Source organism: Sphingomonas sp. Leaf208 (assembly GCF_001421415.1).
GTDB lineage: Bacteria > Pseudomonadota > Alphaproteobacteria > Sphingomonadales > Sphingomonadaceae > Sphingomonas.
Genome location: NZ_LMKH01000003.1, coordinates 1 through 56,504, shown reverse-complemented (window position 1 = coordinate 56,504; position 56,504 = coordinate 1). Strand labels below are relative to the sequence as shown.

Genomic DNA, 56,504 nt, shown 5'->3' with positions numbered 1-56,504 from the left:
ACTCGACGTGCAGGACGAAGCGTCGATCAGCGCAGCGATCGATGCCGTGGTCGCCGAGCATGGCCGGCTGGACGTGCTGGTCCAGAATGCCGGCCACATGATGTACGGGCCGCTCGAATCGTTCACGCCCGAGCAGCTTGCGCAGCAATACGACGTCAACGTGCTCGGCACGCACCGCGTGAATCGCGGCGTCCTGCCGCACATGCGGAAAGCGGGATCGGGGCTGATCGTCTGGGTATCGAGTTCCAGCGTCGCCGGTGGCGTCCCGCCGCTGCTGGGACCGTATTTCGCGGCGAAGGCCGGCATGGATGCGCTGGCGGTCTGCTATGCCAAGGAACTGGCGTTGCTGGGCATCGAAACATCGATCGTCGTGCCGGGCGCCTTCACCAGCGGCACCAACCACTTCGCGAACGCCGGACATCCCGAGGATACTGCGATCGCCGATGCGTACACGGCCGCCTGGCCGGAAGGGTTTGCCGATCGCATCCAGAAAGCGCTGGCCGGCACCGTGCCGGAGGACGCCGATCCGGGTGCGGTCGGGCGGGCGGTGGTCGACATCGTCGCGGCACCAGTGGGCAAGCGCCCGCTCCGCGTCCATGTCGATCCCGCCAGCGATGGTGCAGCGGTGGTCTTCGCGGTGATGGACCGGGTGCGCGAGCAGTTCGTCGACCGGATCGGCTTCCCCGAACTCCTCCACCCCGCGCGCTGAACACGACGGGCGGGGTCGCTCGTATCGACGGCCGACCCCGCCCATTGTGTTCGAAGGCAGTCTTGCCGCTTATGATCGGTGGGAAACGGTATGGGGGGAACATGACGATCGATCGACGTTCGATGATCGCGCTCGGGTTGGGCTCGGTGTTTCTGGGCGGCGCACGCGGGTCGATGTCCCCGGCAGCAGGGCGTCGGTTGTCAATCGACGCCAATCTGATGCCGCCGATCGAGGGACCGGGCCGGCTCTCACCGCGGGCGGTCGCGATCCTTCGCGGGGCGCGTCTCACCGCCCTGCGGGTCAACGTGGATGGGGATGGTACGGCTGCGAGCACCGTTGAGGCGATCGACGTGGTCTCGGCCGCGGTCGGCGCGAACGCCGGTCTCCTTCGGCACGTCCGCACGATCGCGGACATCGAGGCGTGCCGACGGGATGGTCGCGTGGGTTTCATCTTCGGGTTCGAGCAGACGGGGCAGTTCGGCGGGCAGGTGGATGCGATCACGCGCTACGCCGCGCAGGGCGTCCGCATCATGCAGTTGAGCTATAACCAGGGATCGCCGTTCGGATCGGGGGTGTTGAGTGCCGCGCCAACGGGGCTGACCGCTTCGGGACGCGAGGCGGTCGCGCGGATGAACGCCGGCGGTGTCACCATCGATCTCAGCCATTCCGACGAGCGGACGACGTTGGACGTGCTCGCTGTCACCGCCGCGCCGGCGGCCATCACGCATGCCGGCTGCGCCGCGATCACGCCGCATCCCCGCAACAAGAGCGATGCGGTGCTGCGTGCTATCGCCGAGGGCGGCGGGGCGGTAGGCCTCTACGAACTGCCCTTCCTCGCCCAACCGCCCAAGCAGCCGGACATCGACGATTACCTGGCGCATGTGCTGCACGCGCTGCGGATTTGCGGCGAGGATCACATTGCGATCGGCAGCGATGCGATGATGGCACCGTTCGACACCTCGCCCGCCAACATGCGCGGCTATCTCGCCTTGGTGGCGAAGCGGCGGGCCCAGGGGATCGGCGCGCCTGGCGAGGATCGGCCGCCGTTCGTCACCGGGCTGAACCGGCCCGACCGGGTCGAGGTCGTGGCGCACGCGCTGGGCCGGCGTGGTGTGCCCGCCCGCGTCGTCGACAAGATCGCGGGCGGCAACTGGCTACGTGTTTTTCGCGACACCTGGGCGTAACGCCCTGCCCCCCGGCCGTGAAGCCGGGGGGCAGGGCGAGGTCGAACTCCCTCAATAGCGGCAATACCCCTCGTCCTTCGAGACCATCAGGCAGTCTTTCTTGCCCCGGAGAGCGCTCAGGTTGACCGCATCGCCTTTGCTCGGCCGCGCGGTCTCGGTGACGCCGTTCCGACGGAAACTCAGGCCGCCGGGCGTCATCGTGCCGGTGAAGACGCCCTGCATGTCCGCGTCCAGACCCCATTGGTTGTCGATCACGAAGCCGGCACCGCGGCGCGCGATCTTCATGTACGTGCCTTCGCCGCCCCGCCAGCGGCCGACGAACGCCGACGCCGGCAGGACGCTTGCGCTCGTACCCTGGGATGACTTCGCGCCCAGCGCCGCGGTGCGCGCCTGCGTCGTGCTGACCCAGCACTGCGCCACGTACAGCGAGGCCGAGGATCCGCCGCCACGGCCCTTGGCGAGGCAATCGCGATCGCGCGACTTCAGCCAGGCACGCTGTTCGGCCAGCAGCGTCTGCTGCGCCGCCGGACGAAGGCGCGCGCGCAGCGCGTTGTAGCGGACGCTCATCGCCGCGTCGGCGGTGCGCAGGTCGGCGGCGGCACAGCGCTGCATCTCCACGGTCGTCGTGCAGCGGGCCGGGCGCGGGCCCTGGAATGCCGGATTGGCCATGAAGGCCCCGGCGGTCTGTGCGGTCGCCGGCAATGCCGTGATCGCACCGGCCGTTGCCACGGCGGCGAGAATGAACTGTTTCATGGACCTGCTCCTAAGCATCTGATGATCGTTGGCCGAACGATGTCGGTGTTTCGATGAGCGTCCGGTGAACCCATTGGCGGGGCAGACCGCATGGGCGCATTCCCCATTGTCCCCGGCGATGCTTTGGATCCAGACGATGTGGATGTCCGAAGGTTGCTTCAGACGGGTTCGTTCAGCACGGATCGCGAACGATATCGCGGTTTCGCGAACCTTTGCGCCGGGTCCGATAAGCAGATGGCGTCATGCCGGCCTGGCGAAGGAAGGCCGTGGAAAATGCGCTCGGACGCGGATAGCCGCACCGCGCCGCGATCAAGGCCAGGGGCAGGTCCGTAGTGTCGAGAAGGAGGCGGGCACGCTCCATGCGGAGTTCGGTGACGTAGGCGGCGGGCCCCATGCCGGTACGCTCCCGGAACCTGCGTCCGAAATGGTGCACGCTGATGCCGGCCTCCCGCGCCAGTTCGTCCAGCGTCAGCGGGAGGTGAAGATGACAGCTGATGAACTCGATGACGCGGGACAGCCGGCGATCGGTGATGGTCGGGCAAAGCCGTGGTTCGTCGGAGATATGATGCCATTCGGCCTGCCGCGACAACAGATGCGTGACCATCCAGTTCGCCGCGCTGGCTGCGTAGAGATCGGGTGCGCCGGACCGTATGGCGCTAAGCAAAGCGGCCACCTGTCCTGCGAGGACCTCGTCGCGGAACGCGAGCGCGGAGATCCGCACCGTCGCGATCGGCTGTCCGATGCGACGGTATTCGTCGATCACGTCGGATACTAGCGAGCCCGGCAGATAGACGTGGACGGTGCGATAACGTTCGCGCGTGGTGGCGGCATCTAGGCGAACCCGGGCGGTTTCCCCCGCCGGCATCAGGCAGGCCACGCCAGGCTGAAAGACCGCCGACCGCCATCGACCCTGAAGGAACTCGCTGACTTCAGGCGAGCCGGCGACGGTCAGGCTGAGGTCCTCGGTTGCACAGGTCTCGAATATGCCGGTCTCGCCGGAGCCTTCCTGATTGTTGAGCAGCAGCGAGGTCCAGCCGACCGCATTACTCGTATCGAGCAACGTCAACGGGATTGCGGACGCGCAACCGAGACTGGCTTCGGCATGATGGTGCGCACGCATGGACTGTACAGATCCTCGAGGAGTGCCTTGGGAAGACCGGCTGGAGATCAGCCGAGCCGCTGACCGGCTATGTGTTCGCGATGCGCATTCAACGCCGCGACAGCCAATCCGTTCATGCGCGGAATTGCATACCGCGATGTTCGGAGCCGATCGTCACTCGGTGTCGGCAAACGGATCGTCGGCCGGATTATCGTTCCAGCGATATTCGGCGGCACGTGCGACGCTGTCAGCCATGGCACGGCCGTACAGCTTTTCGACTAGGCCGAGTGCCATGTCGGTGCCGGCGGATACACCCGACGACGTCATGAACTTGCCGTCCACCACCCACCGGGCCGTCTTTTGCCAGTCGACGCGGGTGGACTGGCTGGTGACCCATGCGAACGCGACCTTGTTCGTAGTGGCGCGCCGACCGTCGAGGATGCCAGCCTTGGCAAGCAGGGCAGAACCGGTGCAGACCGACGTCGTCCATTCGCTGCCCGCGCTCTGGCGGCGCAGGAAGTCGAGCATCGCCGCATTGTTCACCTGGACGCGCGACCCCTGGCCCCCCGGGACCATTAGAATTTCGAACTGCGTTGCCGTTTCGAACGAGACGGTCGCGAGCGAGGTCAGCCCGTGTGCCGATCGGACCGCCCCGCCGGCCTGAGACACGAGGACCAGTTCGTAGTCGGGCAGCCGACCCCAAATCTGGACCGGGCCGAACACGTCGAGCGTCTCGAAATCGTCGTAGAGGACCATCCCGATCCGCTTCGGCTTGGCGTCGGACGCTTGCGTGTTTTCGGCCATCGCGATCTCCGATCGAGTCCCACCGGGGGCTATCGACGGCCTTACACCTAATCTTCTGCAACCACCACGTCGTTACTGGAGCGTAACGGTGATCCTTGTAGACGGGCGATTGCATGGCGCGCCGCCTGTTACCAGCGGTGACGCGATTGGCTGGCATGGCCGTCATGGAAGAACCCCCCGGTCGCGCCCAACGGCCCCAGGGTGGCGAGATCGACGACGATCCGGGCGGCTTCCTCCACGGTGCGATGGCCGGTGTGACCGTTCAGGTCGGTGGCGGTGTACCCCGGATCGGCCGCGTTGACCTTGATACCGTCGGCGAGAAGCTCCTTGGCCAGCTTGATCATCAGCATGTTGAGCGCGGCCTTCGATGCGCAATAGCCGGCGTAGCCGACGTTCCAGAACAGCCCCGCCATGTCGGTCGCATCGGACAATGAACCCAGGCCGCTGCTGGTCATGACGATGCGTGCGGCGTCAGCGCGACGCAGCAGTGGCAGGAACGCCTGTGTGACCGCCAGCGGGGCGAAGGTGTTGACCTCGAACATCGAACGGATGTCGTCGATGCGTTCTTCGCTGGCGCGGAACGGCATTCCGATACTGATGCCGGCGTTGTTGACCAGCACGTCGAGCGCGCCGATCTGCTCGCCGAGCCGGTCGGCGGCGGCTTGCACGATGGCGGGGTCCGTCACGTCCAGCGCGAGGACGTGGGCATTCAGTCCGGCTTCGCGGAGGTCGGCGGCGGCGGCTTCTCCCCGACCGGCGTGGCGGCATCCCAGCCAAACCGAATAGCCGCGCTCGCCAAGCTGGCGTGCGATGGCGAGGCCGATGCCCTTGTTGGCACCGGTGACGAGAACGCTCGGCGCGTTCGAAGAGGTTTTTTCCATCGTCGCGATATCGACGCAAGCGGCCTGACGTGCATTCTCGATCGTACCGGATGCTTGCCTGATCCTGCCAACATGGTCTTTCGGCCCAGCCTTGACAGCATGATCGTCCAGGTGCGGATGTCGGCGATGCTGACGACTTTGATCCCGAGCGCCACGCGCCATGCATCCGCGGACGGGCGGGCAACCGCGATGCCGCAGCTGACGATCTGGACCGCGGACAAGCCGACCGATCCGATCCCGGCGCTGTTCGATCCCGAATTCTACCTTCTGCTGCAGGGTGCGAAACGGATGACGATCGGCGATCGCATCATCGACGCCGCTGCCGGCATGAGTGCGGTGGCGTCGGTCGGCCTGCCGTTCACCAGCCAGGTTGTCGTGGCGACACCGTCGATTCCTTACCTTGGCATCGAATGGAAGATCGATCCGTCCGTCATCGCCGACTTGCTACTCCAGATGCCCGAGGAGGACGATCAACTGACCGGTGCGATCTCAATGGCGCAGGTCGACGCCACTGTGATCGAGCCACTTGGGCGGCTGCTACGCCTGCTCGACACCCCCGGCGAAATCCCGGTGCTGGCGGTGCACTACGAACGCGAGCTGTGTTTCCGGCTTCTTCAGGGGCCGCTGGGACCCCGGCTCCGCCAGATCGGCCGGCATGACGCCCGGTTCGCGCAAATTAAGCGGGCCGCGGAATGGATTGGACGGAACGCCCTTAGTCCGATCAATGTCGTGCGGCTCGCTGCCAATGTCGGCATGAGCGTGACGTCCTTCCATCGCCACTTCAAGGCGGTGACGGGTCACACCCCGCTGGCCTATCATCATCAGCTTCGGCTGCTGGAGGCACGCCGCCGCCTGGCGACCGGAACTATGACCGTGACCGCCACCGCGTTCGACATGGGCTATGCCAGCGCCTCGCAGTTCAGCCGCGAGTACAAGCGGGCGTTCGGTGTCGCGCCCATCCATCATGCGGTGCCGATGCGCGCTTAAGATCGCGCGCCCGGTTTCGAACGCTTTCCTAAGATCACTCTGGCAAAACCATTCAGCACGCTCGCGAACGTGCTGCGATTGTCGGCGAATGCTGGCTCGTCTAGTCCGCACTTGGGGCCAGACACTCTGACCGTGGGTGGTTGGGCAGTGCGGTGGCCCGTGTGATGCACCAAATCGCGAGCTGCGAAATGCCTTATACTCGCTCCACACCCCTTTCGAGATAGGATCAGAGACCATGACCACCGACGATCCTGTGGCGATGGCATACACTATATTGACGCTGGCGGATCTGGCTCCGCTCGCCGAAGCCGTGGAGCGGGATGCCTGGCTCGACTTGTTCGATGCGGCACCTGCCAATGTTCGCCAGATGCTGGGCCTGTCCAACTGCAGGGTGGCCGACATAGGACTCCTTGCCAGCACCGCGATCCCGATCAACGAACTCAACCGGGCCATGGCGGTGGGCGCAGACCGCCAGCCTTCCGAGCGGGACCTCGACCAGGCGATTGCGTGGCTCGATGCACATGCAGCTGTGGGTTGGGCGTTGCAGGTGGCCGACCGGATCGAAGGGGCCGAAACCCACGCTTCACTACAGCGACGCGGCCTGCAAATTTCGGGGCCGGGCTGGGCAAAATTCGTGCAACGACTTCCTGCAGCGACGCCGCGGGTCGAAGGATCGGCGTTACGAACGAGCCTGGCGACCGCGGACACGGCCCGCGTGTTCGGTAACGTGGTACAGGCGGGCTTCGGTCTTCCGGACGTGACGACTGACTGGTTCGCGGCCTTGGTTGGGCGGCCGGGCTGGCAGTGCTTCATAGCTTATGTGGACGATCAACCCGCGGGCGGCGCCGCCCTGTTCGTCGCCGGAGATGCAGCGTGGGGCGGTATGGCGGCCACCCTGCCGACCTATCGCGCACGAGGCGTGCAGGGCAGTTTGATCGCCGCGCGGTTGGCGGCGGCGTACCGGAGCGGCGCCCGTCTGCTCACCAGCGAGACGGCCTACAGCGCGATAGAAGGCGAGCCGGGGTTCTCATCCTATCGCAATCAGGCACGCGCGGGATCGACCATGCTATACGCGCGGCCGAACTGGAAAAGGCCTGTCTGAACATGACTGCCTGTGCCAGGCAGTGCTACTTAGGAGAAAGCCGATGACCGTTCCGACCCTCGGTGAGCGCTACCTTGCCTATATCGATCGACTGAACCGACGAGACTGGAACGGCTTGCGCGATTTCGTCGACGACGACGTGATCTATAACGGTGAAAGTATCGGCTTCGCGGCCTATCGCGCCATGCTGGTCACCAACTGCAACGACATCCCTGATCTTCAATTCGTGATCGGCATGGTCGTCGCGGACGGCGCCCATCTCGCCAGTCGGCTGCTGTTCGACTGTACGCCAGTGGGCTTCTTCATGGGGCTGCCGGTAAACGGTCAACGCGTGACGTTTTCCGAGAACGTGTTTTACCGGTTCGATCGTGCACGCATCGCCGAAGTGTGGTCGGTCGTCGACAAGGCGGCGATCGAAGCGCAGCTGTAGCCGGGACCACGCCGGCTCAGGTCCGTGCGACGTTCTTCAACATATCGACGACCGCGCGTGTCGCGGGCGCCAGGGCCTCGCCGCCAGCATAGCAGAGGAAGAACCCAGGGCTGCTCGGCGACCAGTCGGCTAGCACGCGTTCGAGCCGGCCGTCGCGAAGGTAGGGCAGGGCAAGATGATCGATACCATGCCACAGGCCGATGCCGTCCAGCGCGCCGGCAAGCATCAGGTCGGGATCGTCGGTGATGAGCGGACCGGAGACATCGACAACTATTTCCTGTTCGTCCTTCCGGAAAAGCCAGCGGTACAGCGAACTGCCGGGGCCGCTGAGGCAACCGATGCAGGGGTGCTGAGTCAAATCCCGCGGGTGCTGCGGTCTGCCTCGGTTTGCAAAATAGGACGGTGCGCCGACAATTGCCGCGACGAACGGCGCACCTAGAGCGACGGAGACCATGTCATGGCTGATCTCCCCGCCGCGTTGAATGGCCAGGTCAAACCCCTCCGCAACGAAGTTGGCGGTATGTTCGACGGTGCGCACATCGAGCATGACACCGGGGCAGGTATCCGCCAACTTCATCAGCATCGGGGCGACAAGTGTGCGGATGGCCAGCCGTGGCGCGGCGAGCCGCACCTTGCCTACCGGTTCACCGCCAGCAAGACCCGCGCTCGCCAATGCGCGGTCCAGGCCGTCGAGCAACGGTCCGAGCTCGGTCAGGAGACGCTCGCCAGCTTCGGTTAGCGCGACCGCCCGGGTTGTTCGGTGCAGCAACCGTGTCCCGAGTCGGACCTCGAGCGCCTTCACCCGATGACTGAGCGTCGAAGGCGCCAGTCCGAGGTCGCGCGCGGCATGGCGGAAGCTGCGCATCCTGGCAACGGCGGCAAACGACGTGATCTCCGCGAAGTCGGCGGGAAGGACACGTTTGGACATTGATGCCTCCTGCGCAACAACTCGTTCGGCTACCGACGACTTATAGTCCCCTGCTTTAGCAGCCATGTTTCTGGAGCACGCTACATAGGACAGTCAGCATGAACAATGAGGGTCATCGTCGCCTCGAAGGCAAGGTCGTCATCGTCACCGGTGCCGGCAGCGGTATCGGCGAAGCGTCGGCTCGCGCGTTCGCGCGGGAAGGCGCGACCGTGGTACTGGTGGGACGTCGCGAGCAGCCGCTGCGCGCCAACGCCGATGTCATCGAAAGCAGGGGCGGCGCGGCGTTCGTCATAGCCGCAGACGTATCGGTGGCGACCGATGCCGATCGTATCGTCGGCGAGACGGTAGCGCGTTTCGGCCGACTGGACTACCTGTTCAACAACGCCGGGATTCAGGGACGGGGCGGCCCGATCGTCGACATGGAGGAGGCTGCGTTCGACGAACTGCTCGCTATCAACCTTAAAGGCCCGTGGCTGATGACGCGAGCGGCGCTGCGCGCGATGATTCCGGCAGGTCACGGCGGTGCCATCGTCAATACGTCGTCGTTCCTGTCGACCGCAGCGACGGTAGGAACCTCGGGTTATTCCGCGAGCAAGGCCGGGCTCGATGCCATGATCCGCGCGGTGGCGCTGGAAGCAGGGCCCCACGGCATTCGCATCAACAACGTCAATCCGGGCGTGATCGACACACCTATGCTGCGTGCGCACGGCGATGACATCATCCCGCCCTTGGCCGAGCGCGCCGCCCTTGGCCGGGTGGGTACGGCGAACGACATCGCGGACGCGGTAATTTGGCTCTGTACCGACGAGGCGCGGTTCATCACCGGACAGTCGCTGCTTGTCGATGGTGGCTTCACCATCCCTGGTCCGCGCTGAGCGAGGTGACTCGTCCATGCGCGGAACTAGATCGACCAATGGCCAGAGGCGACTTACGCGGTGCCGCTACCTGTCATGCAGAATGGCTTCTAGGTTGCGTTCGCCGTTGCGCGTCTGGGCACCCGCCTTCAACGCCTTGCGGGTGAGGTCGGCGGCGGCGGGCTGCGAGAAGGTTTCACCTAGAAGGCGGTTCTGCTCCAGCAGGGCGTCGAGGGGATCGCCGAAGTTCGCGTCCATCGCCGCTTTGGCCGCGGGGATGATGCCGGGCGGCAGGGCGGCGATGTTGCGCGCCAGGCGGTCCACGAAGTGGTCCAGCTTCGCATCGGGTATCGCGCGGTTGATCCACCCGTAGCGCTCGGCCGTCGCCGCATCGAACAGGTCGGCGCCAAGCACGATCTCCATCGCGCGTGCGCGGCCGACGAGCCGGGGCAGGTACACGGTGCCGCCCGCCCCCGGGATTATGCCGGTCGGCGCTTCCATCTGCGCAAGATAGCCGCGTTCCAGGCTGGCGAAACGCATGTCCAAGGCCTGCAACAATTCGGCCCCGCCACCCCGCGCTCGACCCCGCAGCATCCCGATCGTCACCTGCGGCAGCTTCCGCAATCGCTCGAACAGCCGCTGCATCGGGTTGAGCCGCTGATCCTGGTTCTCGCCCACTTCGAGGTTCGCGAACGACGACGGATCGTCGACGAAATTCATGTCACCGTGCGGCACGAAAAAATCGGGATCGGCGCTTTGCAACACGATGACGCGAACCGCTGGATCGTCGACGACCCGGGCGGCGAAGCGATCGAGATCGGTCATGAGCTTTGCGTCGAGCAGGTTCAGGGGCGGATTGGCGATCGTGACCGTCGCGACGCCGGCCGCAACGTCGATCCGCAGGGTCGATACGTCACTATAGGCGGATGCGGACTCGTTACTTGGCATCGTTTTACCTTTCGGGAGATTGTCTGACTGGGCCGTGCCCACGTCGGGAAAAAGGATCGCGAGCGTCAGCAGAACGACTGCCGTGGTTGCGCGACGACCCAGCCTCGATCGTTGCCGCCAATGGGTAAGGTCGTTGCTTCGCATGGCCTGGGTAGTAGCGATTGTGTACCAGTCCACAATCAGGCAAAGTATTTGGACCTGGTAGTTGGAGATGTACCGCCATGAGGACGTCTGACGCCCCATTCACGAGCCGCGAGCTGCTGGATCAGATTGCCGACAAGTGGACGGCGCTCGTCCTGGGGTCGCTCTGCGCGGCGCCGCTCCGCTTCAACGCGTTGAAGCGAGACCTGGACGGCATCACGCAGACAGCGCTGACCACCGCGCTTCGTCGACTCGAACGCAACGGCATCGTCGCGCGGCGCGTGCTGTCGGAACGGGTGATCGCGGTGGAATACGCCATCACGCCGCTCGGCCGGAGCCTGCAACCGCTGTTCGCGGCAATCGACGGCTGGACGCACGATCATCTCGAAGAGGTCGAGCGCGCTCGGGCGATCTTTGCTCAGGCTTCCGGCAGAGAGCCGGTAGCGTCCTCGCCGGAACGATCCTCTTTATCGCCGTCAGGAGAGGAGCGCCGCCTCCGACTGTAGCCAACCGACCACGGCGGCAACGGCCGCACTCCGATCGCCGGGCTTCGCCAGGACGTGATGGCGGAACCCGGCAATCGTGATTGGCGAGATTTGGACTAGCTGCCCGGCCGCGAGTTCGTCCCGGACCAACGCCAGGCTGACCAGCGCAACGCCCTGACCCGCCACGGCCGCCTGGATGGCGTGCCCTTCGTCGGAAAAGCGCAACAGGGGGGGATCGTCGGGTGGCGAGAGTTCCGCGGCGGCGAACCAGCGCGCCCATATCGGGTTGCTCGGATCCCTGCGTCGCCAGTCGAGATCGATCAGCGGTTTTTGCACGAGATCGGCTGGAGCGTGGACATCGAGCAGGGGATTGCAGACCGGCGCGAACCGATCGGCGAACAAGGGAACCACGTCGAACCCGGTATAGCCGCCGGCGCCGTAGCGGATCGCGACATCGACACCGGCCTTGTCGAGATCGACGACGTCATCGGTGGCAAGAAGATGAAGGTCGTACTGCGGATGCAGCGTACGAAACGCGTGCAGGCGCGGCACGAGCCACCGTGCGGTGAACGCCAGCGTTGCGGTGATTGTCACCTGGATACGACCGCGACGTCGCGTGAGCTTCTCGATGGCATCGGCAAAGGCGTCGAATCCATCACGCAGCACGGGATAGAGTTGCGCTCCCGCGTCGGTCAGCACGACCCGGCGGGTGCGGCGCTCGAAGAACGCCAGACCGGTAAATTCTTCGATCGCGCGGATCTGGTGACTGATGGCGGTGGGCGTGACGGCGAGCTCGGCCGCAGCGTGCTTGAAGCTGCCGTGTCGTGCAGCCGCTTCGAACGCACGCAGCGCGGACAATGGCGGGAGCTTCCGTGACATAGATGAACTGGCCTTATCTATCAGGTGACGATTTGGCATTTGTCAGCGCGGGCTACAAGGCCGATCTCGTCGTCATCACACTGGCATCGGTGAGCCATTCTCACCAAACGCCGAAATGGAGAAAGACGATGACGCGTCAACAACTGGTCACGACCCCCGACAATTATGCGCCTTTCCTGCTGTCGCAGGGCATTAGGCACGGCGATCTGCTGTTCATCTCGGGTCAGGCGGGTGCCGATGACGACGGCAAGATCGTCGAAGGCGGCTTTCGCGCGCAAGGTCGTCAGGCATTTGCCAACCTGCGTCGCGCGCTGGAGGCCGGCGGCTCGAGCCTTCACGACGTCATCAAGGTGACGATCTTCGTCACCGACATGAGCAATTTTCGCGACGTGGTCGAACTGCGCCGCGAGTTCTTTTCGGCACCGTATCCCGCGGACACGATCGCCGAGGTGAGGGGGCTGTACGATCCCGCCGTCATGATCGAGATCGAAGCGATCGCTGCCGTCCACGACGAGGAGAAGTAGGTGGCTGCCGTAAGAACCAGCGGAAAGCCTGTAGCCACGCTCTTCGATCCGCTGAGGATCGGTGGCTTCGCCCTGAAGAACCGCGTGGCCGTGGCACCTATGACCCGCGTCAGCGCCACCGAAGCCGGGCAAGCGACCGCTCGCATGGCGGACTATTATGCCGGTTTTGCGGAAGGCGGCTTCGGGTTGGTCATTACCGAGGGGCTCTACACCGATCGGTCATGGTCGCAGGGCTATCTGTATCAGTCTGGGCTTTCGGACGATGCACAGCGCGATGCGTGGCGGCCGGTCGTCGATCGAGTGCATGCCGGCGGCGCGTGCTTTGTTGCGCAGTTGATGCATGCCGGAGCGCTCTCGCAAGGTAACCGCTTTCGCGCTGGAACGCGTGCGCCGTCCGCTGTCCAGCCGACCGGGCAACAGATGACCTTTTATCGCGGCACGGGGGCCTACGCGCTTCCGGACGCGATGAGCGTGGCGGAGATCAAGGACGTGGTCGCGGGCTTCGCGTCGGCGGCGGTTCTCGCGCGCGAAGCCGGGTTCGACGGCGTCGAAATCCACGGTGCCAATGGCTATCTGCTCGACCAGTTCCTGTCGGAGGGCGTCAACGTGCGTACCGACGGCTACGGCGGTGAGGTGTCCAACAGGCTCCGTCTCACGCTCGAGGTTGTGGATGCTGTCCGCAGCGCAGTCGGCGCGGACTTCGCGGTCGGCGTGCGCAGTTCGCAGGGGAAGGTCAACGATTTCGCGCACAAGTGGCGCGGCATCAGCGAGGCGATCGAGGTGTACACGCTGCTGGGGCAGGCGCCCGTCGACGATATCCACACCACCGAGTTCAAGGCGTGGGAACCCGCCTTTGGCGAGGGCGACAGCCTGGCTGCCCTCGCGAAACGCCATAGCGGTCGGCCGGTTCTGGCGAACGGTTCGCTTCAGGATCCGGCGCGCGCGATAGAGATGCTTTCGACGCACGGCGCGGACATGGTGACGCTCGGCCGTGGCGCGCTAGCCAACGACGACTGGCCAAACCGGGTGGCAACAGGCGAGGGCGGCCTCGTCGACTTCGACAGCCGCATATTGTCGCCGCTCGCCGATCTTCAGAACGCCGATCGCACCGTCGCCAGAATTAAGGGCGCTTCGGAATTTGCGCGACGACCTTGATTTCGAAATCGAAACCAGCGAGCCAATTGACCCCCAGCGCGGTCCATGTCGGGTACGGCGCCTGATCGAATATCTTGCTTTTGACCGCCATGATGGTTTCGAACTGGTTTTCGGGGTCGGTGTGGAAGGTGGTCACGTCGACGATGTCGTCGAACCCACACCCCCCTGCCAGCAGCGTGGCCTCCAGATTGGCGAACGCCCGCCGGACCTGCGCTTCGAAATCGGGTTCGGGCGAACCGTCGTCGCGGCTGCCGACCTGACCCGAGACGAACAGCAGATCGTTGGCGCGTACTGCTGCAGAGTAACCGTGCTCCGCGTACAAGGCATGCCTGTCGGCGGGGAACACTGCGTCGCGCTGAGCCATGTCATCATCCTATCTTCACTGGACATTTCAACGTAGCAGGAACACTGCATACGTCGCGTATGTGAAAGCACGGAAGTATGTTTCCCGTCAACTCACATACGGTGCGTATGTAAAAAGGGATGGCGGCTGTGGCGCAACGTCGTGTCGACAAGATGGAAGAGAACCGCGCCAAGCTTGTTGCCGCAGCGCGCAAGGCGTTCGGGATGACAGGTTTCGCCAACGCCTCGATGGACGATCTGACGGCCGAAGTCGGCCTCACCCGGGGTGCGCTGTATCATAGCTTCGGCGACAAGACGGGCTTGCTGGCTGCCGTGGTGACGCAGGTCGACGGCGAGATGGCGGCGCGGGCGCAGCGCGCGGGAGCAGGTGCCGCAAGCGACTGGGAAGGGCTGCTGGCAGAGGGGGCCGCCTATATCGAGATGGCGCTGGATCCGGAGGTGCGACGGATCGTGTTGCTGGATGGTCCGGCCTTCCTGGGGGATCCTTCCCGATGGCCGAGCCAGAATGCGTGCCTGAGCGTCACCAAAAACCTGGTCGAGAGATTGATAGCGGAAGGCGTCATGAAGCCGGTCGACGTCGAAGCGGCTTCCCGCCTGCTGAGCGGTGCAGCGTTCAACGCCGCGCTTTGGGTGGCGGCGAACGATGAACCGCAGGTCGTGCTTCCCAAAGCCGTCGCTGCCTTCCGCCTCATGGCCGAAGGCTTTCTGGCCTGACTTCGGGGCGTCGGTGTTTGCGCGGCGGATCATTCCTTGAGAGTACGCAGCATCGTGGCGGCATCGAAATCCTGTTGGGCGCGTCCCATCTTGGGTCCGTTTGCCAGCGACCAGCCATAGAGCGCGGCGAACGGATCGCGGAGCGACGCGCCCAGCGCCGTTATAGCGTACTCGACGCCGATCGGTTGGGTCGGCAGCACGCGCCGGCTGATCAGGCCGTTGCGCTCCAAGCGTTTTAGCGCGTCCGCCAAGGCCTTGTGCGTGATTCCGTCCAGCCGGCGCTTGAGGTCGTTGAAGCGGGCCGGTTGCGTGCACAACACGGTGAGGATCAGGACAGTCCATTTGTTGGCGACCTGCTCGAGGATCGGTCGCGTCGCCGTTACGTCGAGCGGGAGTTCGATGGTGTCGGTCGCCACAGGTATACGCCCTCATATCTAGGCACTCCTAGGTGCGTTCTTGCGCTTAGATATATAGATTATATCTGGTCGTCACTACGTGATGGAGTGAAGACAAATGAGCAAACTTGCAGGGAAAATCGCAGTCGTCATCGGCGGTCATGACGGCATCGGCGGCGCGATCGCGCAGCGCTTCGCGGTCGAAGGCGCCACGGTATACGCGACCAGTCGGCGCGCAGACGAGGGCGAGACGATTCACGGCGCCGGCAGGCTTCGCGCACATCGCGTGGACGCCTCGGACCCGCAGGCGCTCGACGCGTTCTTCGCAGCGGTTCAGCACGAAGCCGAACGGGTCGACGTCCTCGCCGTCAGCGCCGGTATCGCCGAATTTGCAACCCTCGACGCGGTCGACGAGGATCATTTCGATCGCACATTCGGTCTGAACGTGCACGCGCTGCTGTTCGCGACCAAGGCTGCGACCGCGATCATGCCCGCCGGCGGCGCGGTGGTGCTGGTGGGCTCGATTGCGGGCGGGATCGGTACCAAGGGCTACGGCGCCTATGGTGCCAGCAAGGCGGCGGTACGCGCGTTTGCCCGGACCTGGGCCAACGAACTCGCGCCGCGCGGCATCCGCGTCAACGTCGTGGCACCCGGGCCAACTGACACCGCGATGATCGCGGCAGCCTCCGACGAGGTACGCTCGACGCTGACGCAGATGATCCCGCTCGGGCGGATAGGCCGCCCCGAGGAGGTGGCATCCGCAGCACTATTCCTTGCCAGCGACGAGAGCAGCTTCGTCACCGGCATCGAACTGCCGGTCGATGGCGGCATGGCGCAAATCTAAGAGCCCGACTCATAATTCGAGTTTGGCGATACGGCGCGTCATTCGACTGATGGATGAGACTACCATCCAGGCCTCGGACGAGGCGATGGAGGTCTCCCAGTCCTTGGCGAGACGCCGGCATCGGTTGAGCCACGCCAGGGTACGTTCGACCACCCAGCGCCGGGGTAGGACGACGAAGCCCACAAGGTCGGAGCGCCTGATGATTTCGATCGTCAGCCGATCAATGTGCGCAACGGCTGCTTTGAGCTTCTGCCCGGCATAACCGCCATCGGCATACAGTCTGATGAGCGCGGGATACGCGTCGCAGGATCGCTCGATCAGGCCAGGCGCCCCGTCGCGGTCCTGCACATCGGCGCTGTGCACTACGCCTTCGAGCATATTGCCGAGCGTGTCGGTCACGATATGGCGTTTACGACCCTTGATCTTCTTGCCGGCGTCGTAGCCGCGCGGCCCGCCTGCTTCGGCGGTCTTAACGGACTGGCTGTCGATGATGCCCGCGGTCGGTTCGGCCTCGCGGCCCTCCGCGACCCGCACCCATGCCACCAGCAACGCGTTGACGACATCGAGCAGGCCGCTGTCGCGCATCCGGTAGAAATGGTACTGTACCGTCGTGAAAGGCGGAAAGTCCTTGGGCAGTTGTGCCCATTGGCACCCTGTCGATGCGATATACCGGATCGCATCCCACAGGGTCCGCGCCCTGTGCTTGCGGGGGCGTCCCACCCTGGAGGTTCGCCTCAATAACGGCTGGACGACAGCCCATTCCTCATCGGTGCAGTCGCTTGCATAGCGCAGCCTGCTTCTGTCCTGCTCGCGTCGAGCGGTTTCAGTCCAGCTCATGTGATCCTCGTGGTCTTCGCAACCCTCGGTGAATCACAAGCTACTGAAATCGCTCAACTCAATTTTCGGTCGGGCTCTAAGTTCGATCGAGACTTGGAAAACGCATGCTCGGTCGCGGCGATCGGCGAGATCGACGCAACGTTGCAAGCAGAGGGCGATGCCGTTCGGGATCTGACGCCCCCTAATGGTGCCGGAGATGATCGATAAATGCTCTTAATGGCGGCAGAACATGCCGCCGACCGGGATAATAGAGCATGTAGCGCTCATCTGCGGGGCACCATTCGCGTAGAAGGGCGCACAGGGATCCGTCGGCGATCTGCTGCGCGACCGCCTGCTCCAGCACGAACGCGATACCCATACCGGCAACGGCCGCTTCGATCATCAGCGTCATGCGGTCGAGCGTCAGCGACCCGGGCACGTCGATAGCGTGCTCGTCGCCGTCGCAAACGAACTCCCACGCGTAACGTTCGCCCCGTGGCAACCGCGTTCGTATGCAGCGATGCTGGAGCAGGTCGCGCGGATGCAAGGGTTTACCGTGCGCATCGAGGTAGGCCGGCGAGGCGACCGGAAGAAAGCGTAGCGGATCGCCGAACGGCACCCCAATCATGTCGCCCGGGACGGTTCGGCCAAGCCGAATGCCCGCATCACAGCCTTCCGCGACGATATCGATCATCCGCTCCTCATGCCGCAGGTCCAGATCGATCCCCGGGTACCGCGCGAGGAACGCGGGAACGATCTCGACCAACAGGTAGGACGCCGCAGAGAGCGGGGCGTTGATCCGAAGGTCGCCGGATATCGGTTCGCCCACCTCGGACATCGTCACCGCATCGTCGAGCTGGGCGATCAGCGGCGCAACGCGGGCCAGCAGCGCTTCGCCCTCGGGCGTCAGCGCGACGCTGCGGGTCGTGCGATTGAACAGCCGTCGCCCGAGCTTCCGCTCCAATCCGGAGACGATGTGGCTGATCGTCGAGGGGGCGATGCCCATTGCGCGTGCCGTGCTGCGAAAGCTCGCGCTGGAGGCGATAGCGAGGGCGATTCGCCATTCCTGCAGCGATGGTTTGTCCATTGGTGGCGTGTATCGAACACGCTGTTCGTTTTCCACGTCATTATATCTGGTATCACGAACAGCCACATCCCTGACGACGATCACCATAGGGATGCATGACATGGCCAAGACGTGGCTTATCACCGGCGCCAATTCGGGCTTCGGCAAGTTGATGACCGAAGCGCTGCTGGCCCGCGGCGACGGCGTCGCTGCGCTGGTACGGACGCCCGAGACGCTGCAGGCGATCGACGCCGGCGATCAAGTTGGGCGGCTGATCCCGTTGCAATTGGACCTTACCGACGATGCGACGATCGATAGCGCCGTCGATCGCGCATTCGCGGAGCTCGGCCGCATCGACGTGGTCGTCAGCAACGCCGGCTATGGGACGTTCGGCGCGATAGAAGAGCTATCGCCGGCGCAGATAAGGCGGCAGCTCGAGACGAATCTGACCGGCACCATCCTGTTCATCCGCGCCGTCCTGCCGCATCTGCGCCGGCAGGGCGGGGGGCGCATCGTGCAAGTGTCGTCCGAAGGTGGTCGGATCGCCTATCCAGGCTTTTCGACCTATCATGCCAGCAAATGGGGCCAGGAGGGCTTCGTCGAAGCCGTCGCGCAGGAAGTGCGGTCGTTCGGGATCGAGATGTCGCTGGTCGAACCCGGGCCGACCGGCACCAACTTCCTGAGCGGCGTCGACATGGGCGATCCGCTGCCGGACTATGCCGGAAGCCCGGTTGCCGGCCTCCGCGATGCGTTGCAGGGCGGCGGCTTCGACGTCACGTACGGCGACCCTGCTCTCATCGCACAGGCGATCATTGCGCTTGCAGAAGCCCCCAGAATGCCGCTCCGCGCGCCACTCGGCAGCGTCGCGTGGGAGAATATCAATAGGAAAGCGCATGCCCGGCTCGAACTGCTCTCGACCCAACGGGATGCCGCCTACGCCTGCGACGAGAAGGAGGCCTGATCGCCCTATTGCAGCGGTGATCACGAGATGATCATCCCATCATCGAGATTGTGGATCGGCGCCGAAAGCGGGACCCTGCTCAAAGCAAGGCAACTACCTGTAATATTTTGGAAAATAGAGGTTATGAAGGGGGCCAGATCGGCGCCGATCGAGGCCCCTGACTAAGTAAATATCTGAACGAAACTCAATAGCTTAATCGAATCTACTCGGGTCTTACCTTCAGCGCCGATCCACACATTTGAAGGCATAACGTGGCCCCGTAGCGTCCCTTGTGCGTTTGAACGCTACAAAGGAGACTGACATGCCGAGCAGAGAGAAGATCACGGACGGTGCCAACGAGCGCGCCATCGACGAGCCGATCGCCGGCACTGCACTAGGCATCCCCGACGATACGCTCTTGCCCGGCGATAAACTGCCGGAGGAACCAAGTGACGAGGAAGTTGCGCGGATCGCAGCGAAGCTTGGGGCACCTGACCCAAACCCGTAACGCTCTAGGCCTGCGATAGGCCTGGCGTTTCCGAATCGATCTCGATGGCTTCGTCAGCAGGTTCGAAGCGAAGGGTCCACCGAGCTTTCCCTTCTTTCATTGATTCTTCTAAAATAAAAACCGGGCGAATTCCGCCCGCGCCTTTAGTTATTTAGTCTATTCGCTTCTTCCGGAACGTCCACGCGGGATCAGTGCACAGGCCGCAGTCCGTGCCCTGGAACCGGTGGGCAGCCGCGCCGTCGCCGCGCAATTGCCATGCGAGCCAGGCGACATCGACCTGCGTCACCTTACCACCATTCGCTTCGTGAAATGTGCCGCCATGCCCTACATCTAGGCTCGCGATCGCTGCCGGGACATGGTCGATGCGATCGAAATCATCGTTGCCGTTCGGCCAAGCGATGTCGCTTGGGCCGCCCATCACGTAGAGCACCGGTGTATGCAAGTGCAGCAACGCGGACTTCACAATAGTGAGACCCTTGATTGGGTTGGTCCCGTCCTTGAACACGCCGCTGTTATGAATGATTACCGCCCGTACCCGTGGATCGCCGCTGATCTGCAAAGCTTGGAGACCACCGCAGCTATGACCAGACACCGCCACCATCTTTGGGTCAACGCGGTGGTAATAGGCGCTTCCACGCCGATTGTTTTCCGCTAGCGCCCAGTCGATCCCGGCCGATACCTGTGCCGAAGTCGTCGTAATGCCAAGGGGAGCGACGGATGCTTGCGTATTTTGCTTGGGCGGCGCACCCGGCCCGGTGAGCGCGCGGCCTGGTGCGATTACGATATACCCATACGATGCGATCTCGCTGAGATGCAGACGAACGCTCGCAGCGTCGTCGCTGCACCCGCCATTGCCCCAGACCATCACGCCGAGCTTCTGCGCACCGAGCCCCTTCAGATCGGCTGGCCGATAGATCAGATGCTTGGGAAGCCGCGGGTCTGTCAGCTTGACGGCGGCATATGGCCCCGTGCCCTTGGTGTCGGGCATAGCGTCATAAGCAGCGTTGGCAGACCGCATGTTCATGCCGGCTTTGGGTGTCATCGCTCCTTGGCTTTTTGCGACACCGGTCGCGCCCAAAGCCAGCATCAACGCAAACGGTATGGCCGTCTTCATTCGCCTATGCCCCTTGGTGGTCAGAATTGTGCGCGTAGCGAGACCGCGATTTCGCGGCCGATCGGGCTGGCAGCCGAGGCATCATAGCCGCCGCTGCCGTTGCCAGACGGTGCAAGATTAACATATGGCGGATCGATATCGAACGCGTTTCGCACTTCTGCGCCGAGGGTAAGACCACCGAGGATACCGCTTGCGTCGCGTCCACCGAGTTTCCACGCGATGCTGAAATCGACTGGGTTGTAGCTTTTCACGGTCTCATTCGGCGTGATCGCGTTGTTGGTGTAGCCGCCAACATGCGTGATCGTAGCCTGTACGCGGATCGGATCGAAGTCCCAGGCCAGGCTACCGCGCGCCTTGAATTTCAGCGGGAAGAAAATCGTGTTCCGGCGATCTACCGGCGTCCCCGCCGGTGTCACCGAGACTTCGTAGCGCGTCAGGTAAGTGCCGTTCGCGTTCAGCAGGAACGTACCCAGATTGGCAGTCGGTAAGGTATAATTCGCCGTAAAGTCGACACCCTCGGTCTGCGATTTGCCGAGATTGTTGTTGCGGCCATCGACGAACAGCGTGACCGGCGACGGCGGTACGCCCACCACGCCAACACCGGAAGCGATCAACTGTGCGACACGCGCCGCCGCGTCCGCTCCGCGGAGGATAATGCCGGTTCCCGTAAACTGCGCTTCGCGGGATAGAATCGCCAGGTCGGATAGATATGCATCGACCTGGTTGCGGTAATTCACGTTGAAATAGGTCGCGCTCAGCTTAAGCCGTGGGACGACATCCCAATCAGCGCCGAGCGACCAGGTCGTCGCAGTCTCCGGCCCGAGATTGAGGTTGGGACCAGACAGCGCAACGCCGACGATCGGAGGGCCGGACGGGTTCTGGTAGGTCTGCGTGAACAGGCTGTTCGAATTGCCGTAGATCTGCGTGATCAGCGGCGCGCGGAAAGAGGTCCCGTAGCTGCCGCGCAGTACCAGCCGCTTGAGGGGCGACCAGTTGACACCGAACTTTGGGTTCGTCGTGTTGCCGGAATCGCTGTACTTGTCATAGCGCACAGCCGCGTCGAACTCGAGCCGCTGGAAACCGGGAATGGCATTAGCTGACCCGAAAATCGGGACTAGCAGTTCGCCGTAGATCGAATCCACGCGGCGATCGAAATGGCGATAGACGATCGGTGTGCCGATTTGGCCGCGCGCATTGCCTAGGTTGACCTTGATCTCTTGCCCCTCATAGCCCGCGGCAAGCTTTACGTCACCGCCGGGCAGCGCGAACAAACTGCCGTTCAGTCGTGCTTCGTAGCCGGTGAAGCGGCTGAGCGTCGGCGCCAGGAACACACTGTTATTGATCGACTGTAACGTCGCGGTCGACGTGCGACCGAGCCCGTAAGGATCGAACGCAGTGGCGGGGTTGTTGCTGGCCAGCGCGGCGTTCAGGTTGGCGGCGGTCAGCCCGGTAAAGGTGTTCGACTGGTCGTTGCTCCGTCCATAGCTGTAAATGCCCTCGAACTGGAAATCGCCGAAGAGTTTCACGCGCACGCCTGGCGAGATCTGCCAATTCTCGGCACGGCCCGGATTCATGTTGCGCGCCAGGATATCCCGGAAGTTGTAACCGATCGTGTAGCTGCTGCCGGTGAAGCCAGCCGGACGGACGAAGAAGGCATTGGTCTGGGGTACGGTCAGCGTCGCCGTGCTGTCCGCGCCGGTACGCAGGAACTTGCGGTACGAGTAGAAGCCGTCAGCGAAGACCGTGACACGGCTGCCCAGATCCTGCGTGAACGTCATGTTGGCGGAATCATAGGTTTGCTCGGGGAACAAATCCTGATTAGTGATGTCATCGCAGCGGTTGGACGTGCCCGCGACCAACGCACCAGCAGTCGCCTGTGTGACCCCGCCTGTTGGAATGGCGTAGGAGGTGCCCCCCGCAGTGATGGTGCCGGGCGAACACCGCGTGACGCTATAATCGTTGCCGCCGAACGCGGTCTGGTTTGATCGGAAATAGTTGCGATCGTTGCCGCTCAACGCCGAGCGGTAGGTATGCTCGAACGCGACCATGAGCTGGCCTTGGCTCCATTTGTGGCCAACAGCGATGCCCGCCTGCCATTCGTGGAAATCGTCGGCGGTGCCGTATCGCGTGGATGCCTCCACGCCATCCAGCGAGCGACGCGGGATGAGGTTAACCACGCCCGCAACTGCGTCGGAGCCATAGATTGCCGAGGCGCCGTCGGCGATGACCTCGACCCGTTCAAGACCGAGCGTGGGAATGATCGACGGGTCGACCGCGCGGCTGTTGTTCACGACCCGGTGGCCGTCAACCAGGATCAACGTCGCATAGGGGCCAATGCCGCGCAGGTTGACGCTGTTACCGTAGGTGACGTTCCCATTGCCACCCGACTGACCTCGCGAATTTTCGCTGACGCCCAAGTCGAACACCTGCGGGATCTGCTTGATCAGGCGGTCGGTGGTAACCGCGCCACCCGCAACGGCGTCCTCGCGTCCAAGTGATATTACCGTAGAGCCAACTGGCGCCGCCCCGCGGACGCGGCTGCCCGTGACGACGATGTCGGCGTTCACGTCGTCGCTGGTGACCGTGACTGGACCAGCTTCCGGCGGATTGGCTGGCGCTGGTTCGGGATCAGCCGGTCTCGCCTGCGCGAAAGCAGGTTGTGCGATGACTAGCGTCATCAACGCGGTCGAAACGAGCGCTGCTGTGCGTATCCCTGTCATACGATCTTCCCCAATTCTTTGATGTTTATTGGAATGTTGGTGTGGCGGTGAACGGTAGGTCGACGCGCGACCCTTCCGAGCTGCCGGTTAGGATGCGGAACTCGGGCGGCGGCGTCTGACGGATCTGCGCAAGATTGCGCTGGCGCGGATCGGCACCCGCCAGGGTCACTCGGATGCGGTGACCACGCTGGAAGGTGTAGGCGCGGGGCGAAAGGCTGAAGGCGAGTGTCGCGGGTGTCCCCGGCGTCATCGGTGTGACATCGGCCTGCAGTCCCGAATGATAGGGCAGGTCGAGCCTGGCATATGGCGGACGCGACAGCTTGCGGTGCGCGGCGTCCAAACGACCATGCGCGATCACCGTCGCCTGACCATCGGGCGCAACGTCTTCGACATAGGCGAACAGCACCGCATCAGGTTTGTTGATCGCGACGCGGATATGGGCAACGGGATAGCCAAGGATTCGCGCGTCGCTGGCGAGCGGTGCAGTCGTGAAGGTCGGGCCGAACTTGTCCATTGGCTTCGGCCAGAAGGCAAAATAGTCCGCCCCGGGAACGTCGTAATCGACCTTGAAGCGACTCTCGCCAGCTTCGGGTCTGGTAAGGCCGAGAGTCGCGGTGGTCGCGCCGAGATAGACCGGCGTGCGGACGATGCCGACTCCGGGCAACGTGTTCGAGCGGATCAGTTCGCCGCGGGTGCCGTCCTCGCGCCACCATGTGTAACGCGGCTCGCGATCGATTCCGTTGTCGATTCCGCGTACATAATGATCGAAGAAGCGTCGCTGCTCGCCGGCGATATCGAACTGGCTCGGCGCAGCGCAATGGCCACCTGGACCGACAATCAGCTTCCCCGGAATGTTGGCGGCAGCAAGGATCATCTGCTCGGTCGGCTCGTCCGACCAGTTGCTCCAGAAATACCAAGCGAGCCGCGGGCTGGTAAGGGCCTTGAGGTGGGTATAGGGCCCGACCTCTTCCCAAAAGCGAGTGCCGGTGTAGGACGACATGCTGTCGCGATACGGCATGCCCGCCCATAGCGGCCCCATCGGCGTGTTGCCGGCGTGCTGCGCCACCGCCTGTTTCAGCAGCGCGCCATTCCCGTCGGCATCGACGGGCACGCTGGCGGCGTCAATGCTGAGCGGTTCGTCGGGCCGCGTGTTGAACTGGGCCGTGATGCCGCCGTTGCGTACGAAGCTGTATTTGTCGATGTCGGTCGCGGCAGTGAACACAGCGCGGAGCGCCGGCGGCGAGGCGCCGGCGACGAGCATCGTGGTGCCACCCAGATACGAGCAGCCGGTCATTCCAACCTTGCCGTTCGACCAGCGTTGTGCGGCGATCCACTGAATCAGGTCACGACCGTCTTGCGCTTCGGTTTGGTCGAGGAAGCCCCGCCGCGCGCCGAACGAGGCGCCTTTGCCGCGTACATCGGCGATCGCGACGGCATAACCGGCCGCGACAAGGGCGTGGAACCCGAAGATTTCCTGGTCAAACGTCTCGACCAGCTTGCCCTTGTCGAGATAGCGCGCCCGGTACGGGGTAAACGCGAAGATCGTCGGCAACTTCGAGGCAATCGGTTTGCCGTCGACAGCCGGACGATACACGTTGATCGCTAACCGCGTGCCATCGCGCACTGGCACGTAGATCGACGAACGCGAAACGCGGCCGGCCTCCTGCTGCGCGGTCGCCGGCATAATGCCGGTCGCGATCACGGCCACGATGGCGAGGCAATTGCCCGCCTGGATTGAGACTGGTCGCCTCATCATCACTCTCCCGCATGGTCTTATCGCCACGCCACGAGGATGAAGGATTTAGTAATTAAACACAACTGTAATGTTATACAGCAATACAATTTAAATGCGTCATGCGGCCGAGGTCGAGCGGAGCAAGTCCGACGCTTTGCCCTACGGTGTCGATATAGCGCGCGACCGTCGCACCCTGGGCGTCCTTGGCAAGGATCGGGCGGCCGGGTGCCTCGAACCAGAGTGGCGTGAAGCCAGCCTCGACATTTCCGTCCGAATGCCAGCGCAACCGCCCGATCAAGCCGTTGCGCGCATCTGGATGGAACGGGGCAAGCGTGTACGCGGGGTCTGGCTCGAACCCGAACATCGTCTTGCGCCGCTCGGCCCATTCGCGACGGGCGGGGTGGTCCTGCGAAGGGCTCAGCGCGTGGGTCACAACGACGCCATTGCCAAGCCCGTGGAAGATCGGCCGGCCGCGATGGAATTCGATACCTTGCGCGATATGCGCGTGATGGCTAGCGACGACGTCGGCGCCCGCGTCGATCGCCGCCTGCGCCAGCGGCCGTTCATAGGGGGCAAGCGTCGCAGGCGAATGCGTCACCCCCTTATGCAAAGCGACGACTACCAGCGTATCCGGTCCGGTCTGCGCGCGGATCATCGTCTGCATGTCAACCAGTGACGCGGGGTCGATCGCGTCGAGCCGCGCCTGTGGCCGCGTGGGGCCACCATCGATCGCGGCGATACGGACATAGGCGGAACCGGCGCGATCCACCGTTGCCCAGGCGATCTCCGGCCCGACGCAGTTGAAGCTCAGCAGGACGATGCGGCGTCCGTCGACTGCCATCACCGCCGGACGCCGGGCGGCGGCCAGGTCCCCGCCCGCCCCGGCATGCGCGATACCAAGGCGGTCGAGCTCTGCCACCGTGTCGGCGATCCCTACAGCGCCGCAATCGGCGATATGGTTGCCGGCCATCGATACCGCCGTCACGCCGGCCCGCGCGAGCGCAGCGAGGTGATCCGGATCGGCACCGGGCGCGGGCACGTCGCCGGCCAGTTCGACGCCGCGCCGCGTGTGCGGGACTTCGAGATGCGCGATCGTTACGTCGGCCGCGCGGGTGACAGAGGCGATGCCCGACAGCCAGTGGTCCGGATCAGGCACGTCGAGAATGATGTCGCCGAGTAGCGCGATGTCGAGCACGCTCATGCCGACGGTGCTTCGAGACTGAGTTCCGCAAGTACTTCTGCGGTATGCTGGCCGATAGTTGGAACCCGCAACGACTCGGACGGCGCGTCGACGGCGAAGCCGGGTCCGACCACGGCGATGTCGCGATCGGCGCCGGGCACGTCGGCGCGGACGATCAGCCCGCGATCGACGATGTGCGGATGCCGTGCCGCCTGACCGACGTCGCGCAGCATGGCGGCGGGAATGCCGGCCTGTGTCAGCCGCCCCTCGAGCTCCGCGGCGTCCTCACTGGACAGCAGCTCGACGATGATTGCGCGCAAGACATCGTAATGCTCGACGCGAGCGGGATGCGTAGCGAAGCGCCGGTCGTCGATCAGGTCGTCGCGGCCGAGCACGCGCCATAGCGCCTCGACCTGGTGCTGATGGTTGGCGCCGAGCGCGATCCATCCCTGGGCAGTCGGATAATATTCTGCCGTTGCGACGAGGCGATAGCCACGGTTGCCGGTGCCGGCGGGTGCGATGCCGGTGAAGCTTTCGACCGCGAGGTTGGTGGCCATCAGCTTCAGCGCGGCGTCGAGCATCGCGATGTCGACCTCGCCCCCGATTCCCGTCGCGTCGCGGGTGCGCAACGCAGCGAGGATGCCAATCACGGCAAGATAGCCGCTGAATGAGTCGATCACCGGAATGCCGATCTTGCGCGGCTCGCCGCTCCGAGCCTCCATCATCGCCATGCCCGACATCGCCTGGGCGATATGGTCATAGGCGCCCCAGTCGCGAAGCGGGCCGGACTGGCCGAACCCGCTGATCGCGGCGATGACTAGCCGCGGATTGAGCGCACGCAGGCGGTCATTGGGAAAGCCGAGACGGGCCAGCACGCCGGGGCGGAAATTCTCCACCAGAACGTCGCCGCCCATGACGAGTGCATCGAGCGCTGCACGACCTTTATCGGATTTGAGGTCGAGCGCGACCGACCGCTTGCCCGCGTTGATGGCGGCGAACGGGATGCTCATCTTCGCCAGGCCGCCATGTTCGGTGTAGTCGCGGAAATCATCTCCGCGCTCGGGTGGCTCGATCTTGACGACGTCGGCGCCCAGCTGCGCGAGCATCAACGTGCAGGTCGGCCCGGATACCGCGTGCGTCAGATCGACCACACGAATGCCCTCAAGCGGCCGCATTATCGACGCTCCGTCGAGGTGAACAGCCCGGATGCCTGCAATTCGGCCGTTTCGCTTGGCGAGAAGCCAAGGTCCGCAAGGATCACGTCGGTGTCGCTGCCGGCCAATGTGCCCACACGAAGGTCGGGCGCGTCGTCTCCAAGCCGGAACGGCGTGCCGACCTGCGTTACCGGGCCATCGCGCGTGTCGAGCGTGACGGCCATGCCGCGGGCGCGCATCAACGCGCTGTTGAGCGCTTCGGCAGGGGACAGCACGGGTGTAGCCTGCGTGTCTGCAGCCTCAAAGATCGCAAGCCATGCGGCACGCGGGCGTGCGGCCAGCGTGTCGGCAATTTCGCCCTCAAGATCAGGCCAGCGTGCGGGTGTCTCGCGCCAAGAGGTCAGGTCCTCGCGTCCGATCGCCGCGCAGAAGCGACGCCAATAGGGCAGTTCCATATCGGTGGTGCACAGGAAAGCACCGTCGGCGCATTTCCACACGCCGCCCTTGGGATGAAACGCGCCGTCCGACGGTCCGAGGCTTGAGGGATCGTCGGTGCGACCTAGCGCAACCATCGCGAGCGGCAGGCAGGCATCGCTCATCGCGACGTCTATCCTCGTGCCGCGGCCCGTGCGATCACGAGCCCGCAGCGCAGCGAGCACGGCAATTGTCGCATGGGCACCGGCCAGCACGTCCGCCACCTGTACACCAGGCAGTGTCGGTCGCGCCGTGCCGTTAAGGCGCGACAGCGCGCCAGCCAGCGCTAGCCCGCCGGGGTCATGCCCGGCTTTGCCGGCAAGCGGCCCGTCCTGCCCAGCAAACGAGACCGAGCAAAAAATGAGATGCGGGTGCCGTTCCGAGACCTCCGTGTAGCCGAGGCCCATCGCAGCCATCGTGCCGGGGCGGTAATCCTCGACGAGAATGTCGGCACGCGCCAACAGCGCATCGAGTACCGTTCGTGCCTCGGGGTGCGTGGGGTTGAGCGTGATGCTGCGCTTGTTGCGCTGGTAGCTCGGCCGCGCCCGGCGACGTCGCTCGGCAGCTGGATCAGCCAGTGCGGCCTTGGCTACCTCGCGCGGATGCTCAACGCGGATCACGTCGGCGCCGAGATCACCCGCGATCCAGCCGGGATAGGCGCCCGGCAAAAACCGTGAGAAATCGAGGATCGTCACCCCGTCCAGCGCGCCGCTCATGCCGGTCGCTCGCCACTGCGCCGCGCTGCTCGCTCAGCGGCGGGGCCATCGAGGAACGCGCGCATCGCCACGTCAATCGTGCCGTCGTCCGCCGCATCCGGACTGTAATTGTCGATGCCGAGATCGAGCACTGGCACGCCGGCCGCCTGCAGCGCGCGCAATACGAACGGATCGGCGTCCGACAGTGCAACGGCTGCGTCAACGCCGTGCGTTTCGGCTTCATGCACGTGCCACGGTCCTGCCCAGCCGGGCAGGCGCAGTTCGTCGCCCATCGTCACGAACCGAGCAGCGAGCGCGCGCATCGGATCTTGGCCACCTTCGGTGCTGCGCAGATAGCCGTCGGCCGCCAGCGCTAGGTACATCGACCAAACGAAGACTGCGCCGTGGCTCTCCTCCCAACGCTGGTACCATGCCATGTCGCTCCACAACCCACGTCCGACCCACATCAGGCGGATCCGCTCGTTCGGCACTGCCGCCTCACCGGCGGCAACGCGGCCGGCAACCTCGTCATGGAATGCCTTGGCAGCGTCGCGTGCCCATACAGTGCCGCGATGCCATTGCGGGACCATCGTCGCCGGCATCGAGTCGACGATGCCGATTGGTGCGGGAACGGTCTGGGCGATCAGATCGCGCGTCTGCCGATAATAGCCCTCCTGTTCGTTGACGAGGTCCATGACCTCGGCGAAGCGCGCGGTATCAAATCGGCGACCGGTGGCGGTTTCTAGCGCGGCGATTACCTCGGCTAGCTCAGCCTCTAGCAGATCAAGCCGCGCCGGTTCGAGCACCGCGTCCCAGCGCTCCGGCAGATCGTCCCACCACCGGATCGGCAGCGCCCAGCGCGGATCGACCGTGCGTGCGTAGACGAACGGCGTGATGTCGGCGGCTCGGCCCCATTCGGCGAAGAGCGCCGCGGTCGCATCGGACGAGGCTACCGCGTGGAGATGATCGGGGTGAGGCAGCCCGCCCCAAGGGGCGAGGTCCGCGTCATCGTCGAACAGGGCGGCCAGACCCTGCGCACTGTACGGTTCCGCGCGGGTCGGCAGATCGTGCGCCTTCAGAAGGCCCAGATAACGCCGCGACTGCTGCTTCGCTGCGACGATCGATGCCCACCATTGGTTGACGACGAACGGCACGTCGAGCGCACGCAGGATTTCCTGGGGGGCGTTGGCGTTGACGACCGCGAACGGCTCGCCCGCCGCGGCTCTGGCGCGGATACCAGCGAACCATTCGCGCTGATAGCGGCCGAAATCGGCGAGCGATGCCAGCGACTTGCGGCTGCGCGCTGCCGCCGCTGGACGGGCCGTTGTAACGGGGCCCCGCGCCACTGTTGCGGGCGCGGTTGGTGTGCTCACCGGTGCGACGAGTTGCGCGACGATTGCCTCGGGTGCGTCGATGGATCCGGCGACAGTCAGCACGGAGAGCCCTCGCCGCTTCAGTGCGGCCAGCGTCCAGGGTGCGGCCTCGTCGCCATCCAGCGTTACATGGAGCACCGTTTCGGCACCAGACTCCGCCAACAGATCGGCCACGTGCGCGGCGCGTGCGTCGGGGTCGCGCAGTTGGGGCGGGGTACGAAGCCGCGGGCCAGCGAGCGTATCGAGATCGTCCGACGAAGCATCGTCGACGGCATTAGGCTCGTCGCCAACGATCGCGAAACCGGCCGCGTCGAGCGCAGCCCGAAGCGAGTCCGACTCTATCCGCGTCCCGGTGACCACCACACGGTGCTCAGCGCGTGTCTGACGCTGATCGGGTTCGACCGACGTTGCAGTTTTGATGGTTCTCGGCAAGCTGTCCAGCCAGGAACCAAGCGCGTCCAGCCTTGCGCGGTTGTAGGTGCGTGCGGACGGTCGATCGAGATGGATAAGGTCGAGCAGGTGGCATGGCGGCGGCGTCGCTTCGCCTAATCGTGCGAGTTCGCGCAGGATCGCATAGACCTGGATCTGTTCGGCATCCGCGGTCGTTACGAGGACGGGAGCGTCGTCCGATTTGGCCGCGAGCAGGGGCTCAAGCAGGCGGCGTCCGCGCGGAGACAGGCCTTTCATGCCGGTCGCCGCATCGGCGCGTGTGGTCGGGCCCTCGTGCAGCGCGATCGGCCTTGCGGAGAAGCCGTGCGCCGCCAGCCACTCGATCGGTATGTCGATGCCGATCGTGCTGATCGGCGTCATATCGTGCCCGCCTTGGCCAGCTCCGCGACTTTCTCATCGGAATAGCCGAGCGCGCGATAAACGCCGTGGTTATGCTCGCCGATCGCTATCGGGAGGACGGGATCGAACCGCGTCTCCGCGGCAGAAAAGCGGATCGGGATGCCGGCGGTGCGCAGGTCGGTCTCCGATGGATAGGACGGATGTGCGATCTCCACCGTCTCGCCCCGCGCGACGACGCGCGGATCGTCCATCGCCTCCTCGGGATCGCGAACGGGCGCGACCGGCACGCCTTGCGCCTCGAGCGCCGTGACGACGTCCGCAACGGCGTGCGCACGGGTCCAGTCGGTGATGCGGGCCTCGAGCACGATTGCATTTGCGACGCGGGCATCGCGGGTCGCGAACAGCGGATCTTTGCCAAGTTCGGGCGCGCCCATTGCCGCGAACAGACCGCTTGCCAGCTTCTCGTGCACCGCGACGATCGCGACATAGCCATCGGCGCATTCGAACACGCCGAACGGTGACAGCCGCTGGACGGTCAGCCCGGTGCGCGCAGGCATGCCCGCAGCCGCAAGCGCGGACCAGTTCTCAATTGCAACGAACGACGTGAGCGCGCCCAACATCGACACGTCGACATGCTGTCCCTCGCCGGTGCGATGGCGCTGCTCGATCGCGGCGAGGATGCCAATCACGGAAAAAACCGGCGCGAGCATGTCCGCGATTGGTACGCCGAAGCGCACCGGCGGATGATCGGGCTCGCCGCTGGTGTACATCGCGCCCGACAGCGCCTGAATTATTACATCCATCGCCTTGTCACCGCCGCGCGAGTCCGCGCCGAACCCGGACAGCGAGCAATAGACGATGCGTGGGTTGGCGGCACGGGCTGCCGCGTACCCGACGCCCAGCCGGTCGGCGGTACCGGCCGTGAAGTTCTCGACGACGATATCGGCGCTGCGCACGAGGTCCGCGAAGATCGCCGGCGCCTGCGGATCTTTGAGGTTCAGGCCAACACCGTATTTGCCGCGCCCGCGTGTCAGGTGCGAGATTGAGATATCGTCATCATGCCGCCTCTCGACCGCGATGCCGTCGCGTCCAACATACGGGCTATTGTCGCGGGCTAAATCGCCGCCGCGCGGATCCTCGACCTTGATCACGCGTGCGCCCAGCCCGGCGAGAAGCAGCGTGGCATAGGGCCCGGCGAGCGCGCGGGTTAGATCGATGACGGTCAGGCCGTCGAGGGGGCGGGTGTTGGGCTCGGTCAAGGCTTTGGTCCTTTGGAAGCGGCGCAGCGGATCGGGTCTGACGTCCCAGCGGCGGCGATGATGCGTTGCGCCTCGGCGAGCACGGAGGTGCCGTCGATGCCGAGCGAGGCAAGCCGCCCGGCCTGTGTCTTCGCGTCGGCCGTGTAGAGCGCGTCGAAATGGGCTTGGTCGGCGGCGGGGAAGGGGGTGAAGGCCATGCCGTTCTGGCGGCCGAATTCCGTCCCCGCGTCTTCGGCCTTGAGCAGTTCGGTGTTGAGCGCAGCCTCCCATACACGACGCGAGGCGGCCATCAGGCGCTGCAGATCTGGCGGCAGCCGGCGCCAGGCGCGGTCCGACATGGCGCGCGCTGGATAGGCTCCGCGGCTGAAGCGTATTGGCGTGAAATGTTTTGCAACTTCCGAGAAATGCAGACTCTTGATCGTATCTGCAGGCGCCACGACGCCGTCGATGATGCCCTTGGCAAGCGCCGAATAGACCTCGCCCATTGGCATGTTGACCGGGTTTGCGCCAAGTTGCCGCAAAACGTCGTTGGCGTCGGTCTGCGCGCGCAAGCGGAGCCCCTTAAAGTCAACAAGCGAGCGCACCGCCCGGGTCCGGGTAAGAACGCCCGGGAAGTTCCCGCCCTGTACCGCGAGCACGTGGAGTCCGGCGAGTTCCCGGTCGAATTGCGGAAAGCGCTGGGCGAGGCAGTCATAGATCGCCACTTGGTCGCCGATCGTCCGCACGCCGCCGTAGAAACCCGACTGCGCGCGCAGCAGGTGCACGCCGCCACGCGTATAGATCGGCGTGATCAGCCCGATATCGGCGACGCCGTGACGGATCTCGACCATACTCTGGTCGGACGACAACAGTGCCCCGCCCCAGAAGGGCTTGATGCGGATGCGGCCATGGCTCTGCGCTTCGACCGCTTTCATCCAGGAGATATCGGCGCGGCTGAACGGATGCGTCGGTGGATACGGGCTGGCATAGGTCAGCGTGATCGGCGCATCGTCGGGGCTATTTGATTGGTCCGCTGGACGGCACGCCCCGAGACCAAGACCAAGACCGAGCGCGACCGCCACGAGAGGGATGAGCCTGAACAGCCGAGTCATGCGATCACCTTCGGCAGCCAGAGTACGATGATGGGAAAGGCGATGATAAGTCCCAGATGGATGAAGTCGGCGATGAGGAACGGAACGATTCCGCGAAAGATGGTGCCGAGCGGAATGTCGCGTGCCATCGCCTGAATGACATAGACGTTGAGGCCGAGGGGCGGGTGGACGAAGCCGATCTCCATCGTCCGCACCAGAAATATGCCGAACCAGACCGGGCTCATGCCCAGCTGTTCGGCGATTGGCAGGAAAATGGGCGTGGTCAGTAGCATCAGCGCCAAGCCGTCGAGGAACGAGCCGAGCAGCAGCAGCACAAGGGCCATAACGAGGATCGCAATCGTCGGCGTGGCGTGCGCGTCAGTCACCAGCTTAGCGAGATGCTCAGTGATCTCGCTGACGCTGATGAAGGTCGCGAACAGGATCGCGCCAATGATGACGACATAGATCATGCCGGTCGTGCGCAGCGTCGCCCGCAGCGCGTCGGCAAAGGCGACGCGGGTGATACCGCCGCGGAACATCCATAGCAGCAGCGCGCCCGCAACGCCGACCGAGGCGGCTTCCGTCGGTGTGAACCAGCCGATCATCAGACCGCCGATCACGAACAGGATCAGCAACAGGATGTCGGCGATGCGGCGCAGCGCCGGCCAGCGCTCGCGCCACGGCATGCGGATTGTCGCCGGCCCGAGAGCGGGGTTGATCGCGCAGAGGATGGCGATCGTCGCCATGTAGAAGATCGCCTGCGTAACGCCGGGGATGATCGCCGCGGCGAACAGCTTGCCGATCGACTGTTCGGCAATGATGCCGAACACGATCAATGCGCCCGACGGCGGTACCAGCGAGCCGAGCGTACCGCCTGCCGCAAGCGCGCCAGTGGCGAGGCCCGGATCGTACCCCGCGCGGCGCATTTCGGGCAGCGCGACTGAAGTGACCGTGGCGACGGTCGCCAGGCTCGATCCGCTGATCGCGCCGAACCCGGCACACCCCCCGATCGACGCGAGTGCCAGCCCGCCGCGCCGATGGCCAAGAAACGCGGCAGCAGCGCTGAAGAAGTCGCGGCTCGCCCCCGCTGCGAAGCAGATATGGGCCATCAGCAGGAATAGCGGCAGGACGCCCAGTTCGTATTTTGAGATCGTCTCGAAGGCGACCACGCCGGCCTTGATCACCGCAGGCTCGGGACCGATTAGGACCGCAATGCCCGACATGCCGACCAATGCGAGAGCAATCCCAATCGGGACGCCCCCGGCGAGCGCCGCGAGCAGGACCAGTATGCCGACGATACCGACGAGTTCGGGCGTCACGCGGCAGTCCTCTTGATCGCCGCGCGCGCGAACAGGACCATAATGATCAGCGTCGCGCCAATCCAAAGCAGCCGGAACCAGCGCAGCGGCAACAGCAGCAAATCGGTCCGCTCATGGCCATTCCACAGGTCCGACGCGACCCAGACCGAGCCGATCGCGAACAGTAAGAAGGTAAGCGCCGACAGCGCATCAGCAACCCGCTGAGCGACACGCACGCCGCGCGGGGATAGTCGTTCGGTGACGATATGCACCGCCGCGTGGGCGCCGACGATCGTCGCGCCGATCATCGCCGACGACGCGATCAGCACGACCGCGACCTGCACCAGCTCGATCGAGCCTAGAAACGTAAAGCCGATGTGACGGCCGAGCACGGCGATGCCGTCAATCGCTGCGGCGGACAACAGCCCGACAGAGCCGATCCAGAACACGATGCGCTGGGCGCGGCTTGACGGCACCTGGGCTGGCGGCGCGGCGTCCGGCCCGATGTCAGCGTCGTCGAAAACGGTCGCATGCGGATCGGTCATCGTCGATGCGCTCACCACAGTCTCCCCTGATATTGACAGCGCGACGCGGCTGCCTGCTAGATCAAATGATGATCGATATCGTTGTAGGAATCAACTGTAATATGAGATGCCATTTATGATGGGGGTACGGCCATCCCGGCGTGGCGCGGGACTCTCGTTGGGGCGGATGGACGATTATCTCGGCTTCCGCCTCCGCCGTATCCAGAATCGGCTTTCGAAGGACTTTGCCGCTGCGGTGGCCGAGCACGGGTTGAAGCAGGGGCTGTTCTCGTCGCTGGCGCTGATCTCCGCCAATCCGGGGACGTCGCAGGCGTTCGTTTCGCGAGAAGTGGGGCTCGACAAGTCGGCGACCGTGGCAATCGTCGATGAGCTAGAGCGGCGCGGCTGGGCCGAGAGGCAGGCGTCGGCAACGGACCGACGGCGCCACGCGCTGTTCATCACGCCGGCAGGGGACGCGTTCCTTGATCAGATGTTCGTGATCCTCGACAGAACTGAACAGAAGGCGGTCGAGCAACTCAGCGCGGCGGAATTTGCGTTGCTGCAGGAACTGCTCGACCGCATCTATGTGGCGTGCGTGGAATAGGCGCTAGATCTCGCCCCATACGTCGCGTGCGACATCAACCACCAGCCTGAGCTTGTCCGCTTGCTGCCCGACCTCGATGTCGTTGCCATGCACGGTCGACGAGAAGCCGCATTGCGGTGACAGCGCCATCTGGTCGAGCGGCATGTGCTCGGCAGCGGCGTCGATCCGGCGCTTCACGTCGTCCTTGTGCTCGAGCTCGCCGAGCTTTGTGGTGACGAGGCCCAGCACCACGGTCTTGCCCTTGGGAACGTGGCGAAGCGGCGCGAAGTCGCCCGAGCGGGGGTCGTCATATTCGAGGAAATAGCCGTCGACTGCGAGTTCGTTGAAGAGCACTTCCGCAACCGGCTCGTAGCCGCCTTCGGCCGCCCAGGACGAGCGGAAATTGCCGCGGCACAGATGGACGCACACGATCATGTCGTCGGGCCTGTCGCGGATCGAGTCGTTGATGATCCGCGCATAGAGCCGTGGCAGCGCGTCCGGATCCATCCCGCGACGCCGGGCATTCTCGCGCTGGGTGTCGTCGCACAGATAGGCCAGGTTAGTATCGTCGAGTTGCAGATAACGGCATCCGGCCGCGGCCAAGCCGGCGATCTCGGCGCGGTAAGCAGCCGAGAGGTCCGCGTAGAACTGGTCGAGGTCGGGATAGGCGACCGTGTCGATCGCGTCGCGACCGCCGCGGAAGTGCAACATCGTCGGCGACGGAATCGTCACCTTTGGCAGGCGCGACGTAGTTTCGGCGAGGAATTGATAGTCGCGGCGTTGGATGTCGCGCGCATGTCTGACCGACCCAGTGATCTTCATTACCGGTGGTGCGTAGCTAAGCTCCTTGCCGCCATGCTGGTGGAAATGTACCTGGGTACCGCCGGCTTCCTCGACACCATCGAGCTGAAGCAGGAAGTCGGTGTGGAAATAGGTGCGCCGGAATTCTCCGTCAGTGATTCCCTTCAAGCCCAGATCCTCCTGGAACGCGACCACGTCGCGGATCGCGGCATCCTCGACAGTGCGAAGCGCGTTCGCATCGATCCGCTGCGCAGCGAAATCGCTACGGGCTGCCAGCAGTGCCGCAGGACGCAAGAAACTGCCGACGTGATCGGCACGGAAAGGTGGCATGCCCGACAATTCTTCTCTCCCGGCTTGACGTTTTTTGTATGTAACACGTACGATATTCTTGTCCTGAAAGCAGGGCAAGGAGAGATGCATGGCCTGGATCCGAGGTGCTCGAACCGCAGTCACGGTCCATCGCCGCCAATCCGGATATGTAGTTGCGCGGCTACTCGGTCGATACCGGCGCGATACGTGCGCGCTCGATCATCGATAAGTTGGCGGCGGCGGAATGCGCGGTTGGCTGACGATCTTGGATCACTGGACGCCATTCTCGGGCTCCATCTACGCCTGGCACACGGCGCGGTGCAGCGGCATTTCGGTGAGCATTTCGCGTCGATCGGGCTGACCCAGAAGCAAGTGTCGGTGCTGTGGCTGGCGGACGAACAGCCCGGCATCGCGCAGACCAATCTTGCCCGCAGGCTGCAGATGGACCGTGCAACGACGATGGCAATCGTCCATGCCCTGGAGAAGCTCGGGCTGCTGACGCGCGACCGGGCGGCGGACGCACGGCGCGTGGCGTTGTCGCTGACGCCGGCGGGGCGCAAGTCGCTTGCCGGTGCGCGAACGGCGATCGCCGCGCATGAGGCCTGGCTGCGCGCGCGGTTCACCGTTGAAGAAGCGGAGACGTTGATCGCGCTGCTTCGCCGGATACATGACTGAGAAGCCCGCCGGCGGGCACCATTGGAGGAAGGCATGGCGGACGATCCACGCGCGATCATCGATTCCGAACCGATGTCGCGGTTCCAATGGGGGGTGGTCGCAATCATGGTCGGGCTGAACGCGCTCGACGGGTTCGATGTGCTGTCGATCAGCTTTGCCTCGCCGGGTATCGTCCGCGACTGGGGCATCGATCGTGGTGCGCTGGGGCTGGTCCTGTCGATGGAACTGATTGGCATGGCGGTCGGGTCGATCGTACTGGGCGGAGTCGCCGACCGCATAGGTCGGCGGTACACAATCCTCGGCTGCCTGTTAGTGATGGCGTTCGGAATGGCCGGGGCGTCGACGGCCTACGGGTTGACGACGCTGTCACTGTGGCGAGTGCTGACCGGGCTCGGTATTGGCGGCATGCTGGCCACGACCAACGCTGCGGTGTCTGAGGCTGCGAATGCCGCGCAATCTGGCGGTGGTGCTGATGGCGGCGGGCTATCCGCTGGGTGCGATCGTCGGCGGGTCGATCGCGTCGCTGCTGCTCAGCCAGCATGACTGGCCAATCGTGTTCCAGTTCGGCGCCGTGGCGACCTTGTGTTTCGTGCCTATCGTCCTGTGGCGGGCGCCGGAGTCTATTGCCTTCGCGATGCAGCGGCGCGGGTCCGACACGCTCGCGGCGGTCAACCATACGCTAACGCGCATGGGGCACCGCACAGTCGTCACGCTGCCGCCGCTGGAGGGAACACGTGAGCGGCTACCGCTCGCCGCGCTGTTTTCGCCAGCGTTGCTTCGCGTGACGCTGCTCATCACGCTAGCCTACACGGCGCAATTGATGACCTTCTACTTTCTGCTGAAATGGATTCCGAAAATCGTCGTCGACATGGGCTTTCAAGCAAGTTCCGCGGGCGGCGTGCTAGTGTTCGCCAACTGCGGTGGACTGGTCGGCTCGCTCGTTCTTGGCCTGCTGACCGCGCGCATTCGGGTGCGCACGCTGACGATGGTGATGATGGCATTCTCCTCAGTACTGGTGGCGTTGTTCGGTCGCGGGCAGGGGAGCTACGCCGAGCTGGCGGCGATTGCCGCGATCACCGGCTTTTTTACCAATGGCGGTATCGTCGGGCTATATGCGGTGCTTGCCCGCGCCTTCCCGACTGCGGTGCGCGCGACTGCGACGGGGTTCGCCATCGGCGTCGGACGGGGTGGATCTGCGTTGGCGCCCGCCCTTGCCGGCGCATTGTTCTCGGCGGGCTATGGACTTCAGACCGTCGCGATATTGATGGCGTCCGGATCGGTCATCGCCTTGATTGCGCTGCTCGCTTTGGGCAACAGGGCGGCACCGTCGTAAACTAGGGGCCGACCATGGCGACATTGCCGCAGGAGATACCAGAAGACGGCGTCGAGTTGGGCGTACTGGCCGATCTCGCCGGCTATCACCTACGCCGTGCCTCAGGCGCTTTTGCCGCCGACTTCGTGCGCGCACTGGACGGAACCGGCATGCGCCAGGTTTTGTTCGCAATCCTGTCGGTCGTGGCGGCAAACCCGGACATCAACCAGGGTGCTGTCGGACGCGCGCTCGGCATCCAGCGTGCCAATATGGTGTCGTTGATCAATGAGCTGGTCGATGCGGCGTTAGTCGAGCGGCGCGTCTCGCCAGACGATCGACGGGCGTTCGCGCTACGCCTGAGCGTGGCAGGACAGGCGAAACTCGACGACTGCATTGCACGCATCCACGAGCATGAGGAAGCAATGTTATCCGATCTCGCCGGGCCCGACCGTGCGCGGCTGATCGCGCTGCTGTCGCGGATCGAAGCGAAGGAACGCAGCTAGGCTTCCGCGGCGAAGATCAAAGCATCGAGCGCGATCGCGCCCTGGTCCGTCGGATAGACGACCACCGGGTTGAGATCGATCTCGCGGATCTCCGGCGTACCACGCAGCAGCTGCCCGAGCGTTGCGATGATGTCGGCCACCGCGTCGACGTCCAGCGCCGGCGCGCCGCGCCAGCCGTCGAACAACGCGCCACTCTTCAACGCGCGGAGTTCGGCGATAATGGCGTCGCGGGAGAGGTCGGGCGACAGCAGCCGTACGTCCTGCAAGATTTCAGCCTGCACGCCCCCGAACCCGACCAGGATCACCGCGCCCCAGTCCGGATCGTTGCGGGCACCGATGATCAGTTCGACGCCGCGCGCGCCCATCGCCTCGACCAGCACGCCGTCCAGTGTCACGTCGGAAGCATGCGCCGCGACATTGGCATGAAGTCGGGCCCACCCGTCGGTCAGCGCGGCATCGTCGGTAAGGTTCAGGATCACGCCTCCCGCGTCGCTTTTGTGGCTGAGCGCCTGCGCCTGCGCCTTAATCACGACGGGATAGCCGATACGCGCGGCAACCGCCTGTGCTTCCACCAGCGTTCTCGCGAACCCGCCCTGTGGGAAGGGGATGCCAAGTGGTGCCAGCATCTCCTTCGCACGGTATTCGGCGATAACGCCTCCGTGCGGCAGCGTCGCCGTTGTGGGCTCACCGGCAGACACCTGCTCGTTGCCGCTGCCGGCGTTCAGGATCCGAGCCAAGGCGCGGAAGGCGCGGTCGGGGGAGGGGAAATACGGCACGCCCAATTTCCGCAGCCTTGTGATGTATTCGGGCTGCACCGCCGCGCCGTCGTCCAGGCCGGCGAAGATCACCGGTTTGTCAAGCGACAGCACCTCAATCGCGGCGATGATTGGTTCGAACTTGAGCGTCGCGGTGGCGGCATCGGTCTGGATTATGGCAAGCACGATACTGCCGAACGTGGCGTCGGCAAGCAGGGGCGCCATCGTCCGGCGATAGAGGTCGGGATCGACCAGCGCCTGCGCGGTCAGATCCATCGGATTGCTGATCGGAATAAAGTCCGGCAGGCCAAACCGCAGTGCCGCCCCGGTCTCGGTTGATACGGCGGGGAGGGGCAGGTCCAGCGTCTCGCAGAGATCGAGGCTGAGTGCTTTGAACGCGCCCGATTCAGTTAGCACTGCCGTGCCGCCGGCCGGCATCGGGCCACAGCGTATGGCGAGGTCGACGACGTCACCTAGCTCCTCGAGGCTGTCGACCAGGACCACACCGGCGCGCTCCACCTTCGTGCGCATCACCTGATAGTCGCCGGCCATTGCACCGGTGTGCGTCGCAGCCGAGTCGCGCGCTGCGCTGCTTCGTCCGGGGTGCAGCAGCACGATCAGCTTGCCCGCCGCCCGCGCACGATCCGCCAGCGCGAGGAAGCGTGCGGGCTTGCGGAACTGCTCGACGATCATCGCGATCGCGCTCGTATCGGGATCGTCCAGCAGATATTCGACATAGTCCTCGACGCCGCTCGCCGCCTCGTTGCCCGTCGACACCGAGATCGAGATGCCGAGCTCCTTGCTCATCAGCGTCGTGCCGAGCACCACCGCCATCGCGCCCGACTGAGACACGATGCCAATTCCGGGCCGCCCATTCAGTCTTTCCGTCGGGGTCTGCACGAAGGTGAGCGGAATACCGTCGATATAGTTGGTCATGCCCAGGCAGTTTGGCCCCTCGACCACCATGCCGCTCTCCGCCGCGATACGTGCGACGTCACGTTGTGCGGCGAGCCCTTCCTCGCCCCCCTCGGCGAACCCAGCGGAGAAGATCACCGCGGCACCGACGCCGCGTGTCGCCAGCGCCCGGATCGTATCGAGCACCGCGCCGCCTGGAATCGCCAGCACCGCCGCATCGACGCCTTCAGGCAGGTCGGCCACCGAACGCAGGCAGGCACGGCCAGCGATCGAATCCCGCTTTGGGTTGATCAGGTGAATGTCGCCGGTGAAGCCGTGCCGCTCGAGATTAGCCAATACCTGGTTGCCAAGGGCACCAGGCTTGTCCGAGGCGCCGAGGATGGCGACGGACCGGGGACGGATCAGACGGTCGAGCGCGTTTCTGGCCGGTGCAAAGCTGTCGGTGGTCATTCTGGAACCTTTCCGACCCCCGGAACGGCGTCCGGGGGCCGCCGATCCGCGACGTGGCCGATCGGCGATTGTGCAAGACCGTTACCCCGAACCAGGTTCGGGGTGACGGAAGGGGGCTCAGCCCGCCTGCTTCGACGTGTCGTACGCGCCGAGACCCGGCTTGAACGTCTTGTCGTCAATGAACTGCTTGATCCCCTCCTTGCGACCCTCATTATCGTAGGAGTTCGCCGCTTCTTGCGCGCGGATCAGGTAATCCTCGGCATCGTCGTAGCTCAGCACACCGACGCGGCGCACGGCGTCCTTGGTGGCCTTCAGCGCGACCGGGTTCTTCTTCAACAGCACATTGGCGACCTGGGTCACGCGATTCTTCAGCGTATCAAGCGGCACCGCCTCGTTGACCAGGCCCCAGTCAGCGGCGGTCTTGCCGTCGACGTTCTCGCCCATCATCGCGTGATACATTGCCTTGCGGAACGGCAACAACTCTACCGCGACCTTGGTAGCACCGCCGCCGGGCAGGATGCCCCAGTTGATCTCGCTGAGGCCGAACTGCGCATCCTCCGCCGCGAACGCCAGATCGCAGGCGAACAACGGGCCGTAGCCGCCGCCGAAGCACCAGCCGTTGACCATCGCGATTGTCGGCTTCTGGTACCAGCGCAGCCGCCGCCACCAGCCGTAGCTTTCTCGCTGCGCCTGACGGCTCGCGCCCAAGCCCTTGGCCTCGGTCTCGCGGAAATATTCCTTCAGGTCCATGCCCGCCGACCAGGCCGATCCCTCGCCCGACAGCACCAGCACGCCGACATCGTCGCGGAACTCAAGTGCCTCCAGCACCTCCAACATCTCGCGGTTGAGCGTGGGGTTCATGCAGTTGCGCTTTTCGGGACGATTGAAGCGTACCCATGCGATGCGATCAACGATATCGTAGGCGACGGTGCCGTGGGGGGAGGTGGTGGTCATGGCTATCTTTCATGCTGCCCTTCCTATTATGAGGAGGGGCTGGGGTTAGTGCCCGGTCCAGGCAGGCGGCATCGGTGCGGCAAGGCGCATCCGCCCCTCCGAGGGCGGGAGGGTGGAAATCTTAGATCGGGTAATGGCCGGACTGCGTCTCGATCGTAACCCAGCGAAGTTCGGTGAAGCTGTCCATGCCGGCCTTGCCGCCGAAGCGGCCGTAACCCGACGACTTGACCCCGCCGAACGGCATCTGCGCCTCGTCATGCACGGTTGGGCCATTGATATGGCAGATGCCCGACTTGATCAGCTTGGCGACGCGAAGTCCCCGCGCTGTATCGCGCGTGAACACGGCCGCCGACAGGCCATATTCGGTATCGTTGGCGAGCTCGATCGCATGGGCCTCGTCGCGCGCGCGAGCGATGCCGACGACCGGGCCGAAACTCTCGTCGCGGAACAGCTTCATTGCGGGGGTCACCCGGTCGATCACGTGCGCGGGCATCAGCACGCCCTGCGACGGGCCGCCGTTCAGTTGCACCGCGCCTTGTGCCAGCGCGTCCTCGATCAGCGATCCCACATGCGTGACGGTCTTGGTATCGACGACGGCACCGAGCGGTGTCTTGCCATCGCGGGGATCGCCAACCGGCATTGTGCCGACCTTTTCCGAAAATTTCTCGGCAAACGCGTCGGCGACGCTATCGACGACGATGATCCGCTCGGTCGACATGCAGATCTGGCCCTGGTTCATGAACGCGCCGAACGCCGCGGCCTTGACCGCTTCGTCGAGGTCGGCATCCTCGAGCACGATCAGCGGCGCCTTGCCGCCAAGTTCGAGCAGCACAGGCTTCAGGTGCTCGGCCGCGCGCTTGGCGATGATACGGCCAACATGCGTCGATCCGGTGAAGTTAATGCGCTTGACGGCGGGATGGTCGATCAGCGCACCGACGATCTCGCCGGCATTTGCGGGGGCGTTGCTGATCAGATTGACCACGCCTTCGCCGAGCCCGGCGTCCTCGAACGCCTCGACGATTAGCGCGTGCGTGCGCGGGCATTGCTCCGACGCCTTGAGCACGACCGTATTGCCGCACGCCAGCGGCATGGCGATCGCGCGCACGCCTAGGATGATCGGCGCGTTCCACGGCGCGATGCCGACCATCACGCCGACGGGTTCGCGAAGTGCCATCGCGATGCAGCCTGGTTTGTCGGAGGGGATGACTTCCCCCTGGATCTGCGTCGTCATTGCTGCCGCCTCGCGCACGATACCGGCGGCGAGCATCAGGTTGAACCCGGCCCAGCCCTGCGTCGCGCCGATCTCGCTCATCATTGCCTCGATGAACTGCGGCGCCTTGGCCTGCAGTGCGTCAGCCGCCTTGTTGAGCAAAGCGCGACGGGCGTTAGGGCCAAGCGCCGACCAGATGGGAAACGCGGCTGCAGCGGCGGCGCAGGCGGCATCGACGTCAGCGACGGTCGCCGCCCTGGCGGTGGTCGCGACCTTGCCGGTCATCGGGTCCAGTCGGTCGAAGGTCGGGCCGGTGTCCGGCATCGTCCTGCCGTCCGCCGCCGGAATCGCGGTTGCCATCAAGCTCTCTCCCTTATTATTGCTATGACACATAACGTATAGTTTTCAGCGGGACAATGATTTTGTTCGCGAGATCGTGGCCCGATTACCGGATAAACGTCTGCCGCCAGCCGCTAGCGACCCGCAGGACGCCTGTTCCAGCTCGCGATGTCGAGGCTCGAACTCCGGTACCGCCGAAAGGATGTCTTGAACCGCCGTGGAAAGAAAAGCGCCAGGAATAGGCGGGATCCATGAACCCCACCGAACACGCGGCCTGCGCCACGCTCCTTTTGAGTGGAGAGCAACCAACGCGCTTTCAGCACCGCGCGTTCGACGAGTATCAGCGATGGCGATAGTCCCGCAGAGTGCTTGCTCGGCGCGAAGCGCGCTCTCGCTGACGCAGAGTACTGCGGCATCAGCAGCGACTGGCTTACGCCAGTGATAGCGGCCTTTGATCTATTGTAGGCCAAGACGAGAACATCAGCTTTTGTCGCAGGGGCGGTAAGGGCGGCACCGTAGAGTTGGCCAGAGGCGAAGAGGGCCAGTTTGTCGATGGGCGCTAGGCGCTAGGCTGCGTACTCTACGCTGACGAGCGCCTGAGCATTGTCCCATCCGACAGCTTCGGCATGACCCGTATTAGGCTGCTCCTCACACAATAACGAGCAGCGCCGGCCGTCCGCAGAGGAAGGCTTACACAAGCTACTCCTGTATGGATCCGTCAATTCGAGCGTCACGCTTTGTATCGCGCTGTTGGCGGTACCGCGTGGGAGACTTCCCGGAATGCCGGGTAAAAAACCGCGTGAAATACGCAGGATCGGTGAAGCCAAGGGCGTAGCCAATCTCTGCCACGGACAGATGCGAATAGAGTAATGCGCGTCGGGCCTCGAGGATCGCGCGTTGATCGAGCATGGCCGCCGGTGAACGCCCCGCAATTCGCGCGCATGCCATCCGCAGACTGGTCTCGCTCGTACCGAGATCGCAAGCGTGTGTCGCGATGCTCTCCCGTAGGCGGAACCGGTCTTCAATACGAGCGCGGAAGCGGGCGACCAAACTGGCATATTGCCCGCGATCGAGCGCGGAACCGGTATCGCTCGCAGGCAGGACGCGCAGGGAAACCACGAGCATCGCGAGAAGCGCCGCCTCCACCGCGGCATAATGGCCTTTGGTGGACCAGGCGACTTCCTGTCGGAGGGTCGCCATGCCGTCGGATAGGCGCGCTATCGCTGCGGTGTCCGGAGTAACCGCAAGCGGACGGTCGAAGACCGGTTCGACGTCCGGGTGACGGGCGGCAAGATTCTCGAAGTACGTCCGGGCCAGTGTAAGGACCGAGCCAGACGATTCCGTCGTCCAGTGGAAGCCGTGGATGACGCCTGCGGGGACTAGTAGCAGCGCCGGTGCATCGAAGTGCATGGCAACGTCCTCGGCCTGCATAGCCCCACCGCCCGACGTAATCAGGAACATCTGGACTAGATCTGCGTGAGCATGTGGTTGGATCGTCCATTCGCTGGGTCGCGATCGATCGTCCAAGTGTTCGACGTGAATAAACCCGTCGGCGACAGCACGGTGCGGTTCACCGTACAGGTAGAAGCTCGGGACAGCCAAGGTGGACATGCGAGCACCCTATCGCCTTTGCCGAATAATCCAAAACATCGGTTGTCTGTGGCATGGCCGGATGCGTTGGACACGCGCACCAATCGGACAAGAGCGGATTGAACCGCTGGCGAGAGGATGGACAACGGATGCGCACACAGGTTGCGATCATCGGCGCAGGGCCAGCGGGCATGTTTCTGGCGCATTTGCTACGCCGCGACGGCATCGATGCGGTCGTCATCGAACGGCGCGACCGTGCCTATGTCGAGGGGCGGGTCAGGGCCGGCGTGCTCGAGCAGGTCACCGTCGACCTGATGCATCGGCTCGGATTGGCCAAGCGCCTGGTGCGGGAAGGGTTGGTGCATGGAGGCACGAACCTGTCACTCGATGGCCGACTATTCCGGATCGATATGGCTGCGCTGACAGGCGGATCGACAGTGACGGTTTACGGCCAGCAAGAGGTGATGCGCGACCTGTTCGATGCAGCCGAGGCGAACGACCTGCCGATTGTGTGGAACGCCGTGAACGTAACGCTCGATGGCCTGGATGGCGACCAGCCGACGGTGTCCTGGCAGGCGGACGAAGCTCATCAGACTTTGGCCTGCGACTTTGTCGTTGGGTGCGACGGCTATCACGGGATCAGCCGGTCAGCGATCCCCGCTGACGTGCTGAAAACGTTCGAACGCGTTTATCCCTTCGGCTGGCTCGGCATTCTGGCAGACGTGCCACCGGCGGATCATGAACTTATCTACGCCAATCACGAACGCGGTTTTGCACTGGCGTCGATGCGCTCGGCGACGCGGAGCCGCTATTACATCCAGTGCGGTGTCGACGAGAATGTCGCGGACTGGTCCGACGATCGGTTCTGGGACGAGCTATGCCTACGCCTCGGCCCGGAAACCGCGGCGAAGGTCACGCGTGGGCCGTCTTTCGAAAAAGCGATCGCGCCGCTTCGGTCCTTCGTATCGGAACCAATGCGCTGGGGCCGGCTGTTCCTGGCAGGTGATGCCGCGCATATCGTCCCGCCGACCGGCGCCAAGGGCATGAACCTCGCCGTATCCGACGTGACGATGCTGGGCGAAGCGTTTGCAGAGCATTATGGCGAACGCTCCGATGCGGGGATCGACGGGTATTCCGCACGCGCGCTGGCGCGGGTCTGGAAAGCCGAGCGCTTCTCGTGGTGGTTTACCTCCGTCACCCACCGCTTTCCGACGATGGATGGGTTCGACCGACGTATCCAGATGGCCGAACTCGACTACATTCGTGGGTCCGAGGCGGCGCAGCGGACGCTCGCGGAGAACTACGTCGGTCTTCCCATGACAGCCGCGTGAAGGATCAAGGCAGCATGAAGAACAAGGTTTACGAGAACCCCGCAGCCGCGCTCGACGGGCTGCTGTTCGACGGCATGACGATCATGTCGGGCGGGTTCGGCCTGTCGGGCAATCCCGAGAGCCTGATCCCGGAGGTCCGCGCGTCTCGCGTCAAGAACCTGACCGTCATTTCGAACAATGCTGGGGCTGATGGCTTTGGTCTCTGGATGCTCCTCGAGACGCGCCAGATCGCCAAGATGGTTTCGAGCTATGTCGGCGAGAACAAGCTGTTCGAACAGCAATATCTCAGCGGCGAGCTCGAACTGGAACTGACGCCGCAGGGGACGCTGGCAGAGCGGATCCGCGCTGGCGGTGCGGGTATCCCGGCCTTCTATACGAAGACCGGGGTCGGCACCGTCGTCGCGGAAGGCAAGCCGGTGGAGACGTTCGATGGTGAGGAGTATGTCCGCGAGACGTGGCTGCGCGCCGATCTGTCGATCATCAAGGCGTGGCGCGCGGATCCGGCTGGGAACCTGATGTTCCGCAAGACCGCCCGCAACTTTAACCCGAACATGGCGACCGCGGGCACGGTGACGGTGGTCGAGGTCGAGGAGATCGTGCCGGCTGGCAGTTTCGACCCCGACTGTATTCATACGCCCGGCATCTTCGTCGATCGCATCGTGCTGTCGACGATCAATGAAAAGCGGATCGAGAAGCTGACGGTTCGCGAAACGGAGACCGTGTGATGGGTTGGACTCGCGAACAGATGGCGGCGCGTGCGGCGCAGGAACTGCAAGATGGCTTCTACGTCAACCTTGGCATTGGTATCCCGACGTTGGTAGCGAACTATGTCCCCGAGGGGCTCGACGTGACGTTGCAGTCGGAGAACGGCATGCTCGGTATCGGGCCGTTCCCGACGCGCGATGCCGTCGATCCTGATCTTATCAACGCGGGCAAGCAGACGATCACCGCGCTGCCGACGTCCAGCTTCTTTTCCAGCGCAGACAGCTTTGCGATGATCCGTGGCGGGCATATTGACATGGCGGTCCTCGGCGCGATGGAGGTCGCCGCCAATGGTGACATCGCCAACTGGACGATCCCCGGCAAGATGGTGAAAGGGATGGGCGGCGCGATGGACTTGGTCGCGGGTGTCCGCAAAGTGGTGGTCGTGATGGATCACGCGAACAAGGCAGGCGAGCCCAAGATCCTGGAGGCGTGCACGCTGCCGCTCACCGGCAAAGGCGTCGTCGACCTGATCATCACCGACCTATGTGTGCTCGCCTGCGACAAGAAGGCAGGCGGTCTGACGCTGGTCGAACTGGCGCCGGGCGTGACGCTGGACGAGTTACGGACGAAGACCAGTGCGGCGTTCGATGCGGGCGCCTTCGAGCAGGAGGGTGCGGCATGACCGACGTTCTCGCCTATTCGCCGGACGAGGCGGGGCTGTCGCCCTCGCTGCATCCGGACTATCGCTCGACGGTCGACCGCAGCCCACGCCAGCCCCTGATCGTAATCCCTCCGACGCTAACGGAGGCGACCGGTCCCAGCGCGTGGGACCGCCTGATGGTGGGCCCCTCGGGGATCGATCTGACTGCGCAGCATGCGGGTGTGCCACAGGGGCAGCGCATCATCGTCTCCGGCCGCGTGCTCGACGATCGCGCACGCCCGGTGGCCAACACCGTCATCGAGATCTGGCAAGCCAATGCGGCGGGGCGATATATCCATTCGGCGGACAATTGGGATGCGCCGCTCGACCCGAACTTTACCGGGGCCGGACGGGTCGTCACCGATGACGAGGGGCGGTACAGCTACGTCACGATACGGCCAGGTGCATACCCGTGGGGCAACCACAAGAACGCTTGGCGGCCCGGCCATATTCACCTGTCGCTGCTCGGTCCGGCGTTTGCGACACGGCTTGTGACGCAGATGTATTTTCCGGACGATCCGCTGATCGAGATCGACCCGATCGCCAACGCCATCCCGATGCCTGCCCGCCAGCGGATGGTCGGCCGCTTCGATATCAAGAGCACGAAGCCTGCCTGGGCGCTCGGCTATCTGTTTGATATCGTCCTGAAGGGGCGCGACGAGACGCCGTTCGAGGATCACCACCATGACGATTGAGATCGCCCCGGAGATCCCCGTTGAAGACCGCGAGACCGCGCCACGGATCGACAATCAGGATCCGGCGATTTTCGGCCAGACGCCGTGGCAGACGGTCGGGCCCTTCTTCCACTACGGCCTGCCGTGGAAAGGCGGCGCCGATCTTGTAGGTAAATCGGACATGGGCGCTCGCACCGACCTGTTCGGCGAGGAGCATTACCTCCTCAACCTCTCGTCGCCGACCGGCACGCCCGAGGGCGATGTGATCGAGATCGCGGGGCGGGTGCTCGACGCGAAGGGTGTGCCGATCCTCGATGCGATGATCGAGATCTGGCAGGCCAACGCCGCCGGGCGCTATGCGAGCGTCGATGATCCGCGCGACGCGGTGCCGATCGACCCCCATTTCATTGGCTTCGGCCGCGCGTCGGTCGACCCGGACGGGATCTACCGGTTCCGCACCATTCGGCCGGGGCGCGTACCTGGTCCCCGCAACACGCTGCAGGCACCCCATCTGGCAGTGTCGGTGTTCGGGCGGGGTATTATCAAACGGCTCGCGACACGGCTGTATTTCGCCGGCGGCGAAGGCAATGACGATGATCCGGTGCTTGCCGCAGTTCCGCTAGATCGTCGCGAGACGCTGATAGCCCATCAGCAAGACGACGGGCGTTGGTGGTTCGATATCCGGTTGCAGGGCGAAGCCGAGACCGTCTTCTTTGCGGTATGATGTCCAATGACTGATCTTCTCCGCACCCGCCCGGCGACAACGCCAGCGATGTTGGCCGTCTTTGACGACGACGCCACCATTGCTCACGCACTCGCCTTCGAAGGTGCTTTGGCAAGAGCGCAGGCGACGGAAGGGGTGATCTCGGAGGAGCTCGCGCTCGCGATTGTCGACGCCTGTTTAACAACGGCGATCAACTGTGCCGAACTGGCCGAGGAATCAGCGCTGGCCGGTACGCTGGCGATCCCACTCGTCGCCCGCTTGCGTGCCGCCCTGAGTGGTAATGCCAGCAAGGCGGTACACAAGGGAGCGACCAGCCAGGACGTCGCCGACACTGTTTTGATGATGCAGACGCGGGCGGCAACCGAACTGGTACTCACGGACCTCGACCGCATCGTCGATGCCCTTGGCCGTTTGGCTCTGCGTCACGCTGAAACACCGGCGGTCGGCCGTACGTTGTTGCAAGACGCGTTACCCGTCGCGTTCGGTCTTCGGATCGCGCACTGGACGGTCGGTGTCGCCGATGCCGCTCAGCGACTGCGGCGCGATGTCAGGGACCATGCGCGAATCCAGCTTGGGGGCGCCGCAGGTGCACGGGCCGGGCTCGACGGTGCAGGTCTGGCCATCGCATCACATATGGCAAAGGAGCTGGGCCTCGCCATGAGCGAACCATGGCACGCGCGCCGGATCGGTATCGCCGCCATCGGCACCAGCCTGGCCATGGCAATAGGCGCGATTGGCAAGATCGCGCGCGACATAGCGCTTTTGTCGCAGAATACCGTTGGAGAGGCGCGTGAGCCGGCGGTCGCGGGCCGCGGTGGATCATCGGCCATGGCGCATAAGCGCAACCCGACCGGTTGCCAGATCGCGCTGTCGGCAGCGCTGCGCGCACCGGGTTTGGCAGCGACCCTGCTTGTCGGACTGCCGCAGGAAGAAGAGCGTGGGCTTGGCGGCTGGCAGGCGGAGGGGCCGGTACTAGCCGACCTGTTCCTGCTTGCGGCGGGCGCGGCAGAGGCAATGGCTAGCGTCGCTGAAGGGTTGGAGATCGACTACGACGCGATCGCGCGCAATCTGCGTGATGCTAATATTGGTACCGATATCGGCGAGAGCGCGGCGATCGTCGCCGCCCTTGTCTCCAACCTCCAAGGATAACGTTATGCCATTCGCGATCCGTGAGGACGTGCGCCTTTACTGGAAGCTCGACGGCGTCCCCGACCTGCCCGTCCTCGTCCTGCTGAATTCGATCGGCACGGAAATGGCGTTGTGGGAGACCAGCGTCCCGCATTTGCTGCCCGCCTTCAGTCTGCTGCGGATCGATACGCGCGGACACGGCGCATCGGACGCACCTGATGGTGACTATAGCCTGGCTATGTTGGCCGACGATGTCGTCGCCGTTATGGACGCCGCAGGCGTACAGAGTGCAGCCATTGCCGGTGTGTCGCTTGGCGGGATGATCGCGATGGAGCTGGCACTGGCGTACCCGACGCGAGTTACCGCGCTCGCGCTCGTCTGCACGTCTGCGACGATGGATGCGGGCGCATGGCGGGACCGGATCGAGATAGTACGCGCAAGGGGTACGGCAGCCATCGCGGATATGGCCATGGTTCGGTTCCTGTCGCCGCGCTTCGTAGCGACGCATAGTGGCGCTGCCGAGAGCGTGCGTCAGGGCCTGATCGCGATGGCCGATGCCGGTTATGCGGGTTGTGGCGCAGCAATCCGTGATATGGCGCTGATCGATCGGTTGCCAGCGATTGGTATGCCTACGCTGGTCGTTGCGGGCGATCGTGACCTCTCGACGCCGTTTACAGGGCATGGTGAACGCATCGTGGCAGCGGTGCCCGACGCGCATGTAGTGCATCTCGACGCCGCACATCTCGCGCCGATCGAGACGCCGGCCGCGTTGGCAGCAACGCTTCGCGCTTTTCTAAAACCGGCCGATACCCAGGATGCCGCGAACACCTTGTTCGAGGCGGGGCTGCTCAACCGGCGCCGCGTACTTGGCGATGCATGGGTCGACGCGTCGCTCGCCAAGCGGACTGACTTCACCGCAGATTTTCAGGCGATGATCACGCGGATTGCATGGAATGAAATCTGGGGCCGGCCAGGTCTTGATGACCGAAGCCGTCGGTTCATCGTGCTAGCCATCACCGTGGCACTCGGCCGCTGGGAGGAGTTCGCGCTCCACGTTCGCACCGGACTGATGCGCGATGGCTTTACCCGTGAGGAGCTCAAGGAAGTGCTGATGCAAACGGCGATCTACGCAGGTGTACCCGCGGCAAATACCGCTTTCGTCGAAGCGGGCAAGATCATCGCTGAGCTCGACTCCAGCAGCAACAAGGGTTGAATTCTATGACCGATGCTTTCCTCTGCGACGCGATCCGTACCCCCATTGGCCGACTGAACGGGTCGCTTGCCAGCATTCGCGCCGACGATCTGGCCACCATTCCAATCAAGGCGCTGATGGATCGCAATTCGGGCGTCGATTGGGGTGCGGTGGACGACACGATCCTTGGCTGTGCGAACCAAGCCGGCGAGGACAATCGCAATGTCGCGCGCATGGCCGTGTTGCTTGCCGGATTGCCCGAGACGGTGTCGGGATCGACGATCAACCGTCTGTGTGGCTCGGGCCTCGACGCGATCGGGTCGGCAGCGCGGGCGATCCGCAGCGGAGATGCCGAGTTCATGATTGCGGGTGGTGTCGAGAGCATGACACGTGCGCCCTATGTGATGGGCAAAGCACACAGCCCCTTTGATCGGGCGCAGAAGCTGGAGGATACGACCCTGGGCTGGCGGTTCGTCAACCCGGCTATGCGGCATGCCTATGGCGTGGACTCAATGCCGGAAACGGGCGAGAACGTTGCCGACCATTGGCATGTCAGCCGAGAGGATCAGGATCGCTTCGGCCTTGCCAGCCAGGAGAAGGCCGCAGCCGCACAGGCGAGCGGACGGTTCGCTGTCGAGATCGTGCCTGTCACGATTCCGCAGAAGAAGGGCGACCCGATCGTCTTTTCCGCAGACGAACATTTGCGGGCAACCAGCCTGGAGGCGCTCGCAAAGTTGAAGCCGGTCGTGCGGACGGACGGCACCGTGACGGCTGGCAATGCGTCCGGCCTTAACGATGGTGCGGCCGCGACGCTTATCGCGTCGGAAGCCGCAGTGGCGCGACACGGGCTGACCCCTCGCGCACGGATCGTTGCGATGGCAGCGGCTGGGGTTGCACCCAGGATCATGGGCGTGGGACCTATCGAGGCTGCGCGTAAGCTGATGACATTAGGTGGGATCACGCTGGATCAACTTGACGTCATCGAGTTGAACGAAGCGTTCGCCAGCCAGGCGATCGCGACGCTACGTGATCTCGGCATCGATCCGTTCGATGACCCGCGCGTCAATCGCAATGGCGGTGCAATTGCACTCGGTCATCCTCTGGGCATGTCGGGCGCGCGGATCACGATGAGCGCGGTCGAGGAACTTCATCGTACGGGTGGTCGCTACGCAATGGCCTTCATGTGCATCGGCGTAGGGCAGGGGATCGGCTTGCTGCTAGAGCGGGTTTGAGGGGGAAGACCCACGCCAGTTATTCCGCGGACGGTTTGTGGCTTCGTTTTCGATACGTCGTGCAAGCAGCATCAAGGTGCGGCTTGATCTCGACCGCTACATCCCGTTCCTTCCTGTCGTTAGTTTGGCAATACGTCGTCGCCCCGCGCATCCCCGGGGCGACTTGGCGTTAGTGGCGGCCTGATGGCATGCAACTTCGCCATCGGTGCCGTGCTGGGGTTGAGAATCGAAGCCTGAAGCGCGAGTGGCATCCAGCCGACGCTTGCCGACATTCAAACGGCTCGTCATGCCTACGGGATGTCACAGCTCGACCTCGACCGTTACGTGCCCTTCTTCCTCTCGTCGATCGGCAACAAGCTGTCTCGGGGGGCGTCGCGACTGTATCTCGGGAAGTTCGGCATAGGCGTCAACGAATGGCGGCTGCTCGCCAATCTAAAGGTGCGCGGCATCGCGAGCGCCGGGGCAATCTGCGAAGCGAGCGGTATCGACAAGGCTGCGGCAAGTCGGGCTGTTGGCCGTCTGTTGGAGCTGGAGCTCGTTCGTGCGGCTGGAGACCCCAACGATGGTCGCAGCCGGCGGTTGTCGATGACCGAAGCAGGGGAAGCGTTGCACGATCGGATTATCACCGTGGCGTTGGAGCGCGAGCGTGCCTTGCTTACGGGACTGACCGCCTCCGAACGCGATGACCTGATTGAACTGCTTCGAAGGCTCTATGCCAACGTCGAGCTGCTCGATGGTCAATATAGTTGACAACGCAACTATAACGGTGAAATCTTCCGCATCGCCTTGGAAAAAGGGCGCAGTTGGAGAGCTATCATGTACCCGCTCAACGCTTGGTATCCCGCGGCGTGGTCGCACGAAATCGAGCACGCGCTTACGGCACGAAAGATCTGCAACACCGATCTCGTCCTGTACCGGCGTACGGACGGCGTGATCGCCGCGCTGGAAAATGCTTGCTGGCATCGTCTGCTGCCGCTCTCGATGGGCCGACTGCGCGACGATCAGGTTATCTGCGGGTATCACGGGCTGGTATTCAATTCGTCGGGACGATGTACATTCATGCCGGCGCAGCAGACGATCAACCCCTCCGCGCAGGTTCGCGCTTATCCAATCTCGGAAAAGCATCGGCTGGTCTGGGTATGGATGGGCGATCCGGCACTGGCTGATCCTGCGTTGCTTCCCGATTTCCACTGGAACGATAACGATGACTGGGTAGGCGAGGGCGGCACCTTCTACGATCTCGGCTGCGAGTATCGCCTTGTGATCGACAATCTGATGGACCTGACGCACGAAACCTATGTGCACAGCGACAGCATTGGCGACGACAATATTACGAGTGCGTCTTTCGACGTCGAGCATACCGACCGCACCGCAACGATCAGTCGCTGGATGCTTGGGATCGAGCCACCGCCTTTCTGGGCAAAGCAACTTGGACGCCCAGGTACGGTAGATCGCTGGCAGGTCGTGTACTTTCAGGCACCGTCAACCATCGTCGGGCAGGTTGGCGTCGCGGTCGCTGGAAGCGGCGCTCCAGAGGGCGATAAATCGCAGGGCGTCGAAGGCGCTTTCCTCGCTGCTATCGCGCCCGCGACCGACACGACATGTCACTATTTCTGGAATTTTGTTCGCAAATTCCGCCGTGAGGACGCGGACCTGACCCGTGCCCTCAACGTCGCACACGTGAATGGCGGAACGGGCGTCTACGACCAGGACCATGTCGTGCTGGAAGCGCAGCAGAAAGCGATCAGCGCTAACCCGCGTACCCCATTTTATAATCTCAACATCGATGCAGGTGCACTGTGGGCACGTAAGGCCATTGATCGCATGTGCGCGGAGGAGAACGCGCGGGGATCGGCGTCTTGAGCACGAAGCTTGACTGGGAGTCCGCCAAGCTAGTCGATATTGCCGATCTGACGCCGGATATTCGCCTGTTCACGATCAAACGCGAAGGCCGTTTCGTAGCCCCTTCTCCCGGCAGCCATATCAACGTCGTTGTCCTGATAGACGGGCGCCCTGTTACCCGAAGCTATTCGGTCGTTGGCGCGTGCCGGGACGGGCTATACCGCATCGCGGTCAAACGGTTGGCGAACGGCCGGGGTGGCTCGCGCTACATGTGGAGCCTCGAGCCTGGTGCGCATCTCCAGCTGTCGCAGCCCGCTAATCATTTCGATCTCGGCTTCGCGGCACCCGAGTATGTGCTGGTTGCCGGCGGCATTGGTATCACGCCGATCTATGGAATGGCGCTGACGCTGGCCGCGACGAATGTTCATGTCAAAGTGCTATACGCAGCGCGGACACGCGCTGACCTCGCGTTCGCGGCGGATCTGCGCGCGCATCTCGGAACTCGGCTGGAAACGTTGGTTGCAGAGGAGAACGAACGGATCGATCTGCACGCCGTTATCTCTAGCATGCACCCGGACGGCGAACTGTATATCTGCGGCCCTATCGCGTTGATCGAGGATGCGAAATCGCTGTGGCGGTCGTACGGTCGACCTATCGAGCGTCTGCGTTTCGAGACGTTCGGCAATAGTGGACGCTTCGCTGCTACGGCATTCCGTGTCGAGATCCCGCGGCTCGACCTAGCGATCAACGTGGCTGCCGATGAATCGCTGCTCGATGCGCTGGAACGCAGCGGTGTCCCGATGATCGCGGATTGCCGTCGTGGGGAATGCGGATTGTGTGTCCTGCCAATTCTCAAGATCGAAGGGCGTCTCGATCACCGCGACGTTTTTTTTAGTGAAGAACAGAAGGCGTCGAATGACCGACTGTGCACTTGTGTCTCTCGCGTCGACGGGGAAGTAGTGACGTTGGATGTTCCTGATCGCCGTCGTTCGAATACACCGGCAGCCAGTTGAAAGGGCGTGCGGCAGCATACATACCTCGCCACCGGATTCTAAGATGGTCGTTCTGCAATCTCAACTCCTCGCCTGAGTCGAGCGCTCTCTTGGCACGCGACGCGTCCTGTTCGGAGCTAGAGGCACGGAGATAGGCTGGGTGAGTATCTCGCAGTCTCCTATACGTAGTGCTTGTTAGTCCAGTCTTTTTTACATTGCAGAGGGGCGTATAAAGCACCGGGCTGCGAGTGGTCCTTGATAGGCATACCCTAAGAGCACCGGGCTGTCAGAAGTACGGTTCGCACCGACTAGAATCTCGAGAAGTGGGCACGCCCGTGATATCGCGTTGAAGTTCGTGCTATCAATGACACCGCCGTCGCAAGGTTGATCGTCGCGCTGGCGCCGGCGAGATGATCATGCCGTCCGATGCATATCCGTGATCGACGCCGTGACCGCCGTCGCGCTTTGGACTTCCGATGCCTGCGCCGCTGCCGCCATCAGATCGACGTCCGTCAGATCGCGGCGATCGATCCACCATTTGGCGTCAGTGACCTGAAGGCAAGCGTAACAATCGGCGCCGCTATTGGAGTTGATTAGTAAGCGTGGTCTGAAGGTCGCCTTGTAGGCGGAGCGTTCAACGGGTTGATGGCGGCTCTTTGAACGAGGCCGTGATGTCAGACGAGACTATCGAACC

General features: G+C 64.0%; 55 protein-coding genes and 1 pseudogene (1 of these 56 running past the window's edge). 29 read left to right on the top strand and 27 right to left on the bottom strand.

Annotation, left to right across the window (positions count from 1 at the left end):
- A protein-coding gene (locus tag ASE69_RS04125; RefSeq protein ID WP_056483393.1) for an SDR family oxidoreductase crosses the window boundary here: on the top strand, positions 1–709 show its 3' portion. 185 nt of this gene lie to the left of the window's left edge; the window shows 709 of its 894 coding nt (coding positions 186–894); the start codon falls outside the window, past its left edge; its stop codon occupies positions 707–709.
- A 101-nt stretch (positions 710–810) separates the two neighbouring features.
- Entirely contained in the window at positions 811–1,893 is a 1,083-nt protein-coding gene (locus ASE69_RS04120; protein WP_056483391.1) for a dipeptidase, read from the top strand.
- Between the two features lie 51 nt (positions 1,894–1,944).
- Here ASE69_RS04120 and ASE69_RS04115 read toward each other — a convergent pair whose 3' ends face one another.
- From ASE69_RS04115 to ASE69_RS04100, 4 genes are all read right to left on the bottom strand, one after another.
- Positions 1,945–2,646: a lysozyme inhibitor LprI family protein gene (locus ASE69_RS04115; RefSeq protein WP_056483388.1), complete on the bottom strand. Its 702-nt coding sequence runs from the start codon at positions 2,644–2,646 to the stop codon at positions 1,945–1,947.
- 172 nt (positions 2,647–2,818) lie between these two features.
- Positions 2,819–3,766 carry a helix-turn-helix domain-containing protein gene (locus tag ASE69_RS04110; protein WP_056483385.1) on the bottom strand — a complete coding sequence of 316 codons (948 nt, stop codon included), beginning with the start codon at positions 3,764–3,766 and terminating at the stop codon, positions 2,819–2,821.
- A 153-nt stretch (positions 3,767–3,919) separates the two neighbouring features.
- On the bottom strand, positions 3,920–4,549 hold the full coding sequence (locus ASE69_RS04105; protein ID WP_200924110.1) for a DJ-1/PfpI family protein: 630 nt from the start codon (positions 4,547–4,549) through the stop codon (positions 3,920–3,922).
- 128 nt (positions 4,550–4,677) lie between these two features.
- The gene (locus tag ASE69_RS04100; protein WP_056483382.1) at positions 4,678–5,430 is read right to left on the bottom strand and encodes an SDR family oxidoreductase; all 753 of its coding nucleotides are present in this window, start codon (positions 5,428–5,430) and stop codon (positions 4,678–4,680) included.
- Between the two features lie 72 nt (positions 5,431–5,502).
- On the opposite strand from ASE69_RS04100, the gene ASE69_RS04095 reads away from it, so the two are divergent.
- The 3 genes from ASE69_RS04095 to ASE69_RS04085 all read left to right on the top strand — a co-directional run bounded on the left by ASE69_RS04095 (position 5,503) and on the right by ASE69_RS04085 (position 7,949).
- Positions 5,503–6,417 carry an AraC family transcriptional regulator gene (locus ASE69_RS04095; protein WP_056483378.1) on the top strand — a complete coding sequence of 305 codons (915 nt, stop codon included), beginning with the start codon at positions 5,503–5,505 and terminating at the stop codon, positions 6,415–6,417.
- 235 nt (positions 6,418–6,652) lie between these two features.
- Entirely contained in the window at positions 6,653–7,519 is an 867-nt protein-coding gene (locus ASE69_RS04090; protein WP_056483375.1) for a GNAT family N-acetyltransferase, read from the top strand.
- A gap of 43 nt (positions 7,520–7,562) precedes the next feature.
- Positions 7,563–7,949: an ester cyclase gene (locus tag ASE69_RS04085; protein WP_056483373.1), complete on the top strand. Its 387-nt coding sequence runs from the start codon at positions 7,563–7,565 to the stop codon at positions 7,947–7,949.
- A 16-nt stretch (positions 7,950–7,965) separates the two neighbouring features.
- Here the strand turns inward: ASE69_RS04085 and ASE69_RS04080 are convergent, their stop codons facing one another.
- On the bottom strand, positions 7,966–8,943 hold the full coding sequence (locus ASE69_RS04080) for a LysR substrate-binding domain-containing protein (RefSeq protein WP_082452839.1): 978 nt from the start codon (positions 8,941–8,943) through the stop codon (positions 7,966–7,968).
- 32 nt (positions 8,944–8,975) lie between these two features.
- On the opposite strand from ASE69_RS04080, the gene ASE69_RS04075 reads away from it, so the two are divergent.
- Positions 8,976–9,752, top strand: a complete 777-nt coding sequence (locus ASE69_RS04075) for an SDR family NAD(P)-dependent oxidoreductase (RefSeq protein ID WP_056483367.1) — start codon at positions 8,976–8,978, stop codon at positions 9,750–9,752.
- A 66-nt stretch (positions 9,753–9,818) separates the two neighbouring features.
- On the opposite strand, the gene ASE69_RS04070 is transcribed toward ASE69_RS04075, so the two are convergent.
- The gene (locus ASE69_RS04070; RefSeq protein WP_235518080.1) at positions 9,819–10,922 is read right to left on the bottom strand and encodes an enoyl-CoA hydratase/isomerase family protein; all 1,104 of its coding nucleotides are present in this window, start codon (positions 10,920–10,922) and stop codon (positions 9,819–9,821) included.
- Between ASE69_RS04070 and ASE69_RS04065 the strand changes: the two genes are divergently transcribed.
- A complete protein-coding gene (locus ASE69_RS04065; RefSeq protein ID WP_082452838.1) occupies positions 10,901–11,326 on the top strand; it encodes a winged helix-turn-helix transcriptional regulator in 426 nt (141 codons plus the stop codon). The two genes, ASE69_RS04070 and ASE69_RS04065, sit on opposite strands and share 22 nt — an antisense overlap.
- On the opposite strand, the gene ASE69_RS04060 is transcribed toward ASE69_RS04065, so the two are convergent.
- Positions 11,297–12,184 (bottom strand): LysR substrate-binding domain-containing protein, encoded by an 888-nt coding sequence (locus ASE69_RS04060; protein WP_056483364.1) that lies wholly within the window; start codon positions 12,182–12,184, stop codon positions 11,297–11,299. The two genes, ASE69_RS04065 and ASE69_RS04060, sit on opposite strands and share 30 nt — an antisense overlap.
- Positions 12,185–12,216: 32 nt before the next feature.
- Between ASE69_RS04060 and ASE69_RS04055 the strand changes: the two genes are divergently transcribed.
- Both ASE69_RS04055 and ASE69_RS04050 read left to right on the top strand, forming a co-directional pair.
- Positions 12,217–12,708 (top strand): RidA family protein, encoded by a 492-nt coding sequence (locus ASE69_RS04055; protein WP_235518078.1) that lies wholly within the window; start codon positions 12,217–12,219, stop codon positions 12,706–12,708.
- Positions 12,709–13,863 carry an NADH:flavin oxidoreductase gene (locus ASE69_RS04050; protein ID WP_056483360.1) on the top strand — a complete coding sequence of 385 codons (1,155 nt, stop codon included), beginning with the start codon at positions 12,709–12,711 and terminating at the stop codon, positions 13,861–13,863.
- Here ASE69_RS04050 and ASE69_RS04045 read toward each other — a convergent pair.
- On the bottom strand, positions 13,829–14,227 hold the full coding sequence (locus ASE69_RS04045; RefSeq protein ID WP_056483359.1) for a RidA family protein: 399 nt from the start codon (positions 14,225–14,227) through the stop codon (positions 13,829–13,831). The genes ASE69_RS04050 and ASE69_RS04045 overlap by 35 nt on opposite strands.
- A 119-nt stretch (positions 14,228–14,346) precedes the next feature.
- On the opposite strand from ASE69_RS04045, the gene ASE69_RS04040 reads away from it, so the two are divergent.
- Entirely contained in the window at positions 14,347–14,940 is a 594-nt protein-coding gene (locus tag ASE69_RS04040) for a TetR/AcrR family transcriptional regulator (protein WP_235518076.1), read from the top strand.
- A 29-nt stretch (positions 14,941–14,969) separates the two neighbouring features.
- Here ASE69_RS04040 and ASE69_RS04035 read toward each other — a convergent pair whose 3' ends face one another.
- Positions 14,970–15,356, bottom strand: coding sequence for a winged helix-turn-helix transcriptional regulator (locus ASE69_RS04035; RefSeq protein ID WP_056483355.1), 387 nt, complete (start codon positions 15,354–15,356; stop codon positions 14,970–14,972).
- Positions 15,357–15,453: 97 nt separating this feature from the next.
- On the opposite strand from ASE69_RS04035, the gene ASE69_RS04030 reads away from it, so the two are divergent.
- Complete coding sequence (locus tag ASE69_RS04030) at positions 15,454–16,179, top strand: SDR family NAD(P)-dependent oxidoreductase (protein ID WP_056483351.1); 726 nt, start codon at positions 15,454–15,456, stop codon at positions 16,177–16,179.
- Between the two features lie 9 nt (positions 16,180–16,188).
- Here ASE69_RS04030 and ASE69_RS04025 read toward each other — a convergent pair whose 3' ends face one another.
- Both ASE69_RS04025 and ASE69_RS04020 read right to left on the bottom strand, forming a co-directional pair.
- The gene (locus ASE69_RS04025; protein WP_082452837.1) at positions 16,189–17,016 is read right to left on the bottom strand and encodes an IS5 family transposase; all 828 of its coding nucleotides are present in this window, start codon (positions 17,014–17,016) and stop codon (positions 16,189–16,191) included.
- 181 nt (positions 17,017–17,197) lie between these two features.
- Positions 17,198–18,082 (bottom strand): LysR family transcriptional regulator, encoded by an 885-nt coding sequence (locus ASE69_RS04020; RefSeq protein WP_056483347.1) that lies wholly within the window; start codon positions 18,080–18,082, stop codon positions 17,198–17,200.
- Positions 18,083–18,182: 100 nt separating this feature from the next.
- Between ASE69_RS04020 and ASE69_RS04015 the strand changes: the two genes are divergently transcribed.
- Positions 18,183–19,022 (top strand): SDR family oxidoreductase, encoded by an 840-nt coding sequence (locus ASE69_RS04015; RefSeq protein WP_056483345.1) that lies wholly within the window; start codon positions 18,183–18,185, stop codon positions 19,020–19,022.
- Positions 19,023–19,323: 301 nt separating this feature from the next.
- Positions 19,324–19,509: a hypothetical protein gene (locus tag ASE69_RS04010; protein ID WP_056483343.1), complete on the top strand. Its 186-nt coding sequence runs from the start codon at positions 19,324–19,326 to the stop codon at positions 19,507–19,509.
- A gap of 151 nt (positions 19,510–19,660) precedes the next feature.
- Here ASE69_RS04010 and ASE69_RS04005 read toward each other — a convergent pair whose 3' ends face one another.
- From ASE69_RS04005 to ASE69_RS03955, 11 genes are all read right to left on the bottom strand, one after another.
- Positions 19,661–20,551: a hypothetical protein gene (locus tag ASE69_RS04005; RefSeq protein ID WP_235518074.1), complete on the bottom strand. Its 891-nt coding sequence runs from the start codon at positions 20,549–20,551 to the stop codon at positions 19,661–19,663.
- A 92-nt stretch (positions 20,552–20,643) separates the two neighbouring features.
- Complete coding sequence (locus ASE69_RS04000; protein WP_056483340.1) at positions 20,644–23,343, bottom strand: TonB-dependent receptor domain-containing protein; 2,700 nt, start codon at positions 23,341–23,343, stop codon at positions 20,644–20,646.
- A 25-nt stretch (positions 23,344–23,368) separates the two neighbouring features.
- Entirely contained in the window at positions 23,369–25,096 is a 1,728-nt protein-coding gene (locus ASE69_RS03995) for a CocE/NonD family hydrolase (protein ID WP_162236830.1), read from the bottom strand.
- A 73-nt stretch (positions 25,097–25,169) separates the two neighbouring features.
- Positions 25,170–26,279, bottom strand: coding sequence for a CapA family protein (locus ASE69_RS03990; protein WP_056483334.1), 1,110 nt, complete (start codon positions 26,277–26,279; stop codon positions 25,170–25,172).
- Positions 26,276–27,433, bottom strand: coding sequence for a CaiB/BaiF CoA transferase family protein (locus ASE69_RS03985; RefSeq protein ID WP_056483331.1), 1,158 nt, complete (start codon positions 27,431–27,433; stop codon positions 26,276–26,278). Before ASE69_RS03985 ends, ASE69_RS03990 begins: the two co-directional genes overlap by 4 nt.
- Entirely contained in the window at positions 27,433–28,602 is a 1,170-nt protein-coding gene (locus ASE69_RS03980) for a CaiB/BaiF CoA transferase family protein (protein ID WP_056483326.1), read from the bottom strand. The genes ASE69_RS03985 and ASE69_RS03980 overlap by 1 nt, the downstream gene beginning before the upstream one ends.
- Positions 28,599–30,764, bottom strand: a complete 2,166-nt coding sequence (locus ASE69_RS20980; protein ID WP_082452835.1) for a 2-hydroxyacyl-CoA dehydratase family protein — start codon at positions 30,762–30,764, stop codon at positions 28,599–28,601. Before ASE69_RS20980 ends, ASE69_RS03980 begins: the two co-directional genes overlap by 4 nt.
- Positions 30,761–32,002: a CaiB/BaiF CoA transferase family protein gene (locus tag ASE69_RS03970; RefSeq protein ID WP_056483323.1), complete on the bottom strand. Its 1,242-nt coding sequence runs from the start codon at positions 32,000–32,002 to the stop codon at positions 30,761–30,763. The genes ASE69_RS20980 and ASE69_RS03970 overlap by 4 nt, the downstream gene beginning before the upstream one ends.
- Positions 31,999–33,093 carry a TRAP transporter substrate-binding protein DctP gene (gene dctP / locus ASE69_RS03965; protein WP_082452834.1) on the bottom strand — a complete coding sequence of 365 codons (1,095 nt, stop codon included), beginning with the start codon at positions 33,091–33,093 and terminating at the stop codon, positions 31,999–32,001. The genes ASE69_RS03970 and dctP overlap by 4 nt, the downstream gene beginning before the upstream one ends.
- Complete coding sequence (locus ASE69_RS03960; protein ID WP_235518072.1) at positions 33,090–34,391, bottom strand: TRAP transporter large permease; 1,302 nt, start codon at positions 34,389–34,391, stop codon at positions 33,090–33,092. The genes dctP and ASE69_RS03960 overlap by 4 nt, the downstream gene beginning before the upstream one ends.
- Positions 34,388–34,930 carry a TRAP transporter small permease gene (locus tag ASE69_RS03955; protein ID WP_156362125.1) on the bottom strand — a complete coding sequence of 181 codons (543 nt, stop codon included), beginning with the start codon at positions 34,928–34,930 and terminating at the stop codon, positions 34,388–34,390. Before ASE69_RS03955 ends, ASE69_RS03960 begins: the two co-directional genes overlap by 4 nt.
- Positions 34,931–35,081: 151 nt before the next feature.
- Here ASE69_RS03955 and ASE69_RS03950 point away from each other — a divergent pair, with 151 nt between their 5' ends.
- On the top strand, positions 35,082–35,498 hold the full coding sequence (locus ASE69_RS03950; RefSeq protein ID WP_162236829.1) for a MarR family winged helix-turn-helix transcriptional regulator: 417 nt from the start codon (positions 35,082–35,084) through the stop codon (positions 35,496–35,498).
- A gap of 3 nt (positions 35,499–35,501) precedes the next feature.
- Here ASE69_RS03950 and ASE69_RS03945 read toward each other — a convergent pair whose 3' ends face one another.
- Positions 35,502–36,608, bottom strand: a complete 1,107-nt coding sequence (locus tag ASE69_RS03945; protein ID WP_056483314.1) for a 5-methyltetrahydropteroyltriglutamate--homocysteine S-methyltransferase — start codon at positions 36,606–36,608, stop codon at positions 35,502–35,504.
- Positions 36,609–36,839: 231 nt separating this feature from the next.
- On the opposite strand from ASE69_RS03945, the gene ASE69_RS03940 reads away from it, so the two are divergent.
- From ASE69_RS03940 to ASE69_RS03930, 4 genes and pseudogenes are all read left to right on the top strand, one after another.
- Positions 36,840–37,262 carry a MarR family winged helix-turn-helix transcriptional regulator gene (locus ASE69_RS03940; RefSeq protein WP_056483312.1) on the top strand — a complete coding sequence of 141 codons (423 nt, stop codon included), beginning with the start codon at positions 36,840–36,842 and terminating at the stop codon, positions 37,260–37,262.
- A 33-nt stretch (positions 37,263–37,295) separates the two neighbouring features.
- Positions 37,296–38,226, top strand: a pseudogene (locus ASE69_RS23325) (MFS transporter); the annotation flags it as partial.
- 6 nt (positions 38,227–38,232) lie between these two features.
- Positions 38,233–38,595: a hypothetical protein gene (locus tag ASE69_RS23320; RefSeq protein ID WP_414882941.1), complete on the top strand. Its 363-nt coding sequence runs from the start codon at positions 38,233–38,235 to the stop codon at positions 38,593–38,595.
- A gap of 14 nt (positions 38,596–38,609) precedes the next feature.
- Entirely contained in the window at positions 38,610–39,077 is a 468-nt protein-coding gene (locus ASE69_RS03930) for a MarR family winged helix-turn-helix transcriptional regulator (protein ID WP_056483309.1), read from the top strand.
- Here ASE69_RS03930 and ASE69_RS03925 read toward each other — a convergent pair.
- The 4 genes from ASE69_RS03925 to ASE69_RS03910 form a co-directional block, all read right to left on the bottom strand.
- The gene (locus ASE69_RS03925) at positions 39,074–41,197 is read right to left on the bottom strand and encodes an acetate--CoA ligase family protein (RefSeq protein ID WP_056483306.1); all 2,124 of its coding nucleotides are present in this window, start codon (positions 41,195–41,197) and stop codon (positions 39,074–39,076) included. The genes ASE69_RS03930 and ASE69_RS03925 overlap by 4 nt on opposite strands.
- A 117-nt stretch (positions 41,198–41,314) precedes the next feature.
- On the bottom strand, positions 41,315–42,151 hold the full coding sequence (locus ASE69_RS03920) for a p-hydroxycinnamoyl CoA hydratase/lyase (protein ID WP_056483303.1): 837 nt from the start codon (positions 42,149–42,151) through the stop codon (positions 41,315–41,317).
- A gap of 121 nt (positions 42,152–42,272) precedes the next feature.
- A complete protein-coding gene (locus tag ASE69_RS03915; protein ID WP_235518068.1) occupies positions 42,273–43,721 on the bottom strand; it encodes an aldehyde dehydrogenase in 1,449 nt (482 codons plus the stop codon).
- 678 nt (positions 43,722–44,399) lie between these two features.
- The gene (locus ASE69_RS03910; protein WP_056483300.1) at positions 44,400–45,311 is read right to left on the bottom strand and encodes a helix-turn-helix domain-containing protein; all 912 of its coding nucleotides are present in this window, start codon (positions 45,309–45,311) and stop codon (positions 44,400–44,402) included.
- Between the two features lie 128 nt (positions 45,312–45,439).
- On the opposite strand from ASE69_RS03910, the gene pobA reads away from it, so the two are divergent.
- The 11 genes from pobA to ASE69_RS03855 all read left to right on the top strand — a co-directional run bounded on the left by pobA (position 45,440) and on the right by ASE69_RS03855 (position 55,831).
- Positions 45,440–46,621 (top strand): 4-hydroxybenzoate 3-monooxygenase, encoded by a 1,182-nt coding sequence (pobA, locus tag ASE69_RS03905; RefSeq protein WP_056483297.1) that lies wholly within the window; start codon positions 45,440–45,442, stop codon positions 46,619–46,621.
- Positions 46,622–46,635: 14 nt separating this feature from the next.
- Positions 46,636–47,346 carry a CoA transferase subunit A gene (locus ASE69_RS03900; RefSeq protein ID WP_056483430.1) on the top strand — a complete coding sequence of 237 codons (711 nt, stop codon included), beginning with the start codon at positions 46,636–46,638 and terminating at the stop codon, positions 47,344–47,346.
- The gene (locus ASE69_RS03895; protein WP_056483294.1) at positions 47,346–48,008 is read left to right on the top strand and encodes a 3-oxoacid CoA-transferase subunit B; all 663 of its coding nucleotides are present in this window, start codon (positions 47,346–47,348) and stop codon (positions 48,006–48,008) included. Before ASE69_RS03900 ends, ASE69_RS03895 begins: the two co-directional genes overlap by 1 nt.
- Positions 48,005–48,721, top strand: coding sequence for a protocatechuate 3,4-dioxygenase subunit beta (gene pcaH / locus ASE69_RS03890; RefSeq protein ID WP_056483291.1), 717 nt, complete (start codon positions 48,005–48,007; stop codon positions 48,719–48,721). The genes ASE69_RS03895 and pcaH overlap by 4 nt, the downstream gene beginning before the upstream one ends.
- On the top strand, positions 48,711–49,424 hold the full coding sequence (gene pcaG, locus ASE69_RS03885) for a protocatechuate 3,4-dioxygenase subunit alpha (protein ID WP_056483287.1): 714 nt from the start codon (positions 48,711–48,713) through the stop codon (positions 49,422–49,424). The genes pcaH and pcaG overlap by 11 nt, the downstream gene beginning before the upstream one ends.
- Positions 49,425–49,430: 6 nt before the next feature.
- Complete coding sequence (locus ASE69_RS03880; RefSeq protein WP_056483284.1) at positions 49,431–50,573, top strand: lyase family protein; 1,143 nt, start codon at positions 49,431–49,433, stop codon at positions 50,571–50,573.
- A 4-nt stretch (positions 50,574–50,577) separates the two neighbouring features.
- Complete coding sequence (pcaD, locus tag ASE69_RS03875) at positions 50,578–51,765, top strand: 3-oxoadipate enol-lactonase (protein ID WP_056483282.1); 1,188 nt, start codon at positions 50,578–50,580, stop codon at positions 51,763–51,765.
- 5 nt (positions 51,766–51,770) lie between these two features.
- A complete protein-coding gene (gene pcaF, locus ASE69_RS03870) occupies positions 51,771–52,976 on the top strand; it encodes a 3-oxoadipyl-CoA thiolase (protein WP_056483280.1) in 1,206 nt (401 codons plus the stop codon).
- Positions 52,977–53,273: 297 nt separating this feature from the next.
- Positions 53,274–53,726: a MarR family winged helix-turn-helix transcriptional regulator gene (locus ASE69_RS03865; RefSeq protein WP_056483277.1), complete on the top strand. Its 453-nt coding sequence runs from the start codon at positions 53,274–53,276 to the stop codon at positions 53,724–53,726.
- Positions 53,727–53,792: 66 nt separating this feature from the next.
- Positions 53,793–54,839: an aromatic ring-hydroxylating dioxygenase subunit alpha gene (locus ASE69_RS03860; protein ID WP_056483274.1), complete on the top strand. Its 1,047-nt coding sequence runs from the start codon at positions 53,793–53,795 to the stop codon at positions 54,837–54,839.
- Positions 54,836–55,831, top strand: a complete 996-nt coding sequence (locus ASE69_RS03855; protein WP_056483427.1) for a PDR/VanB family oxidoreductase — start codon at positions 54,836–54,838, stop codon at positions 55,829–55,831. The genes ASE69_RS03860 and ASE69_RS03855 overlap by 4 nt, the downstream gene beginning before the upstream one ends.
- The last annotated feature ends 673 nt before the right edge of the window (positions 55,832–56,504 follow it).

Coding starts and splice junctions, on each gene's coding strand:
- ASE69_RS04005 (WP_235518074.1), bottom strand. CDS start 20,551: ATGACACCCAAAGCCGGCATGAACATGCGGTCTGCCAACGCTGCTTAT.
- ASE69_RS03880 (WP_056483284.1), top strand. CDS start 49,431: ATGACTGATCTTCTCCGCACCCGCCCGGCGACAACGCCAGCGATGTTG.
- ASE69_RS03925 (WP_056483306.1), bottom strand. CDS start 41,197: ATGACCACCGACAGCTTTGCACCGGCCAGAAACGCGCTCGACCGTCTG.
- ASE69_RS04000 (WP_056483340.1), bottom strand. CDS start 23,343: ATGACAGGGATACGCACAGCAGCGCTCGTTTCGACCGCGTTGATGACG.
- ASE69_RS04070 (WP_235518080.1), bottom strand. CDS start 10,922: ATGGGGCGTCAGACGTCCTCATGGCGGTACATCTCCAACTACCAGGTC.
- ASE69_RS04095 (WP_056483378.1), top strand. CDS start 5,503: ATGGTCTTTCGGCCCAGCCTTGACAGCATGATCGTCCAGGTGCGGATG.
- ASE69_RS04010 (WP_056483343.1), top strand. CDS start 19,324: ATGCCGAGCAGAGAGAAGATCACGGACGGTGCCAACGAGCGCGCCATC.
- pcaG (WP_056483287.1), top strand. CDS start 48,711: ATGACGATTGAGATCGCCCCGGAGATCCCCGTTGAAGACCGCGAGACC.
- ASE69_RS03865 (WP_056483277.1), top strand. CDS start 53,274: ATGTCACAGCTCGACCTCGACCGTTACGTGCCCTTCTTCCTCTCGTCG.
- ASE69_RS04080 (WP_082452839.1), bottom strand. CDS start 8,943: ATGGCTGCTAAAGCAGGGGACTATAAGTCGTCGGTAGCCGAACGAGTT.
- ASE69_RS03980 (WP_056483326.1), bottom strand. CDS start 28,602: ATGAGCGGCGCGCTGGACGGGGTGACGATCCTCGATTTCTCACGGTTT.
- ASE69_RS03950 (WP_162236829.1), top strand. CDS start 35,082: ATGGACGATTATCTCGGCTTCCGCCTCCGCCGTATCCAGAATCGGCTT.
- ASE69_RS03985 (WP_056483331.1), bottom strand. CDS start 27,433: ATGCGGCCGCTTGAGGGCATTCGTGTGGTCGATCTGACGCACGCGGTA.
- ASE69_RS04115 (WP_056483388.1), bottom strand. CDS start 2,646: ATGAAACAGTTCATTCTCGCCGCCGTGGCAACGGCCGGTGCGATCACG.
- pcaD (WP_056483282.1), top strand. CDS start 50,578: ATGCCATTCGCGATCCGTGAGGACGTGCGCCTTTACTGGAAGCTCGAC.
- ASE69_RS04075 (WP_056483367.1), top strand. CDS start 8,976: ATGAACAATGAGGGTCATCGTCGCCTCGAAGGCAAGGTCGTCATCGTC.
- ASE69_RS03895 (WP_056483294.1), top strand. CDS start 47,346: ATGGGTTGGACTCGCGAACAGATGGCGGCGCGTGCGGCGCAGGAACTG.
- ASE69_RS04020 (WP_056483347.1), bottom strand. CDS start 18,082: ATGGACAAACCATCGCTGCAGGAATGGCGAATCGCCCTCGCTATCGCC.
- ASE69_RS04105 (WP_200924110.1), bottom strand. CDS start 4,549: ATGGCCGAAAACACGCAAGCGTCCGACGCCAAGCCGAAGCGGATCGGG.
- dctP (WP_082452834.1), bottom strand. CDS start 33,093: ATGACTCGGCTGTTCAGGCTCATCCCTCTCGTGGCGGTCGCGCTCGGT.
- ASE69_RS03915 (WP_235518068.1), bottom strand. CDS start 43,721: ATGGCAACCGCGATTCCGGCGGCGGACGGCAGGACGATGCCGGACACC.
- pcaH (WP_056483291.1), top strand. CDS start 48,005: ATGACCGACGTTCTCGCCTATTCGCCGGACGAGGCGGGGCTGTCGCCC.
- ASE69_RS03920 (WP_056483303.1), bottom strand. CDS start 42,151: ATGACCACCACCTCCCCCCACGGCACCGTCGCCTACGATATCGTTGAT.
- pcaF (WP_056483280.1), top strand. CDS start 51,771: ATGACCGATGCTTTCCTCTGCGACGCGATCCGTACCCCCATTGGCCGA.
- ASE69_RS04060 (WP_056483364.1), bottom strand. CDS start 12,184: ATGTCACGGAAGCTCCCGCCATTGTCCGCGCTGCGTGCGTTCGAAGCG.
- ASE69_RS03945 (WP_056483314.1), bottom strand. CDS start 36,608: ATGCCACCTTTCCGTGCCGATCACGTCGGCAGTTTCTTGCGTCCTGCG.
- ASE69_RS03990 (WP_056483334.1), bottom strand. CDS start 26,279: ATGAGCGTGCTCGACATCGCGCTACTCGGCGACATCATTCTCGACGTG.
- ASE69_RS04120 (WP_056483391.1), top strand. CDS start 811: ATGACGATCGATCGACGTTCGATGATCGCGCTCGGGTTGGGCTCGGTG.
- ASE69_RS04025 (WP_082452837.1), bottom strand. CDS start 17,016: ATGAGCTGGACTGAAACCGCTCGACGCGAGCAGGACAGAAGCAGGCTG.
- ASE69_RS03930 (WP_056483309.1), top strand. CDS start 38,610: ATGGCGACATTGCCGCAGGAGATACCAGAAGACGGCGTCGAGTTGGGC.
- ASE69_RS04090 (WP_056483375.1), top strand. CDS start 6,653: ATGACCACCGACGATCCTGTGGCGATGGCATACACTATATTGACGCTG.
- ASE69_RS03860 (WP_056483274.1), top strand. CDS start 53,793: ATGTACCCGCTCAACGCTTGGTATCCCGCGGCGTGGTCGCACGAAATC.
- ASE69_RS04040 (WP_235518076.1), top strand. CDS start 14,347: ATGGCGGCTGTGGCGCAACGTCGTGTCGACAAGATGGAAGAGAACCGC.
- ASE69_RS03910 (WP_056483300.1), bottom strand. CDS start 45,311: ATGTCCACCTTGGCTGTCCCGAGCTTCTACCTGTACGGTGAACCGCAC.
- ASE69_RS04100 (WP_056483382.1), bottom strand. CDS start 5,430: ATGGAAAAAACCTCTTCGAACGCGCCGAGCGTTCTCGTCACCGGTGCC.
- pobA (WP_056483297.1), top strand. CDS start 45,440: ATGCGCACACAGGTTGCGATCATCGGCGCAGGGCCAGCGGGCATGTTT.
- ASE69_RS04045 (WP_056483359.1), bottom strand. CDS start 14,227: ATGGCTCAGCGCGACGCAGTGTTCCCCGCCGACAGGCATGCCTTGTAC.
- ASE69_RS04065 (WP_082452838.1), top strand. CDS start 10,901: ATGAGGACGTCTGACGCCCCATTCACGAGCCGCGAGCTGCTGGATCAG.
- ASE69_RS04085 (WP_056483373.1), top strand. CDS start 7,563: ATGACCGTTCCGACCCTCGGTGAGCGCTACCTTGCCTATATCGATCGA.
- ASE69_RS04030 (WP_056483351.1), top strand. CDS start 15,454: ATGAGCAAACTTGCAGGGAAAATCGCAGTCGTCATCGGCGGTCATGAC.
- ASE69_RS03900 (WP_056483430.1), top strand. CDS start 46,636: ATGAAGAACAAGGTTTACGAGAACCCCGCAGCCGCGCTCGACGGGCTG.
- ASE69_RS04110 (WP_056483385.1), bottom strand. CDS start 3,766: ATGCGTGCGCACCATCATGCCGAAGCCAGTCTCGGTTGCGCGTCCGCA.
- ASE69_RS20980 (WP_082452835.1), bottom strand. CDS start 30,764: ATGACGCCGATCAGCACGATCGGCATCGACATACCGATCGAGTGGCTG.
- ASE69_RS03995 (WP_162236830.1), bottom strand. CDS start 25,096: ATGAGGCGACCAGTCTCAATCCAGGCGGGCAATTGCCTCGCCATCGTG.
- ASE69_RS04015 (WP_056483345.1), top strand. CDS start 18,183: ATGGCCAAGACGTGGCTTATCACCGGCGCCAATTCGGGCTTCGGCAAG.